Source organism: Aeromonas sp. S12(2024) (assembly GCF_041402305.1).
In the GTDB taxonomy this organism is placed as follows: domain Bacteria; phylum Pseudomonadota; class Gammaproteobacteria; order Enterobacterales; family Aeromonadaceae; genus Aeromonas; species Aeromonas veronii.
In genome coordinates this window covers 1-57,671 of sequence record NZ_JBGLRB010000017.1, presented here as the reverse complement: position 1 = coordinate 57,671, position 57,671 = coordinate 1, and the positions used below count along the sequence as shown (strand labels likewise).

The window sequence follows — 57,671 nt, the reverse complement described above, 5'->3', positions numbered from 1 at the left end:
GAAGCCATAGCCGATACCGGCGTCAGCTTCCCGTTTGGAGGGTACCCAGGTACGATCAATCACGTGTAGCATGGCCGGTTTCGGGGCCTGCGGGGTGAGGAAGAACCAGATGGCAGAAGCGAGGTTAAGCCAGGAGTCCGCCACCAGACCCGGGTTGTTGAGCAGCACGGAGGCATCGCCATCAAACATCGCCTCGGAGAAGGCGCCGTAGTTGAAGTGGTAAGAAAGCTGCTTGGCGCCGCGGCCGAAGTACCCCTGACCCGTGCTGCAAGGCCACTTCTTGTTCTGCCAGTCGTTCTGGCCACAGCCGGTGGTGTAGCCGGTCTGTCCCTCTGACCAGCCCATCTCCCGCACATGCACCAGCGCCTGTTGCCACTCCTCCAGCCCCAGCGGGTTATCGGAGACGTTCTCCTTGGCAATATGGCCACCGGTCTCCTGAGAGAAGTGGGCAAAGGCGGTCACGATGGATTTTTTACAGATCGCATCAGAATCACGCCCGTCAGTATACTCACCACAGAACGCAGGGAATTTACCGATGGCTCGCAAGAAGCGGACATAAGTATATTCCGGCGCTGCCATCTGGGTTAAATATTCCCATTCAGATTGGGGAAATACCCGTTCAACCCGTTTTACGTTGTCAGGATTGCTTGCCAGACCCGGTTCAATGGCATCAACGATTTTATTGGACCGGGTCGCCAATGCCTTGGCCCATATTGCATACATGGGATTAGCCGTCTTGGCTTTTTCCATGGCGGCCAGATCCGGGGCCGCAATCACATATCCTCCCGCATTTTGCGGGTCGGGTTGAATATTCATGGCTGCACTCATTGCGGCATAGCTTGGCAATGCGCAGGCGGCAGCGATCAGCCAGGCACAACGCTTGGGTTTGAACATGTTTATCGTCCTTGTTTGAATTAATGCGTTCCAAGAGTAGGTGTTTCAACAACTAAATTCACGATGAGAATTAAGAAATAAGCAGAATTTGTGAGCCATTTCACCTTGTGATATTCAGTACAGCTGAAACAAAGAAAAAGAACCCAAACGAAAACGTCATAGCGTGATCTTTCGCCCATTTTTAGAACAGTTGAGACGGCCGGGTGGCCTGCCATACGGTCATTGTTCGTGATGAAAAAAATGGCTGACATGCTCAACCTGTCAGCCATCATCAATGTTCAAGAAAAATGCTCAAAATAGCCGGATGTCAGGCATGCACGGCACGGATCAGGATATTGCGCGGGGTCATGGGTTTGGCACAGAATTCCCCCACTTCGACCCGATAGCCCTGCTCTTGCAAAAAGAGCGCGCGATCCAGCGCCAGCCAGATCTCGAGGGGACGGCGAAACAAATGACGCACCAGCTCCATGCGGGCGACATCACCAAAGCGGCGCTCCCCTAGTGCCAACCAGGCGAGGTAGTCGAGCCCGGCGGGCAGCACAATCCCTTTGCGCTCAGCAGCCCAAACGCAGAATGCCTCGAAGGTGCCGGTCAGCAGGCTCTTTTGCATATTGGGCACCGGCAGATACTCATCCACACCGCGCACCTGACGCTGCAGGCAGTCAAACCCGAGCCGCCACACCACTTCCTGCTCGCGCAGGCGGGCGATCCGCGCACCGCCAGTCACCGTCTCCTGTAGCGGCAACTTGAGATCCGCTTTGCTCAACACCAGCTCGCTGGCGTTGGCCGCGGCTGACAGCGGGCGATAGTGGCTTGTGCGGATCAGGTGGTAACAACAGGGAGAGATGGTCACTCCGCGGGCACCGCGCTCGGCCACCCGCTCCAGCAGATGGGTGTGCAGCTCGCCGCAGGCATGGAGTGCCATAGCGTGATGTTCGGGGGCGATCAGCGCCGCCGACTCGGGGGCAAAAGCATCGGCACAGGTAAAGGTCATATTGGCGCCATCCCGCTCGGCCAGCAGCCGACCTTCGTTACAAAGCTGCCCTTGCAACTCCAGACTGAGGATAGGAGCCTGTCGATGAAGTGACACCAGCCGCCCAAGATGTCCTTTGCCGGCACACCACTCCAGATAGGGACCCTGATGGGCAGGCAGACAGGCGGTGAACGACTCGATCTGGGCCTGCTTGCGCCCCGGCATATGCAGCGCCATCTCCTTGCTGCAGGTGATGGGCTCAGGGGTAAACGGGGCAAGCTGACTGAGTTGCTGCAGCTCGGCTCCCTCGGCAATCCAGGGGGCAAGCAGACTGCTGAGGGCATCCATATCCGCATCGAGCTCTGCCAACTGGACGAGCGTCAGCCCATTGAGCAACGCCGCCAGTTCGGGCGCCTCATCGGCAAAGGCCATGGTCAAATGATGATATGGCTGATATTGCCACCAGCGCCGGTAGCGGGTGAGCAGTCGATCCAGGTGTTGAAAACGTTGAGCCAGCACGAATGCCCCTGCCTTGCAGTCAAAAAGGAGGCTCATTCTAGCGATCCCGCTTCAAATTGCACTCTCAATACCAAACGATCAGCGCCGCGCAACAGCACAGCCAACCCTGTGAGCCAGGGCAGACCTGACAAAGTGCGGGGTTTTATGCTATATTCCGCCCCCTCTTTCACGCGCCCCGCCAACGCGGGTCGCTTTACACTAGCTATGGGACCAACAACATGACCATCAACGCCATTCTGCAAGCGCGCGCGGGCGCCAAGTGTGAACTGTGCAGCGCCGAGCAGGCGCTGACCGCCTTCGTGGTGCCTCACTCCCCCGCCAGCGACGATGATCACAGCGTTGCTATCTGTGACACCTGCCGTGGTCAGCTGGAACAACCGGATACCTTGGTGGTCAACCACTGGCGTTGCCTGAGCGACAGCATGTGGAGCCAGGTGCCTGCGGTGCAGGTGATGGCATGGCGCCAGCTGAAAACACTCTCCGGCAAGGGTGAAGTGTGGGCTCAGGATCTGCTGGACATGATGTACATGGAAGACGAAGCCAAGGCCTGGGCTGAAGCTGGTATTGCTGACGAAGATGACGACAGCGTACCGACCGTTGACTCCAACGGCGCCGTGCTGCAAGAGGGCGACTCCGTCACCCTGATCAAGGATCTGGACGTGAAAGGCGCCGGTTTCACCGCCAAGCGCGGCACCCTGGTCAAGGGCATCCGTCTGACCAACAACCCGCTCCATATCGAAGGCAAGGTCAACGGCGTGCAGATCGTACTGGTTGCTGCCTACCTGAAAAAGGCCTAAAGCCAAGGGCGATTGCTCTGCTCTCTGCTGCCAGAGCACAAGCACAAGCACAACGAAAAAGGATGGTGTCACGCCATCCTTTTTTTATGCCTGCTTGCCGCAAACAGCCAACCTGAACCCATAACAGGTCAGCCAAAGCAACAAGGCGCATCCGGATGGACGCGCCTTGTTTACATGGTCGATGCCGTTTTAACCGACAGCGGGAACGGTCACTCAGGAGGAGAGTTTGCCATCCAGCTCGGCAATCTTGGCCGACCAGTAGGCCGGGCCGGTTTCGTGGATGTTGTTGCCTTCGGAATCGACCGCAACAGTCACCGGCATATCTTCCACTTCAAACTCGTAGATCGCTTCCATGCCGAGATCGGCAAAAGCTACCACACGCGCCTTCTTGATAGCCTTGGCCACCAGATAGGCGGCGCCGCCGACGGCCATCAGATAGACGGCCTTGTGCTGCTTGATGCTCTCGACGGTTTTCGGACCACGCTCGGACTTGCCGATCATGCCGATAAGGCCAGTTTCACCCAGCATCATGTCGGTGAACTTGTCCATCCGGGTGGAGGTGGTAGGACCTGCCGGGCCGACCACTTCGTCGCGCACCGCATCGACCGGGCCAACGTAATAGATGAAGCGGTTGGTGAAATCGACCCCTTCAGGCAGCCCTTCGCCGCGGGCCAGCATGTCGGCGATACGCTTGTGGGCAGCATCGCGGCCGGTAAGGATCTTGCCTGACAGCAGTACGGTATCACCGCTCTTCCAGCTGGCCAGCTCGGCCTTGGTGATGCCATCGACGTTGACGCGGCGCACGTTGCCACCCGCTTCACGGGTGATCTCCGGCCAGTCACTCAGTTTCGGCGGAGTCAGTTCGGCAGGGCCTGAACCATCCAGCTCGAAGTGAACGTGGCGGGTCGCGGCGCAGTTGGGGATCATCACCACCGGCTTGGAGGCGGCATGAGTCGGCGCAGATTTCACCTTCACATCCAGCACGGTAGTAAGACCACCCAAACCCTGGGCACCGATCCCCAGCTTGTTGACCTTGTCGTAGAGCTCGACCCGCAGCTTCTCTTCGGTGGTTTGCGGGCCACGGGCGATCAGCTCCTGAATGTCGATGTGCTCCATCAAGGCCTCTTTGGCCAGCACCGCCGCTTTCTCGGCGGTACCGCCGATGCCGATGCCCAGCATGCCGGGTGGGCACCAGCCTGCGCCCATGGTCGGCACGGTTTTCAGCACCCACTCGACGATATCGTCAGAGGGGTTGAGCATCACCATCTTGGATTTGTTCTCGGAGCCGCCGCCTTTGGCCGCGATGCTCACTTCCACCTTGTTGCCGGGGATCATGTCGATATGCACCACAGCAGGGGCGTTGTCTTTGGTGTTTTTCCGACTGCCGGCCGGATCGGCCAGTACGGAGGCGCGCAGCGGGTTGTCAGGATTGGTGTAGGCACGACGGGTCCCTTCGTCCACCATCTCCTGCACTGTCATGTCGCTGTCCCACTGCACTTGCATGCCAATCTTGACGAAACAGGTCACGATGCCGGTGTCCTGGCAGAGCGGACGATGACCTTCGGCGGACATGCGGGAGTTGATCAAGATCTGGGCCAGCGCATCTTTGGCGGCCGGGTTGGCCTCGCGGTCATACGCCGCTTTGGCAGCCTGAACAAAATCCAACGGGTGGTAATAGGAGATGTACTGGAGGGCATCTGCGATAGAATCGATGAAATCCTGTTTTTTTATAATGCTCATATCATCCTCACTGGTCCTTGTCTCTGCCACGGAGCAGGGCAAGGGCTTCCATATGATGGGCCGTGCTGACGTGCTGGCTAAAAACTATCAACCAGCAAAAAACGAACGACACGGCAGTTTTTTCTTAAGTCACCGACACCTATGATACGCTTGCCCACCAGCACCGACTAGGGTTCGGGAACCAAACTGTTGCCTGTGTAACATAAAATGACGCCAACACTTCATATCCATCATCTAGACCATAGTGCTGAACTCCATCAGCTTTTTGCCCGCCTGCAACATCAGCCGTGGGCCATGTTGCTGGAATCGGCGGGACCACTCGGTGCCGATAACGGCTTTGATATCATCACTGCCGATCCGCTGGCGACCCTCAAAACCCGCGGCGAAGTGACCACTCTGCGTGTCGGGGCGAATATCAGCAAACACCACGAAGATCCCCTCGACCTGCTGGCTCATACCCAGCAACAGCTGCTGGGGGAGCTGGATTTGTGTGCCACTCACCTGCCCTTTATTGGCGGCGCCCTCGGCCTGTTTGGCTATGATCTGGGCCGCCGCTTTGAGCGACTGCCGGTGCAGGCCGCCGCCGATATCGCGGTGCCAGACATGGCGGTGGGCATCTACGACTGGGCGCTGCTGCGCAGTGTGGCGACCGGCGACTGGCAGCTGGTGCACTGGGGGGATAAAGCGGGCCTTGCCAACCGGCTGGCTTGGCTTGAACAGCAGCAGGCCAAACCGGCCCCCACTTTTGCCTTGCAGGGGTCGTGGCAGAGCAATATGAGCCGCGCCGAGTATGGCGAGAAGTTTGCCCGCATTCAGGAATATCTCGCCGCGGGGGATTGCTACCAGATCAACCTGACCCAGCGTTTCAGCGCCCCCTATCAGGGGGATGAGTGGCAGGCCTACTGCCTGCTGGCCACCGCCAACAAGGCACCCTTCTCAGCCTTTATCCGCCTGCCGGAGAGCGCGCTGCTGAGCCTCTCCCCCGAGCGGTTCCTGCTGCTCGATGGTCGCCATATCGAAACCAAACCCATCAAAGGCACTCGCCCTCGCCACCCTGATCCGGCGACCGATCGGCAAGTCGCTCGGGAGCTGGCGCAAGCCGACAAGGACAGATCAGAGAATCTGATGATCGTTGATCTACTGCGCAACGACATCGGTCGGGTCAGCCGGCCGGGCTCGGTCAGCGTGCCTCATCTCTTTGCGGTGGAGTCGTTTCCGGCGGTACATCATCTGGTCTCCACCATCCACGGTGAGCTCGATGCACGCTGGCAAGGGGTCGATCTGCTGCGCGCCTGTTTCCCGGGTGGCTCCATCACCGGCGCCCCCAAGATCCGCGCCATGGAGATCATCGAAGAGCTGGAGCCCCAGCGCCGCAATGCCTATTGCGGCAGCATCGGCTATCTCAGCCAGCATGGCCGGATGGATACCAGCATCTGCATTCGCACTTTGATCGCCGAAGCGGGTCGTCTGCACTGCTGGGCCGGTGGCGGCATCATCGCCGACTCCGACGCCGACAGCGAATATCAGGAGACCTATGACAAGGTCGCCCGCATCCTGCCGCCGCTGTCGGCGCTGTAACCCTCCCCACTGTCAGGCCAACGCACAGGAGAGCTCCCCGCCATGGATCGCCACGAACTGTTGACCCGCTTCCAGTTGCAGCAACCCGCCCCGGCCCATCGCCTCGCCATCGGCGGGCTCAGTCCGGCTGCGGTGTTGATCCCGGTGGTGATGCGCGATGAGGGGCTCAGCGTGTTATTGACCCGGCGCAGCCCCCGGCTGCGTCATCATGGGGGGCAGATCAGCTTCCCCGGCGGGCGACAGGATCCCGGCGACGAAAACCTCATTGCCACAGCGCTGCGGGAAACCGAAGAGGAGCTCGGCATTCCGGCCCAACTGATTGAAGTGATCGGCACCCTCAACCCGCTCAATACGGTGTCACGATTCGAGGTACTGCCGGTGCTGGGGCTGCTCGATGGCAACTATCCCCTCATCCTGAGTCCGGATGAGGTGGATCACGCCTTTGAAGTGCCGCTGACCCATCTGCTGGATCGACGCAACCACATCCCCCTGACCCTTTCCAGAGGGGGGAAAGCGCACACCATCTACTGGATCCCCTGGCAACAGCACTTTATCTGGGGGGCTACCGCCAGCATGATCAACCAGCTAGCCCAGCATCTCGCAAAATAACAATTTACCTACATTTGACTGAGCGAGATTTAATCATTAACACTAAAATAACGTGCCAATTGATAAACAATAATTGAATTTTTCTTGTTTTGATCACATTTCCATAAGAAAGTGCGGTTTTTCGTGCCGTAAAGATGAATTTGATCAACATTTTTGATTAGAAAAACCGTATCCTTGCGCCGACTTAATAAGAACCACACATTCGGGGTGAGATAGATGTCAAACACAGTCACTGGCACGCAGGGAGTTGCGGCGTCAACAGAGCAAGGGATCTGCTCTACTCAAACCACTCGTTGGGAAAAACGCGACTCTACCTGGGTCATCAGTCTGTTCGGGACCGCGGTTGGCGCGGGGATCCTGTTCCTGCCGATCAACGCGGGTATGGGCGGTTTCTGGCCGCTGGTCGTCATGGCGCTGCTGGTAGGTCCCATGACCTATCTGGCACACCGTGGTCTGGCCCGCTTCGTCCTTTCCTCCAAAAAGCCAAACGCAGACATCACCGAAGTGGTGGAAGAACACTTTGGCGTGGGTGCCGGTAAATTAATCACCCTGCTCTACTTCTTCGCCATCTACCCCATCGTGCTGATCTACGGCGTAGGCATCACCAACACCGTCGAAAGCTTCATGGTCAACCAGCTGCAGATGAGTGCCCCGCCGCGCTGGATCCTCTCCATCGTGCTGATCATGGGCATGATGTCGGTGATGCTGGCCGGTGAAAAGCTGATGCTGAAAGTGACCGAGCTGCTGGTTTATCCGCTGATCGCCATTCTGGCCGGTATCTCTTTGTACCTCATTCCGGACTGGACCGGTGCCGCGCTGGAGCAAGTACCCTCTGCCAAGGATTTCGCCACTACCCTGTGGCTGACCATCCCGGTACTGGTCTTCTCCTTCAACCACAGCCCGGCCATCTCCAGCTTCTCCCTGGCCCAGCGCCGCGACCACGGTGATCAGGCTGTCGAGAAAGCCGATGCCATCCTCAAGCGTACCGCCATGGTGCTGCTGGGCTTCGTGATGTTCTTCGTCTTCTCTTGCGTCATGAGCCTGACACCGGCCCAGCTGGCAGAAGCCAAGGCCCAGAACATCGCCGTGCTCTCCTATCTGGCGAACCAGCATGCCAGCCCCATCATCTCCTACTTCGGTCCGTTGGTTGCGTTCGTGGCCATCGTCTCCTCCTTCTTCGGCCACTATCTGGGTGCCCGTGAAGGTCTGAAAGGGATGATCGTGCAGAACATGCGCAAGTCCGGCAAAGAGCCGAACGCCAAGAAAGTCGAGATGTTCATCATCGCCTTCTTCATCCTGACCCTGTGGGGCACTGCCATTGCCAACCCCTCCATCCTGGGCATGATTGAATCCTTGGGCGGCCCGATCATCGCTACCATCCTGTTCATCATGCCGATGTACGCCATCAAGCGCGTACCGGCCATGGCGAAATATCAGGGTCATATCAGCAACGTATTTGTCGCTGTGATGGGGATGATCGCCATCTCCGCCATCCTCTATCAGCTGGTCGGTTAATCCCCTACCTGCCGCTGATAGCAAAAAGCCAGCCGAACACTCGGCTGGCTTTTTTATCTCTGCTGTGCCACCGCGATTCCCCTGCTCTCTCCTTATTACTCCCCCCACCTTGTTGGATATCTGTATGCTCACCAGCACCATGGCAGGCCCGCAGATCAATATCGCCAACACGTTTACTCCTCCTCACCAAACCATGATGGCGTGTCTGATAGGACGGGTTGGGTTCATCTGCCGCAGCCAGCCATCTTCGTTCTTCTATGATGCTGTGATGCTGTGATGCTGTGATGCTGTGATGCTGTGATGCTGTGATTGTCCTGAAGATCTGGGGTAAGCCATAGCAATCGGCTCTTGGCAGAGCAGACAAAGGTGTGTGACGCACAACAGCGGGAGTAAGCACAACTCGAAGGGATAAAGATAAGGCAGTGCCCTGGAGAAGGGCGACAGAATGTCTGGCACATCAGCCAATGAGATTGCTCAAAGAGGAAAAGAGAGCAAAGCCGACAATAAAAAGCGCCCTCCGAAGAGGGCGCAAGTGTGTTGCGAAACTGACCGTTGCGAGATCAGGCTTCGCGGCTCGGTACCGGAGCCACATCCTGCAGGGTTTCATCTTCGGCCATGCAAGCTGCGGCGGTGAACAGCACGTCGGTGGAGCTGTTCAGCGCTGTCTCGGCAGAATCCTGCAGCACACCGATGATAAAGCCGACGGCTACCACCTGCATGGCGATGTCATTGCTGATGCCAAACAGGCTGCACGCCAGCGGGATCAGCAGCAAGGAGCCGCCCGCCACACCGGACGCGCCACAGGCACTGATGGTGGCGACCACGGAGAGCAGAATGGCCGTTGCCATGTCCACTTCCATCCCCAGGGTATGTACCGCCGCCATGGCGAGCACAGTGATGGTGATGGCCGCACCCGCCATATTGATGGTGGCACCCAGCGGGATGGAGACAGCGTAGGTATCTTTGGGCAGGCGCAGTTTTTCACACAGCGCCATGTTGACCGGAATGTTGGCGGCAGAGCTGCGGGTAAAGAAGGCTGTCACGCCGCTCTCTTTGAGGCAAGTCAGCACCAGCGGATAGGGGTTGCGCTTGATCTTCCAGAAGACGATCAGCGGGTTGACCACAAAGGCGATAAACAGCATGCAGCCGATCAGCACCACCAGCAGTTGGGCATAGCCAAACAGGGCGTCAAAGCCTGTCTCTGCCAGAGTGGAGGCAACCAGACCCAGGATCCCGAGCGGGGCACAGCGGATCACCGCTTTCACGATGGCGGAGACACCGTGAGACAGGTCAGTGATCAGCGCCTTGGTGCTCTCGTTGGCATGGCGCATGGCGATACCCAGACCGATGGCCCACGCCAGGATCCCGATATAGTTGGCATCCATCAACGCCTTGACCGGGTTGGTCACCACGTTGAACAACAGGGTCTGCAGCACCTCGGTGATCCCGCCTGGCGGGGTGATCTCGGCAGTATTGGCCACCAGATGGAGGTTGGAGGGGAACAGGAAGCTGGCAATCACCGCGACCACGGCCGCAGAGAAGGTACCAAACAGGTAGAGCGCCAGCAGCGGGCGAATATTGGTCTTCTGACCCTGCTTGTGACCAATGATGGCCGCCATCACCAGTACGAATACCAGCAGCGGGGCTACTGCTTTCAGTGCGCCAACAAACAGACTGCCGAGCAGACCTGCCGTTTTCGCCCACTCGGGCGCAAACAGAGCCAGCAAGATACCGAATACCAGACCAACCAGGATCTGGCTGACCAGACTGGTGCTATTGACCAGCCGAAGGAGGGGGTGTTGTTGTGTCATCAAAAAAGTCCCTAAGCACCGTAGTGCATGAATCATGAGTCCTGTCTGCAACCACTCATCGGGAGACCCCTGTCGCCCGAAGTGGTGTCTGTGGCCAGCCTTCTGTCGGGCCGATCCGCCAGTCACCGGATTGCATGACGGAATATCCCATTCGCCATCTTTTTTTTCCAGAGACTCACCAAAAAATATCCCGTTTCCATCACAAAAAACCGCAACAAAACCTTAACCACAGCGCAACCATCCATTTTTGTACGTTTTATCGACACTCTCTGCCCTCACCCTCACGACCATTCCTGTGCCACCCGTGACCGGTGTCGCTGTGCTATCATCCCCCATTTGCCGCGGAGCCTTGTCATGATCCCATCCCTGCTCAACCAATATTTTGGTTTCTCCGCACTCAGGCCTGGTCAGGAAGCGGTGATCAGCTGGGTGCTGGCAGGTCAGAGTGCCGCCGCCATCTTTCCCACCGGCTCCGGCAAGTCCCTCTGTTATCAACTGCCTGCCCTCGCCCTGCCTCACCTGACTCTGGTTATCTCGCCGCTGCTGGCGCTGATGCACGATCAACTCGCCTTCCTCAAAAGCAAGGGAATAAGCGCCGCTACCCTCGACTCAAGCCAGAGCCCGGAGGAGAGTCGACGAGTGATGCAGCAGGCGCTGGATGGACAGCTCAAGATCCTGATGATTTCGGTAGAGCGACTCAAGAACGAGCGTTTTCGCCGTTTTATCCAGCAAGTGCCGCTCTCGCTGCTGGTCGTCGATGAGGCGCACTGTATTTCGGAGTGGGGCCACAACTTTCGCCCCGACTACCTCAAGCTGCCGAGCTATCGCCATGATCTGAAGATCCCGCAGGTGCTGCTGCTCACCGCCACCGCCACACCGGCGGTTATTCAGGATATGCAGACCAAATTCGGCATAGCGCCGGAGGGGGTCGTGGTCACAGGTTTCTACCGCCCCAATCTTGATCTGGCGGTCATTCCCCTGTCGCCCGACGCGCGGGATAGCTGGCTCGCACAGGAGCTGGCCAACGCTCCGGCGGCCCCCACCATCGTCTACGTCACCTTGCAACACACCGCCGAAGCCTGCGCCGAGCAACTCATTAGAGAAGGGATCATCGCCCGCGCCTATCATGCCGGGCTCGACTCGGCGCTGCGCAGCCAGATCCAGCACGACTTCATGGCGGGCAAGGTGGATTGCATCGTCGCCACCATCGCCTTTGGCATGGGGATCGACAAAGCGGATATCCGGCGGGTCATTCACTACGATCTGCCCAAATCTATCGAGAACTACAGCCAGGAGATTGGCCGCGCCGGACGGGATGGCCAACCATCGCGCTGTATCGTGCTGGCCAACCAGAGCCAGCTGCCGGTGTTGGAGAACTTCGTCTACGGCGATACGCCGGATTTGAGTGCCATCCTCCAGCTCCTTGCCATCATCAAGCAGAGCGGGAACGAGTGGGAATTCACCCTGCTGCGCCTATCCAACGACACCAATATCCGCCAGTTGCCCCTTAAAACCCTGCTGGTCTATCTGGAGATGGCGGGCATCATCACCCCGGCCTACAGCTACTACGCAGATTACCGCTTCAAGTTTGTGCTGGATAAAGGCGAGATAGTGAGCCGCTTCAATCCGGAACGCCGCCAGTTTCTGGAGCAGCTGTTCGCCTGTGCCCCGCAAGCCCGCAGCTGGTGCACCATGGACTTTGACGCCCTCTGGCAGGGCTATCAGGGAGAGCGACAGCGGGCCGTTGCGGCGCTCGACTACCTGCAGCAGCAAGGCTGGATCGAGCTTGAAAGCAAACAGATGACCGAGGTCTACCGGATCAACCGTCAGGGGTGGGACAACGAGCAGGAAGCAAAAGCCCTACACGCCCTGTTCCTGCAAAAAGAGCAGAGCGAGCTGGCCAGACTGCAAGCCATGCTCGACTTTTTCACCTCAAGTGAGTGCCTGAGCCACCGCCTCGCCCGCTATTTTGCCGATGAGGTGGCGCCGGTTCATTGTGGCCACTGTTCGGTTTGTCGCGGCGAGGTGGCGCATCTCCCGCCCCTGCCCTCACTGACCATGCCAAACGAGGCGGGGATCCGCGCCTGGTGCGATCCGCTGATTGCCAAGACAGGTTCCGTGGATGCACGTGTTCTGGCCCGTTTCCTGTGCGGTATCGCCACACCGTTGACCAGCCGGGTCAAAGCCAAATCGCTGGCGGGCGCAGGCCAGTTGGCCGCCCACCCGTTTGCCCGCGTCCTCGCGGCCGTGCAACAAGCCTACCCTTGCTAGATGAGTGCTGGCGGCGTCAATAGCCACCAGCAGAAACAAGCGTTTACAGCCACAGAAAAAGAAGACCCTCGCGGTTGCGAGGGTCAAGCCAACGGAAACGTGCTTAAACAGAGCTTGGTGAGGCAACAGTCAACTCTCTTGCTAAAGCATCTTGCTGCTCACACCTCGCCAATCTAGGGCACTCAAAATGTAGCGTCAATGTAAAAATTAGAGCCAAAACTCCAAACAAAGTGATTTACGTTGACGTTCACGTAATGACATTCTTATCCATAACCCCGCCAACCCGCAGCCCCATTGCCTTTCGTCAAACCCCTTAATCTTTTCGCAATAAGTTCCCTCTTTCCCATAAACATTTATTTTTTATGTCTTTGACATTTACCTCACTATCGTGGCAAAAATAATTTAACAGTCAGTAACATAGCGGTGTTGTTGACTGACCCTCCCCGCACAAGGATCGGGCAGGTTTCTTCAGAATTTAACCTATCAACCGTGATGGATTACTGGAGTCTGTTGACTAGGCTTTAAAAGCGCACAACACAAAAGCAGTCATCCACTTTTTTCAGGGTAAGCGACTATAACGAGGGCAAAGTTATGGGCATATTCGAGCATTACCAACAGCGATATGAAAAAGCGAGAGAAGAGGAATATACCATCCAGGAGTTCCTGGATATGTGTAAGCAGGACAAAGCCTGCTACGCCTCCGCAGCCGAACGTCTGCTGACCGCCATCGGTGAGCCGGAGATGGTAGACACCTCAGCCAACCCCAGACTGAGCCGACTCTTCTCCAACCGCGTCGTGGCACGCTATCCCGCCTTCAAGGATTTCTACGGGATGGAAGAGGCCATCGAACAGATCGTCTCCTACCTCAAACACTCCGCCCAAGGGCTGGAGGAGAAGAAACAGATCCTCTATCTGCTGGGCCCCGTTGGCGGCGGTAAATCCTCGCTGGCAGAGAAACTCAAATCCCTGATGCAGAAGGTGCCCATCTATCGCATCAAGGGCTCACCGGTCAACGATCACCCCTTCTGCCTGTTCGATATCGAAGAGGATGGGGAGATCCTGGAAAAAGAGTACGGCATCCCGCGCCGTTACCTGCGTCCCATCATGTCCCCCTGGGTGGCCAAACGCCTGCACGAGTTTGGCGGCGACATCACCAAGTTCAAGGTGGAGAAGGTCAACCCCTCCATCCTCGATCAGATTGCCATCGCCAAAACGGAACCGGGCGATGACAACAACCAGGATATCTCCTCACTGGTCGGCAAGGTCGACATCCGCATGCTGGAGCACTTCGCCCAGGATGACGCCGATGCTTACTCCTACTCAGGTGCGCTGTGTAAAGCGAATCAGGGGGTTATGGAGTTTGTGGAGATGTTCAAGGCCCCCATCAAGGTGCTGCACCCGCTGCTGACAGCAACCCAGGAGGGTAACTACAACGGTACCGAAGGGCTCTCCGCCCTCCCCTTTGACGGCATTCTACTGGCCCACTCCAACGAATCCGAATGGCAGCAGTTCCGTAACAACAAGAACAACGAGGCCTTCCTCGACCGCGTTTACATCGTCAAGGTCCCTTACTGCCTGCGCGTCTCCGAAGAGGTGAAGATCTACGAGAAACTGCTGATCAACAGCGAGCTGACCGAGGCCAAATGCGCTCCGGGCACCCTCGAGCTGCTGGGCCAGTTCTCTGTGTTGTCACGGCTGAAAGAGCCGGAAAACTCCAGCATCTACTCCAAGATGCGGGTCTATGATGGCGAGAGCCTGAAAGACACCGATCCCAAGGCGAAGAGCTATCAGGAGTATCGCGACTACGCCGGTGTGGACGAGGGGATGAATGGTCTCTCAACCCGCTTCGCGTTCAAGATCCTCTCCCGCGTCTTCAACTTCGACCACGCTGAAGTGGCCGCCAATCCGGTACACCTCTTCTATGTACTGGAGCAGCAGATCGAGCGCGAGCAGTTCCCGCAAGAGCTGCACGATCGCTACCTTGAGTTCATCAAGGGTTATCTAACTCCGCGTTATGTGGAGTTCATCGGCAAGGAGATCCAGACTGCCTATCTCGAGTCCTACTCCGAGTACGGTCAGAACATCTTCGATCGCTACGTCACCTACGCCGACTTCTGGATCCAGGATCAGGAGTACCGTGACCCCGAAACCGGCCAACTGTTTGACAGAGCGTCCCTCAACAGCGAGCTGGAGAAGATTGAAAAACCCGCCGGGATCAGCAACCCGAAAGATTTCCGCAACGAAATCGTCAACTTCGTGCTGCGTGCCCGGGCCAACAATGCAGGCCGTAACCCCAACTGGACCAGTTACGAGAAGCTGCGCACCGTGATCGAGAAGAAGATGTTCTCCAACACGGAAGAGCTGCTGCCGGTTATCTCCTTCAACAGCAAAACCTCGGCCGAGGAGCAGAAGAAGCACGATAACTTTGTCGAACGGATGATGGAGAAAGGCTACACCCGCAAACAGGTGCGACTGCTCTCCGAATGGTATCTCAGGGTACGCAAGTCATCCTGACCCTGACTGTTCAAGGGGGAGTTATGGCGCATTTTATCGACCGCAGGCTCAACGGCAAAAACAAAAGCGCTGTCAATCGGCAGCGCTTCATCCGCCGCTACAAGAAGCAGATAAAACAAGCGGTCTCGGATGCTGTCTCCAAGCGCAGCATTCAGGACGTAGACAAAGGCGAGAGCATCAGCATCCCGACCAAGGATATCGGCGAGCCCCATTTTCATCAGGGGCACGGTGGTAAACGGGAGATGGTGCATCCCGGCAATGACCAGTTTGTCACCGGCGACAAGATTGACCGCCCCAAAGGAGGGGGCGGTGGACAGGGTTCCGGCGAGGGACAGGCATCCAATCAGGGGGAAGGAGCCGATGATTTCGTGTTCCAGATTTCCAAGGATGAGTATCTCGATCTGTTGTTTGAAGATCTGGAGCTGCCCAGGCTGCAGAAAACCCAGCTTAATCAGCTGATGGAAGTCAAAACCTACCGCGCTGGCTACACCTCCAACGGGGTGCCCGCCAACATCAACGTGGTCCGTTCCCTGCAAAATTCGCTGGCACGTCGCATGGCGCTGCAAGCAGGCAAGAAACGCCAACTGCACGAACTGGAAGATCGGCTGGCCCTGCTGGCCTCCGAGCCCAACGAGCACTTTGCCGAAATAGCCCTGCTCGAGAAGGAGATCAGGGAGCTGAAACGGCGGATCGATGCGGTGCCGTTTATTGACACCTTCGATCTCAAGTTCAACAACTTCGTCAAACGGCCCGTCCCCTCCAGCCAGGCGGTGATGTTCTGTCTGATGGACGTCTCGGGCTCCATGGATCAGGCCACCAAGGAGATGGCCAAGCGTTTCTATATCCTGCTCTATCTGTTCCTGAGCCGGACCTACAAGAACGTCGAAGTGGTCTATATCCGCCACCACACTCAGGCCAAGGAGGTGGACGAGCACGAGTTCTTCTACTCCCAGGAGACTGGCGGCACCATCGTCTCCAGCGCCCTCAAGATGATGAACGACATCATCAACGAGCGTTACCCCGCCAACCAGTGGAACATCTATGCGGCGCAGGCGTCGGATGGTGACAACTGGGCTGATGACTCACCGCAATGCAGGGAGATCTTGGCGCGGGACATCATGCCAAGGGTGAGGTACTACTCCTACATCGAGATCACCACCCGTGCCCACCAGACCCTGTGGCACGAATATGAGTCGGTAGCCAGCCAGTTCCCCCACTTTGCAATGGAGCACATTCGCAAGGTCGAGGATATCTATCCGGTGTTCCGCGAGCTGTTCAAGAAACAAGCGGCGTGAGGAGGTCACATGATCGAAACAGAAAAACGTGTAGCGCCACTGGATGACGGACCAGACTGGAACTTCGATCTGCTGGAGACCTATCACCAGGAGATCGCCCGGGTCGCCCGTTTCTACAAGCTGGACACCTACCCCAACCAGATCGAGGTGATCACCGCCGAACAGATGATGGATGCCTACTCCAGCGTCGGCATGCCCATCGGCTATCAACACTGGTCGTTCGGCAAGCGCTTTATCCATACCGAGCGCAACTACAAGCGCGGCCAGATGGGGCTGGCCTACGAGATCGTCATCAACTCGGATCCCTGCATCGCCTACCTGATGGAGGAGAACACCATGCCGATGCAGGCGCTGGTGATGGCACACGCCTGCTACGGCCACAACTCCTTCTTCAAAAACAACTACCTGTTCAAGGCCTGGACCGATGCCTCCTCCATCATCGACTACCTGCTGTTCGCCAAGAACTACATCACCCAGTGTGAAGAGAAGCATGGCATCGAGGCAGTGGAACAGCTGCTCGACTCCTGCCATGCCCTGATGAACTTCGGGGTGGATCGCTACAAGCGTCCCCAGAAGATCTCGATGGCCGAGGAGAAGCGGCGTCAGAAGGCGCGGGAAGATTATCTGCAGACTCAGGTCAACGAGCTGTGGCGAACCCTGCCCAAGCAGCATAAAGCCGCGGGGGTGGAGGACAGGCGCTACCCCGCCGAACCCCAGGAGAACATTCTCTACTTCATCGAGAAGAATGCCCCCTTGCTGGAGCCCTGGCAGCGGGAAGTGGTGCGCATAGTGCGCAAGATAAGCCAGTATTTCTATCCGCAAAAGCAGACCCAGGTGATGAACGAGGGGTGGGCCACCTTCTGGCACTACACCATCCTCAATCACCTCTATGACGAGGGCAAGCTGAGCGATCGCTTCATGATGGAGGTGCTGCACAGCCACACCAATGTGGTCTATCAACCGGCTTACAACAGTCGCTACTACTCGGGGATCAACCCTTATGCGCTGGGGTTTGCCATGTTTACCGACCTGCGCCGCATCTGCGAGAACCCGACCGAGGAAGATAGATATTGGTTCCCCGACTATGCCGGTAGCAACTGGGTCGAAACCCTCCACTTTGCCATGCAAAACTTCAAGGACGAGAGCTTTATCAGCCAGTTCTTAAGCCCGAAAGTGATGCGGGATATGAAGCTGTTCGCCATTGATGATGACGATCTGAAGAACTATCTGAAGGTCTCAGCCATCCACAATGACGAGGGGTACCGTCAGGTGCGCAATACCCTGTCGGCCCAATACAACCTCAGCAATCTGGAACCCAATATTCAGGTCTACAACGTTGCCGTGAAGGGGGATCGCTCCCTTACCCTGCGCTATGTGCCCCACAACCGCATCCCCCTTGGCGACTCACGCCATGAGGTGCTCAAACACCTGCATCAGCTGTGGGGGTTTGATGTAGTGCTGGAGCAGGACAACGGTGAACTGCCACCCGATATTATCGGCCGCTGCCCGGAGCGCAAACCGGGGATCTGACCCATGCCCCTAGATCTCTACGGCCCACTTCGGTGGGCCGTTTTTTATCAGCGTTTACCTCTGCCTGCATCATCGCAGCACAACCGGAACAAACCACAACATAGAAAGAGGCCCGCATGGGGTGCGGGCCTCTTTGTCTTGCGGTCAATCTGCAGCGGTTATCAGTAGAAGGTCTGCTGCTCTGCGGCCATTGCCTTGAGGCGGGCACAGGGGGCAAACCGGTCGCCGTGGCGCTTCTGGTAATACTCCAGACGGCCAACCAGATGATCGATCCCGAGCGTGTCCATATAACGGAACGGGCCGCCAAGGAAAGGCGGGAAACCGATGCCGAAGATGGCGCCGATATCGCCATCACGAGCCGAGGCCACCACACCGCTATCCAGCGCCATCGCCGCTTCGTTGAGCATCAGCAGCACGCAGCGCTCGGCGATCTCCTGATGGGCCAGCTTGGCAGAAGGCTTGATGCCGAGCACGCCATAGACGCTCTCGTCCACCGTCTTCTTGCCCTCTTTGCCAGTCAGCTTGTTGCGCGGTGCCGCCTTGCCATAGAGGTAGAAGCCCTTGCCGTTCTTGCGTCCCTTGCGATCATTTTGCAGCAGTTTGTCGAACGCCTTGGGCGCCTGGAACTGCTCGCCGCCCAGCTCTTTCTCAAGGATGGGGGAGATCTTGGCGCCCACATCGATCCCCACCTCGTCCAGCAAGGTGATGGGGCCAACCGGGAAGCCAAAGTCCAGCAACGCGCTATCCAGCACCTCCACCGGCTCCCCTTCCAGCACCAGTCGCGCCGCCTCATTCATGTAGGGCGCCAGGATGCGGTTGACGTAGAAACCGGCTTCGTCCTTCACCACGATGGGCGTTTTGCCCTGGGCACGGGCAAAAGCCAGAGTGGTGGCGACCGTCTCGGCACTGGTACCAGCGTGGGGGATGATCTCCGCCAGCGGCATCTTGTCTACCGGGCTGAAGTAGTGCAGCCCCACGACTCGCTCTGGGTGCGCCGCCTCTGCCGCAATCTGGTTAATGGGCAGGGAGGAGGTGTTGGAGGCAAATACTGTGTGCTCACCGCACTCACGCTCCACGTCCTTCACCATCTGGTGTTTGAGATTGAGATCTTCAAACACCGCCTCCACCACCATGTCCACTCGGTGAAAACCGGAGTAGTCGAGGGTGCCGGTCAGCAGGCTCATCTGCTTTTCCAATTCGCTGCGCAAGATGTGACGGCGCTTGAGCTTCTTGGCCAGAATGTCATAGCTGTAGCGCATGGCATTGCCGATCCCGGCGCTTGCCACATCCTTGATCCGCACCGGCACGCCCGCCTTGGTAGCGGTGACGAACGCAATGCCGCCCCCCATCAGACCACCGCCCAGCACGGCGGCATGGGCCACCTTGCGCGGCTCGGCTCCCTGATAGGTGACCTCTTTCTTCATCTCGGTGGTGGCAAAGAAGATGGAACGCAGGGCGGCAGACTCAGCAGTCATCACCAGCTCGCCAAAGTGGCGGGATTCAGCGGCCAGACCTGCCTTCATTCCCTCCTCCACGCCGATGCGCACAACATCCAGGATCCGCTCCGGCGCCGGGTAGTTGCCACGGGTCTTGGCTTTCACCCCCTTGCTGGCCTGATCGAACAACACCTTGCGGCCCAGCTTGTTGGTCTCCAGCACCTTGCCCTGCAGATCCCGTTTCAACTGATGGCGCGGTTTGCCCTTCTTGGCCAGCTTGATGGCAGCATCCAGCAAGATTGACGGCGGCACCACATCGTCCACCAGCCCCAATTTCTTGGCTTGTTTAGCACGAACCTGCTTGCCGGTCAGCATCAGATCCAGCGCCTTGGCCACCCCGATAAGGCGCGGCAGACGCTGGGTACCGCCAGAGCCCGGCAGCAGACCGAGCTGAACTTCCGGCAATCCCAGCACAGATTTTCCATGATCGGTCACCACCCGACCATGGCAGGCCAGCGCCAGCTCCAGCCCACCACCGAGGCAGGGGCCGTGAATGGCGGCGATCACCGGAATGGTCAGCCCCTCGATCTCGGCAAAGATCTCCTGCCCTTCTCGTGACAGGGTCTCGGCATCCTTGGCACTGGTGCAGGCGGCCAGCATGGTAATGTCAGCGCCGGCGATGAAGGAGTCCTTCTTGCCGGAGGTGATCACCAGCCCGATCAAATCCTTGTTGCGTTTTACCTCGTCCAGTACAGAGCGGATCTCCTCGACAAAGGCGGCCTTGAGGGTATTCATGCTCTCGCCCGGCACATCCATGGTGAGGATGCCGATGCCATCTTTGCGAACATCCAGGGAAAAAGTCTTAGCGCTCATCATTCAACCTCCAACACCATAGCCACGCCCAATCCACCCGCCGCACAGGCGGTGTTGAGCCCCAGTCCCCCGCCGCGACGACGCAGCTCGTGCAGGGTCTGGGTGATCATCCGCGCACCAGTCGCGGCAAAGGGGTGGCCATAGGCCAGCGAACCGCCGAGGACGTTGAACTTCTCCATGTCCACCTCGCCGATGGCCTGATCGCGGCCCAGCTTGTCGCGGGCAAAATCGGCACTGGCAAACATCTTGAGGTTGGCCAGCGTCTGGGCGGCAAAGGCTTCGTGCATGTCGATCAGGGTGAGATCACCGAGCGTGATGCCGGCTCTGTCCAGCGCCAGCGGCGTGGCATAGGAGGGGCCCATCAGCATGTCCTGCCACACATCAATGGCCGAGAAGGCGAAGCTGCGGATATAACCCAACGGTTCGAGTCCCAGCTCTTTCGCACGACCTTCCCGCATCAGCAACACGGCCGCGGCTCCATCGGTCAGCGGCGTGGCGTTGGCTGCAGTGACTGTGCCATGAACCCGGTCAAACACCGGTTTGAGCTTGGCGTAGCTCGCGAGATCCGAGCTTTCACGGATATTGTTGTCCCGCTCGAGCGGCGACTTGTAGGGCGGCACATGGGCGGTAAACACCTCGCCGCTGAGCTTGCCATCAGCCCAAGCCTGCGCGGCCAGAGTGTGGGAGCGATGAGCCAGCGCATCTTGCGCCTCGCGGCTGATCTGGTGGCTCTTGGCCATCTGCTCAGCGGTCTGCCCCATGGAGAGGCCAGTAGAGTATTCCGCCACGGCAGGTGGCACCGGCAGCAGATCCTTGACCCTCAATGTCCGCAGAATATTGAAGCGCTGCTGCAGATTGCGCGCCTTGTTGAGATCCACCAGGGCGCGGGCCAGCTTCTTGCTCACCCCGATGGGCAGCACGGAAGAGGAGTCAGCGCCGCCGGCGATGGCGATGTCTACGGTACCGGCCATGATGGATTCGGTGACGTTGGCCACCGCCTGAAAACTGGTGGCGCAAGCGCGGGAGACGCTATAGGCATCGGTATTGACGCTCATGCCGGTACCGAGCACGATCTCGCGAGCAATGTTGGGGGCTTCCGGCATCTGAACCACCTGACCAAACACCAGCTGGTCGATAAGCTTGGGATCGAGATCGGTACGGGCAAGCATCTCGCTCACCACCAGTTTGCCGAGATCGACTGCAGGCACGCCATGAAAGGCGGTGGCCTGCTTGGCAAAGGGGGTACGCAGCCCCGCCACGACGGCAATCCGTTCGCCCTGGCGAGTCGTCAGTTTCAATGGCTGTTTCATCCTGGCTCCTTGGTTTAAAAGGCAGAGGTCTGACCTCATTGCGCCACATCTTAACAATCCAATCACAAGTTTCATACAGCTGATTGAAACTAAATTAAGCGCGGCAAGGCCCCTTTGCTCGCCCTTGGGAAGCAACTGGAGTATAAAAAGATCAACTTCCATAAAAACAACGGGTTTATCACATGGCAGCGGCCGAGTTCAGAGCACTTAGGGACTATCTTGGCAGTCAGATCCTGGGGCAGGAGGAGCTAATAGAAGGGCTCCTGATTGCCCTGTTATGTGAAGGACATGTGTTAATCGAAGGGGCCCCCGGGCTGGCCAAAACCCGCGCCGTCAAGGCGCTCGCCGGCGCCGTCGAGGGACGCTTTGCCCGTATCCAGTTCACTCCCGATCTGCTTCCTGCCGATCTCACCGGCAGCGAGGTGTTTCACCCGCAGGATGCCAGTTTTGTATTCCAACCCGGCCCCCTCTTCAACCATCTGGTGCTGGCAGACGAGATCAACCGGGCGCCAGCCAAGGTACAATCAGCGCTGCTGGAAGCCATGGCTGAACACCAGATCACCGTAGGCAAAAAGAGCTGGCGACTGCCGCCTCTCTTTATGGTGGCCGCCACCCAGAACCCCATCGAGCAGGAGGGAACCTATCCCCTGCCGGAGGCGCAGCTCGACCGTTTCTTGCTCAAGCTGATAGTCGATTATCCGAGCCCGGCCATGGAGCTCGCCATCTTGCAGCTCAACGCCAGCGGCGAACTGCTTGGTGCGGCGCCGGTGACCCTGAGTCAGACCAGCTTGCAGCGTGCCCGCAGCGAAGTGCTGGCGGTGACCATGCAAAGCCGACTGGAGCACTATCTGGTGGAGCTGGTCTGCGCCACTCGCCCGGGCAGCGGCCTATGCCCTGCCCTCGAGCCATTGATTGCCGTGGGGGCCAGCCCTCGGGCTACGCTGGGGCTGGCTCGCTCTGCCCGCGCCCGTGCCTGGCTTGCCGGACGTGACTATGTGCTGCCGGAAGATATCCAGCTGCAAGCCTATCCGGTGCTGCGCCACCGCCTTATACCCAGCTATCAGGCACTGGCCGACAATCTGGATAACGATATCCTGATCGCTCAACTGCTGGATCAGGTGCCATGTCCCTAACGCCGGATCTCCATCCCGATATCGTCCTGTCGCTGCCACGGCTGCTCAGTATCCGGCTCTGGGCCAAGGCCAAGAAGCCACCTCACGCAGGCAGAAGCAGCAGCGAACGCGGCAAACCGGGCCGCTCTCCCGGACTCACGTTTCGGGAGCTGCGCGCCTATCAGGCTGGTGACGAGGTACGCCATATCGACTGGCGAGTGACGGCACGCCTCGGTCGTCCCTATACCCGCCTCTATAGCGAGGAGCTGGATCAGGCGCACTGGCTGCTACTCGATCTCTCTCCCGCCATGTATTTCGGCTCCACGCTGCAACTCAAGGCACGCCTGGGATGTGAGCTTGCGGCAGCCCTGATCTGGCAAGGGGAGAAGCAGCACAACACCCTGATCTGCCACGGACTGCACCCCTATCACCAGAGCCAGCGCGGCAGCGTGCTGCCCCTGCTCGAATCCCTCTGCCATCACTATCAGCAAGGGCTGGCGCGCCGGGCACTTTCTCACTCGCTGGCCGACACCTTGTCCGGCGTGAAGTTGCCTCACGGAGCCAAGCTGACGATCATTACCGATCACAGACCCTGCGAATCGGCACTCTGTCAGCAGTTGCAACTGCTCTCGCGGTGCCACGATATTCACTATTGGCAGATCCGCGACCCCCTCGAGGCCGCCCTTCCCTTTGACGGCCAGCTGCCAGTGGCTATTGATCGGCCAGGGCAGCACTATCAGGGCTGGCTGGATGGATGCCATGCCGGTTTCTCCCGCCGCTACCGGCAAGCCGCCGAGCAGCAGCTGGCCCACGGCAAACAGTTGCTGTTGCCATTGGTGCAGCGCCTCTATCTGCTCGATAACAGCCAGACGCTGCAACAGCAGTGGCAGGAGGGGTTATGTCATCAGGGATGATTTCGCCCGCAGAACTCGACAGCGCCAGTCCAGCCTCCGACGCCATCACTCCACCGCTGGCTGCCCTGATGCGAGACATCCACCCGGGGCCGGATCTGATTGAACAGAGTCTTGACCCCAGAGTGCTGGCGCTATTGTGGCTGTTGATCACAGGGTTATTGCTGCTGCTGATCGTCCTGATTGCCCGCAGGGTGATACGTTACCGCCGCTGGTGTCGCCAGCTGGATGGAGATCCGGCGCTGCTGGTGGCACGCATACAGGAGGCCCTGCGTCATGAAGCACTGCAACGCTGGCCCGAGGCGCGCCAGTTGCAGGGAGAGCCGTGGCTCGCCTTCGTCGATCGTCACGGGGGCAGCGATTTTAAGCAGTTCGCCCCTCACTGGAGCAGTTGGCTCTATGGCAGCCAGAACCCGAGCAGCGAGCAGAGCGAACAGCTTCAGCAACATTATCGCCGTTGGGGTCAAACCCTCTTCTTCCAGCTCGCCCCCCGCTCGAGGCGTAAAACCGCGCGGAGGCATCCATGATCCTGGCCTGGCCCTGGTTTGCGCTGGCGCTGGTGCTCCCCTTGCTGGTGCGCTTCGGCTTGCCGCCCCTGCGCCGCGGCTATCTGGCTCACCCCGGGTTTGCGCTGCTGCGTCCTCAGGCCGGATTACCGCTCTGGCGCGCCATGCTGCTCTGGTGCGCCCTTATCCTCGCCCTCTGCCGCCCCCAGTGGTGGGGAGAGCCGGTTATTCAATATGAAGGGAGTCGGGATCTGCTGCTGGCGGTGGATCTGTCAGACAGCATGCGCACCCCTGATATGCTCGATAACGGCGAGCAGCAAGCACGGCTAACGGCGGTGCGCCAGCAGATCAAGACGCTGATCGCCAAACGGGCCGGAGACAGGGTGGGCCTCATTGTCTTTGCCGATCACGCCTACCTGCTCTCTCCCCTCACTCAGGAGATCCCGGCGCTGTTGACCTTGAGCGACGAGCTCGATTTTGATCTTGTCGGCCGAACCACCGCCCTTGGCGAAGCCATCCAGCTGGCACGTCAGCATGGAGATCCGGGTCGCCCCACCGCCCTGCTGCTGGTCACAGATGGCCGCAATACCGCAGGCAATGCCGACCCGCTGCAGGAGGCAAAACTCGCCGCAACGCAGGGAATACGGATCTACACGCTGGGGGTCGGGGCCGATCCCGATACCTTTATCCAACCCTACGATGAGGTGGGCAGCGGTCAGGCCGATCCCAGCAGCGAGCTGGACGAGCCGCTCCTGAAAGAGCTGGCCCAGACAGGCCAGGGTCGTTACTTTCGGGCACGTACCCAAAGCGATCTCGATGCCATCAACGCGACCCTCAATACCCTTGAACCTGCCCCCATGCCGATTGCCAAGTACCAGCCGGTGATCGAGCTCTACCCCTGGCCATTGGCACTGCTTTGTGGCTTGCTGCTTCTGCCATCAGGGCACGGCAGACTGGAGTTTCGCATGGTGCGTAACTGGCTGGCACGAGGCGCGCGCAGATGGAGCTGATCTTGCTCCGCCCTCTGTGGCTGATCGCACTCATCCCCTGGCTCTGGCAAGGGTGGCACCGTCGTCGCCAGCCCCCGCTGCTCGCACCTGCGATGCAGGCTTATCTGCTGCCAGCATCCCGCCCTCAACGTCCCTGGCTCTGGCTGGCAACCCTGCCCGTCATTTTGGCCCTGAGTGGACCGGCACTGCGCGGTGAGCTGCAACAACAGCCTGCAGCACCGCTCGATATCTGGCTACTGGACTTGTCACGCTCGATGACCGCCACCGATCTCAAACCGGATCGGGCAACCCGGGTCAGATGGCAATTACAGCAGCTGCTGAGCCGCGCCAAGGGCGAGCGCATTGCTCTGATCCTCTACGCAGGCGACGCCTACTTCGTCATGCCGCCAACCCGGGATCATCAGGCCCTTTCGCTGTTACTGCCCGACTTGCGCCCCGATATAATGCCGTTGCAGGGCAGCAACTCGGCGCGGGCGGTGGAACTTGCCATGAAGCAGCTGGCCCCTGGAGAACAAGCGCGTCTGCTGCTGATCACCGACGACCTCACCCAGAATCAGATGACCCAAATCGCTGCTCTGTGGCCCTGCCAGCAACGCCTTCTCTGCCGCGACACCCAGTCGGCACGCCTCGATATTCTGCTCGCCAGCAGCGGTCAACCGGCCCCCATGCCCGCTATTCCGGCCAATGAGTTGGGGTTTGCCGCCCGCATGCCCGCGCAGTTGCCCGCCCCCGATAGTCAGGCCATTGCCGCTCTGGCCAACCGTCTCGGCGGTGAGCTGCAGTGGCTTGGCAGCGACGTCCCCCGCTTTGCTCCCCTGCCCACCACGACCTCGGCCCTCACCCCGGCGCCACTGGATCTTGGCCCCTGGCTGCTGATCCCCTTGTTACCACTGGCCTTGCTGGCCAGAGTCGGCGCCCGGTTGATGATGGCGCTGATGGTGGGAGCTCAGCTGCTTGCGCCACAAGATCTGCAAGCAACAGAGAGGGGGGATCTGCAAGCGATGCAGGCTTATCAAGAGGGGGATTTTCAGCGGGCAGCCCGCACCTTCAACGATCCAGTCTGGCGCGGCAACGCCTGGTATCGAGCTGGTGCCTACCGGCCAGCCATCGCAGCCTATCAGGAAGCAGAGAGTGCCACCGCCCACTACAACCGCGGCAATGCCCTGCTGCAACTGGGGGAGTTTGCCGCAGCCAAAGAGGCCTATCTGGCCGCTCTGGCACTGGAGCCCGGCCATGAAGATGCGCTCTATAACCTCTCTCTGTTGCAAGGCGGTGCGGCCGCCGCTCCCGATACCAGCACCAGCAAGCAACCCAAGCCATCGGCTGAACAGCAGGCAGCAGCAATGCCCCTGCCCCCCTCTCCCCCGGTGTTGCTGCTGGAGCAGCGACTGCGCAAAGAGGCACTACGCCGGGATCTGATCAAGGTGGAGGAGCCCTGGTGACACGGGCAGGATGGGGGTTGTTGCTCGCACTCGCGAGTCCACTTTGCTGGGCCTTGCCCCCCCGGGCAGAGCTGCTGCCGGGGGCTGACCCCAGCGATTGGCTGCTGATCATCGAAGCGGATGGCGAGCGCCAGAGCAGCGAGCTGGAGATCTCCCCCCTACTGCGCCAGTTTGTAGTGGGCAGAGTGACCATGAGCCGGGTCACCACCCCGGTACAACAACTGACTCGCTGGCAGATCCCGCTGCACCAGAGCGACTCACCCGCTAATACAAAGGTGGTGATTGCCCCGCTCAAGCTGGGAAATGAGTTCACTCCCTCGCTCACCCTGCCATTGAGAGAGGTGAAAACAGCGGCGCTGCCGCAACCCGCAGCACCCTCGCCCCTCGAGATGCAGGCTAGCCTTGATCATCAGGGCCCGCTCTATCCCGGCCAGCCGGTGATCTACCGGCTGACACTATGGCTGCCCACCAGTATGCAAAACCCGGCCCTGAGCGAACTCAGCTCTGCTAACTTCACCATCCGTCGCCTCGGTAGCGACGAGTGGATCGCCCCCGTTCAGGCTGGTCTACCCGGCCGGCTCACCCGCAGCTGGCTTATTCAGGCAAAAGCGCCGGGACTCTGGTACCTCGACTCGCCCCGCTTGCAGGGGCAGCTCACGCAGCAAGGGGGAAAAGCGCAAAAACTCTCGGCCCGTGCGGCACCTCTCGAGGTGAGGGTCGACAAGGCACCCGCCACGCCAGTGGCCACCCGCCTGACCCTGAGTCAACGGCTCGAACCGACCACCATGGGGGAAGTGGGTGAACCGCTGATCCGTATCCTCACCCTGGCCATGGAGAATGGTGACAGCAGCCAGATCCAGCTTTCCCCCCTGATGGCCCATCAACTGCCAAGCGGCATACAGGCACATCACGATGGCGAGCAACAGCAGGAGCGTTACCGCGATGGCAAGTTGCTGTTTGAGCGACAGTGGCGCCAGACTCTGGTCGCGGAGCAGAGCGGCGACTATCAGCTGCCCCCCATTGATCTGCCCTGGTTTAATACCCAAAGCGGCCGGATTGAGCAAGCCAGCCTGCCTGCCATCACGCTGACGTTTCAGGCAACGACAAATCGGCAACCTGATCAGCAGACATCGCAGGTGGCACTGCGAGAGAGCCTTTGGTGGGTCGTGCTGGCCATAACGCTGCGTGCACTATGGCGCAACGTGCCACGCTGGCGCGCCTTCTATCAACTGCAACGTGCCCTTGCCCAACACCAGCCGGATGCCAGTCGCAAGGCACTGATCCGATGGGCGACCTTGCGCTGGCAGGTCTCCTATTATCAATTAGGCCAGTTGTCCGACGCTGGGCATAATCGGCTCGGCAACGCGCTCGCCGCACTCGAGCGAGCCTGTTTTGCACGACCCTCTTCTGGCCCGCCCATCGAGTGGTGCGCTCTGGCGCGTACCCTCAGGGCTGATGAAACGGACGGTATTGCGTACCTGATTTACCTGCTGGCGCACGGGAGTTCCCGCTCCCGCCGCCACGCCCCCTGACAAGGATTGCCCAATGGCACTGCTGTTTTTTAGAAAAAAACGTGCTCAGCAGCATATTGGTGGAAATGATCCGGCCACTTCGCCGGTCTCTGATCCCATGGCTGACAAACAAACCAAATTTGAAGCACTGGTTCATGCGCTGCATGGCGATCTCTACCGGTATGCCTACTGGCTGACCCGGGATCCCAACGTGGCGGAAGATCTGGTGCAAGAGACCTTCCTGCGTGCCTGGAAGGCTATCGACACCCTGCAGGATGACAAGGCGGCCAAAGGGTGGCTGATCACCATCCTCAGACGGGAGAACGCCCGCCGCTTTGAACGCAAACAGCTGGAGCTGGTGGATCTCGACGATCACCCTCAACCCCAGCACGATGCGCTGCACAGCGAGCAGGAGATGGAGAACGAGTGGTTGCACCGTCACATCGCCCGGTTGCCCGAGGAGTACCAGGAGCCACTGCTGCTGCAAGTCGTGGGAGGATTCAGTGGCGAGGAGATTGCCGAGATGCTCGGCCTCAACAAGAACACCGTCATGACCCGCCTGTTTCGCGCCCGCAACCAGATCAAGGAGGCGATGGAGCAGAAGAACCAAGCAAGAGGACACGGACATGGATGAACTCGAATTTCGCCGCAACGCCATGATCCAGCCCAACGATCAACAACCGGACTTTCTCAAAACCGCTGAAGCAAGCCAGGCTAATCGGAACTATCTCGACGAGATGAAACAGTTCGACAGAACTCTCAAGCATGCCATGCAGGTTGAGGTTCCCGCCGGACTGGCCGAGCGGATCCTGCTCAGGCAAGCCATGCTGCAAGACAGTGATGCGCCAGATGATATGCCGCCATCCCGACCCCTTAGCACGGCGCCAGTCAAGCTCCGGACATCGACATCCTGGCGCCAGATCGCCCTGGCTGCATCGGTCGCCTTCCTGCTGGGAATGAGCACCCGCTGGATCACGCTGCCAGAAACGGCTCCTGCGGCCCTCTCCCTCGCACAGGTAGCGATGGCTCATGTCTATGGCGAAGAACCCTTTATTGAAGGTGTCGATGAGCAGGTCAATCTCCATAACATCAATGCCAAGATGGAGAAGTATGGCGCCACCTTAAGCGGGATGGATGGGCTCAAGGTGACCTATGTCAATCACTGCTCGTTTTATCAGGGACCAGCCTTGCACATGGTGATCCAGGGAAAGATGGGGCCAGTCACCCTCTTTTTAGTGCCCAAACATGTGCCATTAACCCTGCAACAGGCCACCTTTGAAGATGGCACCCTCAAAGGGGAGATTGTCCAGCTCAAAGGCGCCAATATGGTACTGATTGGCGAGATGAAAGAGCCACTTGCCCCCGTTGCCAACGCCCTGCAGTCACGTCTGCAGTGGGACATTTAACATCGCTGGTTAACAACCTCAGATCCATCCTCAATAGCAGGCGGCGGTCACGAGCCGCTGCCTGTTCCCCCCCTGATTACTCCCCTTTGTCACTCATTTGCCTCAAGATTTCGAAAAATTGACAAAATTATTTTTGTGACGGAGATCGGCAATCCAGGTCAATAATCCATCTTTAGACCCTGAAAATGATGAATTAAACAGCAAGTTAAAACAAATGATTAACACATCGATCACTTTTATGTATTCTGCTGTCACTGGTCTGATTTCTTACCTCCTACCAGATCCATAGAATCACGCCAGAATTGATTGGGAAGAAGCTGAAATAAAAACGGATTTTGTCGAGGTTTGCATTGAACGTGCAGCCAATATCGGCAAAAAAATCTGCCTACAAGAGAGAACACCATGACGACAACTATTTTCAAGAAGAGCCTGATTGCCGCCACCATCGCGCTGGCCACCGGTCAAGTCCATGCTGCGGCATTCCAGTTGAACGAGCACTCGGCCTCCGGTCTGGGTCGCGCCTATGCCGGTGAAGCAGCTATTGCCGACAACGCCTCCGTTCTGGCCCGTAACCCTGCGGCCATGACCACCTTCGACAAGATGGCAGTTTCTGTCTCCGGCACCTACATCAAACCGGATGTCGATGTGGATGGTGCTGTTTACGCTGGCGCGAACAAAATGGCGCCAGCCAGCGAAAGTGGCATTGCTCCGGCAGCCTTCGTTCCCGCCTCCTACTTTATTCAGCCGCTGAATGACCAGTGGGCTTGGGGTATTGGCATCTTCTCCAACTACGGTCTCTCCACCGAATACTCCAAAACCTTCCCGGCTGGTGCCGGTGCTGGCGATACCGAGTTGATGACCTTCAATATCAACCCGAACATTGCCTATCGTGTCAACGAACACTTCAGTGTCGGTGCCGGTATCAACGCCGTTTACGGTGCCGCCGAACTCAACCGCTATGCCGGTCTGCTGGGCCCACTGAACCCACCTAGCCAAGGTGGCCCGCTGCCGACAGATACTCGTCTGGCTCACCTTAAAGGCGACACCTGGGGCTTTGGCTGGAACGTTGGTACCCTGTATGAAGTCAATGAAAACCATCGCTTCGCACTGACCTACCGTTCACAAGTCGATATGAGCTTTGACGGTGATTTCCAAGGCGCAAGCTCACTGAATCGCACCGTGGATGGCAACCTGAAGCTGGATCTGCCTGCACAAGCCGAGTTCGCTGGTTACCATCGCCTGAGCCCGCAGTTTGCTGTTCATTACTCTGTAAACTGGACTGACTGGAGCGCCTTCCAGGAGCTGAAAGCAACCAGCAGCCAATGTGCTGGCGGCGTATGTCTGCAAAAAGATGAGAAGTTCAAAGATTCTACTCGCTACTCCATCGGCGGTACCTGGTATATCAACCCAGCATGGGAAGCTCGCATGGGCTTTGCCTACGACAACACCCCGATCGAAGCTGACTACCGCAGCCTGAGCATTCCCGACTCAGACCGTATCTGGTACAGCGCCGGTGCCACCTACCATATCAACACCGATATGAGCGTTGACTTTGGTATGGCTTATCTGGACGGTAAAGAAGTTGACGTCAACGAAGGTCTACGTAGCCACTCCGACAGCCTGCGTTGGAAAGGAACTTCCCACGGCAACGCCTTCCTGGCCTCTGCCCAGTTCAACATGAAGTTCTGATTATTGATAGAATTGAAAGAGCGCCGTCAGGCGCTCTTTTTTATCCGCAAAAGCCAGCTCAGCGTACACATGTAGCACACACCTGTTTGTTTTTCTTTTTTAATCAAGCTATTAGAGTGCATCATCCCAGCATTTAATCTTGTTTTATCCAGATACTGGCCATTACCGTTGCCTTACTGGTCATACCATATAAAATCCTGCCTCCATTCATATGACCGATTGAACCTTCGGGTAACAGCAAGGATTTTGCCATGCATCCCATCATCAAACCGTCCGCCATCGCCCTGCTGGTGATCGCGGGTCAGACTCATGCCGCCGGGTTCCAGCTGGCTGAACAGTCCGCTACAGGCATGGGACGCGCCTTTGCCGGTGAGGCCGCCATCGCGGATAACGCCAGTGTGCTCTCCCGCAATGCAGCAGCCATGACCCGCTTCGATCAGATGGCGCTCTCTGGCGGAGTCATCTATGTCAGTCCTGACGTCAATATTGAAGGTAACACCCGCTTGCCGACCAAAGCCGGTATCGTCACCTCCGACGCCAGTGCACACGATATTGCCGCCGCGGCCTGGGTTCCCAGCGCCTATCTGATCATTCCACTCAACGAGCAGTGGCGACTCGGCTTCTCGGCAACCTCTTACTACGGCCTTGGCGTCAAGATGCCGGATAACTACAGCGCGGGACACTTTGGCAATGTCTCCGATATCAAGACCATGGATCTGGGTACCTCACTCGCCTATCGCATCAATGAGATGTGGTCAATTGGTGCCGGGATCTCTGCTATTCAGGGCGAAGGCGAAGTCGGTGGCACCTTCCCTTCTCGCAACCTGATCGCAAAACATTTGCAAGGGGATGGCTGGGCATGGGGCTGGAATGTCGGCACCTTGCTGGAGTTGTCCGAACAAACCCGAATTGGCCTCTCCTACCGTCACGATGTCACTTTGACCCTCTCGGGAGATGCTATCGTGGGCCGACCCAATGCAGATGGCTCCGTTACCGAAATCAGAGATACCGGCAGTCTGGATCTGCCGTTGCCAGCGACGGCAGAGTTGGCGGCATTCCATCAGCTGACTGACAAGCTGGCTATCCACGGCAGCCTGAACTGGACCAACTGGAGAAAATTCGTTCAGTTGGAAGCTGATCTCAACAATTTGCAGAACATGCACATCAAGGATGAGCACTGGGAAGATAGCTGGCGCTACGCCATCGGTATGACCTATCAGGTCACTCCCAAGTGGCAACTGCGCTCCGGTGTGGCCTATGACGCCAGCCCTGTGCCAGCCGATCGTCGTACCATTTCCATCCCGGATGCCGATCGGCTCTGGTACAGCCTGGGAATGGGGTATCAGTTCACGCCCAACCTGACCGTGGATCTGGGGCTGACCCTGATCGATGGCAAAAAGGTGGATGTCACTGAAAAAATGGAGCTGCAACCGGGTAATCCGATGACGACCTCCACCTTCCAAGGCACTTCCGAAGGGGATGCCTGGCTGGCTGGTGCACAATTGAGCTATCTCTTCTAAATTCCTTCCCTGCAAAAAACGCTATGCCAATTATTGCCTTACTCAATAAGGTGAACACTGGCATAGTGTTCTGCAACACCATAAAATCAACCCAGTACCTTTACTGGAGCAAGGCATGTATTCCTACGTAGCAAGACAGCCGATCCTCGACAGAGACCTCAAAACTCATGCCTATGAGCTGCTCTTTCGCGATAGTCTGAATAATGTCTTCCCGAGCATCTCCTCCCAGCAGGCGACGTCACGCCTGGTGGTCGAACAGTTCCTCCAACAAAATATCGATCAGCTGTTGGGAGGCCGCCCCTGCTTTATCAATTTCCCCCACTCACTGCTGCTGGAGGGATTGGCAGAGTGCCTGCCGCCCGAAAAAGTGGTGATTGAGATCCTGGAAGATTCCCCACCGGATGATGCCCTGCTGGAAAAGGTGAAACAGTTGCACAAGCTGGGATATCAACTGGCACTCGATGACTTCACCATGTCGCCGGATTGGGAGCGCTTCCTCCCCTTTATCCACATCATCAAGTTTGATCTTCGTGCCACCCCCCTGATGCAGATCAAAGTGTTTATCCAGCGGCATCAGACGCTGGGGCTCACCTATCTGGCGGAAAAAGTAGAGGACAAGGCGGAGTTCGAGCGGGTCAAACAGCTGGGGATCCAGCTGTTCCAGGGCTTTTTCTTCAGCAGACCCGAGATGGTCAAGCAAGCCACCATGGAGCCGGCGCAAGTCGTGGTGATGCAGTTGCTCAACGTGGTCAACGAGGCAGAGCCTGATATCAACAAGATTGAGCAGCTACTCGGTCAGGATATCTCCCTCTCTCTCAAGCTGTTGCGCTATGTCAACCATCTCAAAGGTCACACCAACCCTATTTCGTCATTTCGCCAGGCTGCCATCTATCTGGGCAACACCCAGCTAAAGCGCTTTGTCTCGCTGGTAGCCGCGACCAGCGCCGGCAAGGGCAAGAGCGCCGAGCTCTACCAGATGTCGATGATCCGTGCCCGCTTCTGTGAACTGCTGGCCCATGCCCACGCTCCGAGCCAGCAGGCACAACAAGCCTTTATCACCGGTCTCTTCTCCCTGCTGGATGTACTGATGGAGCAGCCGATGGACAAGCTGCTCGGCACTATCCCTCTTATCGACGATATTCGGCTGGCGCTGCTGGAGCGCAAAGGCAATCTGGGTTTCTACCTCGCGTTTTGTGAAGATTACGAGAGCGCCAACTGGTCACGGGTAACGGCCAGAACAGCCCGCCTGGGGCTGAGCGAGGATAAGGTGAGTCACCTCTATCTGGCCGCCACCACCTGGGTCACGGAACAACTGCTGGCGATGGAAGCCACCAATTAATTCGCCTCATCATTCACTTCGACCGCGATAGCGGTCGCCTCCCCGCCCCCGATACAGAGCGCGGCTACGCCTCGCCGCAGACCCCGTTGCCGCAGCGCGGCGATCAGCGTCACCAGAATGCGCGCGCCACTCGCCCCCAACGGATGACCGAGTGCACAGGCCCCACCATACACATTGACCTTGTGATGAGGGATGCCGACCCCGCTCATGGCCAGCATGGTGACCATGGCGAAGGCCTCGTTGATCTCGAATAGATCCACCTCTTCCACCGACCATGCAAGACGTGCCAGCAAGCGTGAAATGGCGCCAATGGGCGCAGAGGTAAACTCGGCGGGCAATGCCGCGTGGCTCTGATAACCGACGATCCGAGCCAGCACAGGTACCTGCCAGGCTTGCGCCGTGGCGCCATCCATCAATATCAGCGCCGCCGCACCATCCGAGATGGAGCTTGAATTGGCCGCCGTAATAGTGCCTTCCTTGCCAAATGCAGGCTTCAGGGTCGGGATCTTCTCCGGTCTGCCCTTGCCGGGCTGCTCGTCTTCGGCCAGCAACAAGCGATCACCGCGATAGACACTTGCCAGCTCGGATGCAAACGCGCCGGCTTGCTGCGCATCGCGGGCACGCTGCAACGACGCAAGAGCAAACTCATCCATGGCACTGCGGGTCAAACCGGCCTGATCGGCGCTGCGCTGGGCATGTATCCCCATCAGCTGGCCATCATAGGCATCTTGCAAACCGTCGAGGAATAGGTGGTCCAACACCTTTTGATGCCCCATCCGAAAGCCGTTGCGGGCATTATCCAGCAGATAGGGGGCACGGCTCATACTCTCCATCCCCCCCGCGACCACCACCCTGTTGTCACCAAGGCGGATGGTATCCGCCGCCAGCATCACTGCTTTCATGCCGGATCCGCACACCTTGTTGACCGTGGTAGCAGGCACACTATCTGGCAACCCTGCTTTCAACAACGCCTGCCGGGCTGGCGCTTGCCCCACGCCCGCCGCCAGCACATTGCCCATAAACACTTCATCGACCTGCTCCGGACTCAGCCCACTTTGCTGTAGTGCCGCCTCAATGGCACAGGCACCCAACTCAGGCGCAGTTACCTCTGCCAATGCCCCCTGAAACGCCCCCATCGGAGTCCGTTTTGCCGCCACAATTGCAATATCCATTTGCCTGCCTCTGTTTGTTACATGGCCATAACATAGGGGTTCTGACGCGATGGAACAAGAGTTGCAGTGCAGTTTACGTTTAGGTAAGGTGCAGACAGGATTTAGTTCGCCAAGAAGTCTGTATGAACAACAAGGATGAAGGACGGCGCTTCAGCATCAGTGAGCTGGCCCGGGAATTTGATATTACGACGCGCAGTATCCGTTTCTACGAGGATCAGGGGTTGCTCAATCCCGCACGAGAGGGCCAGACCCGCATTTACAGCAAGCAGGATCGGGTTCGCCTCAAGCTCACCTTGCGCGGCAAGCGGCTCGGGTTCAGCCTCGCCGAGATCCGCGAGTTGTTTGATCTCTATGATGCCGACAAGAGCAGCCGCACCCAGTTACAGACCATGCTGGGACTGGTTGAGGAGAAACGGGAGACACTGCAACAGCAGATGGAAGATATCAGGATGGTGCTGCTGGAGCTGGATGCTGCCGAGCAACGCTGCCAACAGGCCCTTAGCCAGCTGGGATAACCGGCTTGCTGGGCTGACTAGGCAGCTCTTTCAGCCCGATCACAAGATGCCAGATAGCAAAAAGCCACTCCTTAGAGTGGCTTTTCTTCGACCTGACGGTTCGCTATTAAACGCGAACGAAGTCCAGGTGGATCAGCTTGTAACGTACCGGGTGACGCTGGATAGCTTTCACTTTTACGTTAACTTCTTCACCGTTGATAACCAGAGTCAGTACAGACTCATAGAATTCCGGCTTCTCTTGAGCCAGGATCATTTTCTTGTGGTCAACAGTGATGGACAGGGCTTCTTTGCCTGCACCGTAAACGATGGCAGGAACTTGGTCAGCTTGACGCAGGCGGCGGCTCGCACCTTTCCCCAGGTCAGAACGGACTTCAGCTTGGAATACGAAAGACATAGTATGTATCTCTTTTGGATGAATTTATGGTGCTAACTGCGACCGGTCAGCACCTCGCAAAACGAGCGCGAATACTACCACGGGCCAAATTCGGATACAAGGTACCGACTCTGCATTTAGCGCCCCTGCTCCAACCGGGCGAATTGCTGCTGACGCTGGGCCGGGCTCAGAGCATCAAACCGCGCCAGGGTCTCGGCTCGCGGGCAGTAGAGACCCTCCCCCGTTCTGACTCGAATGCTCTTGCCAAGCCGCGGCTGGTTCTCTGCCACCAGCGCCAGCAAATAGCTGTAGGTATCGGCTCCCCGTGCACTGGATAACTGATTCGCTATACGCCACAGGGTCTCCCCTGCGGCGACCTGATGACACACGGTTTGTGGACCTCCGGCCGCAGGAGCCGAGAGGGTAAGCATGATGTCACTGCCTGCGGATAAGCTATCCGTGTGGCTGGCGAGCGCCATATGGGTGCTCGCTACTCCCTCATCCCCTTGGGCACCACTCATCCCCGCAGTGCGAAAGGTCACCCCCAGCTGAACCAGAAGAGGTTCGTTCTCGGCGGGATCGCTGGGCATATCAACACAACCGAACGCCTCTTGAGGTGTGCGGAACTCGGCGATAAAGGGCGCGACAGGTTGCGCGTGATAAGCAGGGGACCCACTCCCCTGCTGCACGATAGCACCAGCCGCAACAGCCTGCCCGGGGACGACCCCGTAAGCCATCTCGTCGATACGCCGCAGCCTTGCCAGATAGGTTTTGGAGAGCTGCGCCTCCCCCTCGAACAGGTCGAAGGGGGGCACCAACCGGGCAGGAAAGAGGATCTGCCAGCGACCGTGCTTCTGCTTTTGGGCCAGCGGCGGAAACTGATTGCCACGCCAGGCCACAAACATCGCAGGCGGCGTGCGCGCCAGCGGGTAATATTCCGGGTTCAACTGCACCCAGGTTTGTTCCGCGATGGGTTGATAACCGCTGATCACCACCTGCGCCACACTCAACCAGATCCCCAGCATCCTTGCCTCCCTGACTTGCGGTTTGAAGGGGCTACCTGACCGGCAACCCCTTCTCAGCACCCGCTATCATGCTGTTAAAACAGTTAGATAGCAGCTTAGCACTGAGCGATGGCGTTAAGCACCCGTTTATCGGAGACCGGATAAGGGGTCCCCAGATTCTGGGCAAAGAACGACACCCGCAGCTCCTCAATCATCCAGCGGATATTGGCCACCTCGGTGGGAACAAGCTGGGATTTGGGGATCTTGGCCAGCAGCGCCTTGTACTCCGACTCCACACTGTGCACCTTGAGCATGTAGACCCGATCCCGGTTGGGATCGATGGCAAGCTTCTCCAGGCGACGCTCGATGGCCCGCAGATAGCGCAGCAAATCAGGCAACCGCTGCCAGCCGGTCTCGGTGACAAAGCCCTTGTGGATAAGGTTGCCCAACTGCTGCTGGATATCCGACATGGCAAAGGCGGTATCGAGCTGCATCTTGCCCTTGAGCCGCTTCTTGATCTCATGGGACAACGTCAGCACAGCCTCCACCTGCTTGGCCACCTCCACTACCGCATCATTGAGCTCGGCGCGGACAAACTCCTTGAGCGCCTCGAAACCGGCCTCGTCCCAGGCCAGCCCGCCATGCTGCTCGATCAGCTTGTCGCAGCCGCAGGCGATACAGTCATCAATCAGCTCCGCCACCTTGCCAAACGGGTTGAAATAGAGCCCCAGCTTGGCCTTGTTGGGCAGCTTCTCCTGCAGATACTTGATAGGAGATGGCACGTTGAGCAGCACCAGCCGGCGCTGACCGGCCCACATCAGCTGCTGTTGCACCACCGGGCTCTCCACCAGCTGGATGGCAACAGAATCTTTCTGATCCACTAACGCCGGATAGGCCTTCACCTCGAAACCGCTGCGCTTTTGGCTGTACTCCTTCGGCAGCTCGCCAAAGCTCCACAGGGTGAGGCCGGACTGCTCGATGTCATCGTCCGCCACTTGCGACAGGGTCTCCTGTACCTTGCCACGCAGCGACTCTTTCAAGGCTTCCAGATCTTTCCCTTCCGCCACCTTCTTGTGCTTGTCATCCACCACCCGGAAGGTGAGTTTCAGGTGATCGGGCACCGCAGCCCAGTCCCAGGATTCGCGGGGTACGGTGACGCCGGTCATGCGGCGCAGTTGGCGCTCCATCTCGTCCAAGAGCGGCCCCTGCTCGGGGTTGATGCTGGCAAGCAGCGCATCGGCGTAGTTCGGCGCCGGCACAAAGTTTTTGCGCATCGGCTTGGGCATCGACTTGATCAGGGCGACCAGCAGCTCATGACGCAACCCCGGGATCAGCCATTCAAACCCCTTCACCTCCACCTGATTCAAGAGCGGCAGCGGAATATGCAGGGTCACGCCATCGGCGGACTCCCCCGGCTCGAACTGATAGGTCAGTTTGAGTTTGAGGCGTCCCTGCTGCCAGAAGTTGGGATAGTCGAGATCACTGATGTGAGCGGCATCCCCCTTCATCAGCATCTCTTTTTCGAAGTTGAGCAGCTCGGGATCCTGCTTTTGCACCTCTTTCCACCACTTGTCGAAGTGGCGGGCGGAGATCACCTCCTCCGGCAAACGGGCATCGTAGAAGCGGAACAAGTCCTCATCATCCACCAGGATGTCGCGCCGACGGGACTTGTGCTCCAGCGCCTCCACTTCGGTCAACAGCTTGCGGTTATCGCTGAAGAAACGGTGACGGGTCTCGAAATCCCCCTCCACCAGTGCGCGGCGGATAAACAGCTCGCGGCACAGCGCCGGATCGATACGGCTGAAGTTGATGGTGCGCTCATTGACCAGAGTCAGACCATAGAGGGTCACCTTCTCCTTGGCCATCACGGCACCGTTTTTCTTCGACCAGTGGGGGTCGCTGTGGTGCAGCTTGATGAGGTGACCTGCCAGCGGCTCCACCCACTCGGGTTCAATCTTGGCGTTGATGCGGGCGTAGAGGCGCGAGGTTTCCACCAATTCTGCGGCCATCACCCACTTGGGCGGCTTCTTGAACAGACCCGAGGCCGGGAACAGGTGGAAGCGGCCATTGCGAGCACCAAGGAACTCGGGCTTTTCCAGATCCTTGTTACCGATGTGGCTCAAGAGGCCGGTCAGCAGGGCACAGTGCACCGTCTTGAAATCCGCCGGTTCATGGTTGGCTTTAAAACCCAGCTCCTTGACCGTCTGACGCAGCTGGAAATGGATGTCCTGCCATTCGCGCACCCGCAGATAGGAGAGAAACTCCTTCTGGCACATGCGGCGGAACGGGTTGCTGCCAAGGGCATCCTGCTGCTCTTTCAGGTAGTTCCACAGATTGACGAAGGCGAGGAAGTCGGAATCCTTGTCCTCAAAGCGCCTGTGCTGTTCGTCGGCGGCCTGCTTCTTCTCCATGGGCCGCTCGCGGGGATCCTGAATGCTGAGGGCCGCGGTGATCACCATCACCTCGCTCAGGCAGCCAGTTTGCGCCGCGCTGATCACCATCTTCGCCAAACGCGGATCAAGGGGGATGCGCGAGAGCTGGCGACCGGTCTCGGTCAGCTGCAACTTGGCTTCGCGCTCGCCGGTGGCGGGCAGCTCGCGCACCGCCTCCAGCTCTTTCAAGAGAGTCAGGCCATCCTTGATATGGCGGGACTCTGGCGGCTCGACGAAGGGGAACGCCTCCATATTGCCAAGGCCGAGCGCCAGCATCTGCAGGATGACCGATGCCAAGTTGGTGCGCAGGATCTCGGGGTCGGTAAAGGCGGGACGGCTATTGAAATCCTCCTCCGAGTAGAGGCGGATACAGATGCCGTCCGCCACCCGACCGCAGCGCCCTTTACGCTGGTTGGCACTGGCCTGGGAGACCGGCTCGATGGGCAGGCGCTGCACCTTGGTGCGCCAGGAGTAGCGGCTGATGCGGGCGGTGCCCGGATCGATGACGTAACGAATGCCAGGCACCGTCAGCGAGGTCTCCGCAACGTTGGTGGCGAGCACGATGCGCCGTCCGGCATGTTGCTGGAACACCTTGTTCTGCTCGGCGTTGGAGAGGCGGGCGTAGAGCGGCAGCACCTCGGTATCGCGCAGATTGAGCTTGCGCAGGGCATCGGCGGTATCGCGGATCTCACGCTCGCCGTTCATGAAGATAAGGATGTCTCCTAAACCTTCTCTAGCCAGCTCTTCCACCGCATCGAAAATCCCCTGCAGCTCGTCACGCTCTTCCAGCCCTTCACTTTTATCACTGGTGAGCGGGCGGTAGCGCACCTCTACCGGATAGGTGCGGCCAGAGACCTCTATCACCGGCGCCTTGTTGAAATGGCGGGAGAAGCGTTGCGGGTCGATAGTGGCCGAGGTGATGATCACCTTGAGATCCGGGCGCTTGGGCAGCAGTTGCTTGAGATAGCCCAGGATGAAGTCGATATTGAGGCTGCGCTCGTGGGCCTCATCGATGATGATGGTGTCGTACTGGGTGAGCATCCGGTCGTTCTGGATCTCCGCCAGCAGGATACCGTCGGTCATCAGCTTGATATGGGTCTGCTCGCTCACCTGATCGGTAAAGCGCACCTTGTAACCCACGTAGTGACCGAGTTCGGACTCCATCTCCTCGGCAATACGGGCCGCCACAGTGCGGGCCGCCAGACGACGCGGCTGGGTGTGGCCGATGAAGCCCTTCACCCCGCGCCCCAGCGCCAGACAGATCTTGGGGATCTGGGTGGTTTTGCCCGAGCCGGTTTCCCCTGCAATGATCACCACTTGATGTTCTTGAATGGCCTTGGCGATCTCCGCCTGCTTCTGGCTCACCGGCAGGTTGTCCGGATAGGTGACCTTGGGCACTCCGGCCAGACGGGTTTGATAGCGCACTTCAGCGGCGGCCAAATCAGCAGCGATGGTCTCCAGCACGGCAGCCTGTTTGCCTTCAGGCAGCTTCTTGACCCCGTGCAGACGGCTGGAAAGGCGGCGAGCGTCGAGATTCATGCAGGCAGAGAGACGGCGGCGCAGCGCCTCGATAGAGAGAGACAAGGTACGAATTCCTTAAATAGGTGCCCAGAGGGGCCATATCGATAAGCTGGGAGCGATCCTAAAGAGCGAGCGGGGGCGGTGCAAGCCTTAACGTAGCGTTATATATGGGAAGACAGAGAGATTGGCCGCTCCTCAAACATGACAAAACAACCATTGTAAGATGGCATAATATGAATAAATGGCAGCATATGAAATAGCCAAAGCAAGCCGAAGCCTGCCTTGGGAGAGAGAAAAACAGGGTTAACCGTGGGTGTGATGGACAAAACAGGTGGTGAGCTGGGCGTGAATGGCCTGCATGACATTGTGACGATTGATGACCCCGAGCAGACGCCCTTCCTCCACTACCGGATAGATCTTCGGCTTTTGCCCCATCATCATCTCCGCCAGGCTCAAAATGCTGGTATCGGGTCCCACCGACAACACCTCCTTGCGCATCACATCTTTGACCTGCGCCACCTGTTCGCAGTGATAGGCCTCCTTAAGCAGCACTGCGATGCAATCCTGCTCGGAGATCCAGCCAATCAGATGGCCCTGCCCATCCACCACCGGGCCACCGAGCTGATGACTGTTCAGAAATTTCTCGACCGCAGCTTGCACCATCATGTCGGCAGTGAAGGTGATGGGTCTGCTCTGCATATAATCCCTGGCTTTTAGCGATTCCATATCTGCTCCCCTACGGTAGTCCATCAAGCTGGCGTCTTGTGCGCCGGTACCGGCACCATGCTCGGCTTGTTCCAAGCATAGCTGGCTTGCGGCGGTATGAGTCAGCGGCCAGCCTCTCCCTCAATTGATGGCATTATCCGGCTCGTGATCCGGAATGGCTGCCATCATCATCTGCGGCAGGTGATCGGCCAGCACCGCCACCACAGCAGGATCAACCCGCCACTGATCCGCCAGTTGCTGCATAAAGGTCAATGCGTCACGGGCAGGCAGACCGCGCCGATAAGGTCTGTCCTGCACCATTGCCTGAAAAATATCGGCGACCCGCAGGATCCGTGCTTCGAGCGCCATGGCGGATGCCGGCAGGTGGAACGGATAGCCCTCCCCATCAGGCTCCTCATGGTGATAGGCCGCCCAACAGGCAATCTCCTCAAACCCTTCTATATGGCGCAGGATCTGGTAAGTCTCGAAGCTGTGGGTATTAATGATGGCCCGCTCCTCTTTCGTCAGGCTGGCAGGCTTGTCTAGGATCTCGTCCGGCACCCTGAGCTTGCCCAGATCATGCAGCAAACCGGCGATCTCCAGCATGTCACAATGGATGGCACTGACTCCCATCTGCTCGGCCAATGCCCGCGACAACCTGCTCACACCGAGTGAATGCGTCATCGTGAATGGGCTTTTGGCGTCGACAATGCCAGAGAAGATCTGCGCCAGCGCTTTTAGCTCCCCGTTGAAGGTCAGGCAAGGCTCCCGCACCTGCAGCATCTCCAGCATGTAATCATTGATGGAGCGAGCTTCCAGCTGCAGCCAGAATGCCTCAGAGCGAGACGCCTTGAGGAAGGCATCCACCAGCTCGGGGGCAAAGAACTCGTCACGGAAATCCTGCAGGCGTGCGCGGATCTCGTTGGTATGCATCAACAATGAACCATCGCCATAGTAGGGCGCCGCCAACGCATCGCAGCGATCCACCAGAAAGATAAGGTTGGCCTGACGGGCCACATTGGGGTCCACATCGGCCATCTCGCGCAACAGGTGCCAGTGGGTGTGGTGATAGCGGATAGGCAGGGCCAATGGGGCCAGCAAACGGAAATCCTTGAGCAGCTGATATCCCACCTCGCAGTGGCGCTGGGAGGACTCCCAATCGAACTCGCTGACCAGATGGTGATGGGTGATGGTCGAGGAGACACCGATATCATGCAGCACCCCGAGCTCGAACAGCAGACAGCGTTCGGCCTCACTCATTCCCAGCTCCCGGCTGCACTCGGCAGCCATAATCCCGACCCGTTTACCGTGGGCCACATCGCCAATGCCCACCAGATCCAGCGAGGCTGACAGGGCATACACCACCTGCCTTAGATCCACTTGCAACGAAAAGGGGGCTGCGCCCTGCGCTCTGTCCATGATCCGGGTCCCATGCGATGTTGTTGTATCAAACTGGCGCTGTTTTATGCCTCGCCTTCTATCAACTTAGTCAATAGCCGAGCCTTTTACCTTGTTTTTATAGGCATTTATGACCCTGACACCTTGAAAAGGCAAAGATTACAGCTGGATTTATTTGGCCACACCCATTCAAGTCATATGTATACGTTCAAAAATATGCGAGCAGACTTTTTAAATCTCGCGATGAGATTGTGAGCAGTTTTAAAAACTCATATCTGAGCGAAACAATCAACACCCCAACTTTACTTAATTATGACTTAATCAGAATTAAAGAGTGCTCGGTTTGCCAGTAAGAATTTTGAATAAAGGCACACCACAACGCTCATAACAGCTCTCATCCCCTAAATTGATTAGCCGAACTGTGAACTCCATCACCTATTTATTCGCCTTATCGCCATCGATAGCTGTAGACACCTCCGCCTTCTGGATACCGCTTCCCATGCTCGCTCGCAGCTCACCCGATAGCTTGCGACCGAAGGGTCGGCGAAAAAATAACGGATAACCAGCGGTTATATTCGCTATAAGGCGACAAGGATAAACGGGATTTATAGATTGAAACTGTTGAAAGCTGATTTCCAAGCTGCGGTTAACTCGGGCTATTCAGGTCATATCACTCTTTGCAGGTCATAACGACAGCGATAAAGGGGAATATGCCCATCTGGGTATTCCATCCCCTCCAACAGCCTGCACGGGATGATATTTCCACCGCGTTAAACGCACGCTGCTTTCATCGCCCACTTTGTGTACCAATTCACATCAGATTAGGAGTGGAGCCAATAATGGCCATTCAAATAAACAAAATAGCCATGAGCCTTGCCTTAATGGCCACCGCTGGTAGTGCCACAGCAGCCGCCAAGCCCAATATTCTTGCCATCATGGGCGATGACATCGGCTACTGGAACATCAGTGCCTACAACCAGGGGATGATGGGCTACCAGACCCCGAACCTGGACAGGATTGCCAATGAAGGGGCCCTCTTTACCGATCACTACGGTCAGCAATCCTGCACCGCCGGCCGCGCCGCCTTCATTACCGGTGAAGAGCCATTCCGTACCGGTCTGCTGACCATCGGCATGCCCGGATCCCCCCACGGCATTCCGGATTGGGCCCCCACCATCGGTGATCTGCTCAAAGAGCAGGGTTACATGACGGCTCAGTTCGGCAAGAACCATTTGGGCGATCAGAACCAGCATCTACCGACCAAGCACGGTTTCGACGAGTTCTTCGGTAACCTCTATCACCTGAACGCGGAAGAGGAACCGGAAACCTACTACTACCCGAAAGATCCGGAGTTCAAGAAGAAATTCGGCCCACGCGGCGTCATCAAATCTTCTGCCGACGGCAAGATTGAAGATACCGGCCCCATGACCCGCAAGCGCATGGAGCATGCTGACGAAGAGTTCCTCGAGTCATCGCTGGCGTTCATGGAAAAAGCAGTCAAGGCCAAGAAGCCCTTCTTCATCTGGCACAACGCCACCCGTATGCACGTCTGGACCCGTCTGCAAGAGAAGTATCAGGGTAAATCCGGCGTCAGCATCTATGCCGATGGCATGCTGGAGCACGATGATCAGGTGGGGATCCTGCTCGACAAACTGGACGAGCTGGGGGTCGCCGACAACACCATCGTGATCTACACCACTGACAACGGCGCCGAGACCGTCAGCTGGCCGGATGGCGGCACCACCCCATTCTACGGCGAAAAAGGCACCACATGGGAAGGCGGGATGCGGGTTCCGCAACTGGTTCGCTGGCCAGGCGTGATCAAGCCAGGCACCAAGGTCAACGCCATGATGGCCCATCAGGACTGGATGCCGACCCTGTTGGCCGCAGCCGGTGTACCGGATGTGAAAGAGAAGCTGGCCAAGGGCTACAAGGCCAACGGCAAACAGTGGCGGGTGAAACTGGACGGTTACAACTTCATGCCGTATCTCGCCGGAAAAGCCGACACCTCCCCACGCAACTCCATGCTCTACTTCTCCTCAAACGGCGAACTCAACGCCGTGCGCTGGAATGACTTCAAGCTTAACTTTGCCACCATGGAGGGCAACATCACCGACGCGGCGCGTGTGACTCCAAACTGGCCGCAGATCATCAACCTGCGCGCAGATCCGTTCGAGAAGGCACCGCATGAGTCAGGCATGTATCTGCGCTGGATGGCAGACAACATGTGGCTGTTCGTACCTGCACAGGGGATCCTGAAAGAGTTCTTCGACACTCTGCCCAACTATCCGATGCAACAGAGCTTCCAGATGAACCCTGCCAGCATTAGCTCCCAGAGCCTGATGCTCAAGGGCAAACTGGCAGAGCTGGACGCACTCAAACAAAAAGTCGCCACCATCAAGTAAGGCGGTGACTCCAACGCCCATCACTCTCTGGTGGGCGTTTTCAATTTCCAGCCGGCTCGCCCCGTGCCGGCTGGAAATTGAAAACCCGTTGGCCTCCTCCTAGCCCTATCTCTGTCTCGTTAAATGTACCCTGTGGAAAACCCTATGAACCCCTTGCAACAACAGATCTCGCAACTCATCGAACAGGTTGGTCACAGTGTGGTCGGCCAGTCCCATGTGATCCGCGCCCTGGTCATCGGCATGCTGACCAATAGCCACGTGCTCCTTGAAGGTTTGCCCGGCACCGCCAAGACCCGCTCGATCAAGGCGCTGGCAGAAGCCCTCAATACCAGCTTCGGCCGCATTCAGTTCACCCCCGACCTGCTCCCATCAGATGTAACCGGCACCGAGATGTATCAGGAGCGTGACGGATCCCACCAGTTGCGTTTCCAGCCAGGCCCCATCTTCAAGAGCATCGTACTGGCCGATGAAGTGAACCGCGCCCCCGCCAAGGTACAAGCGGCGCTGTTGGAGGCGATGGCCGAAGGCACCGTCACCGTCGGTGACAAGAGCCATCGCTTGCCCGAGCTCTTTATGGTGCTGGCCACCCAGAATCCCATCGAGCAGGAGGGGACCTACCCGCTGCCAGAAGCCCAGATGGACCGTTTTGCCCTCAAGGTCTCGGTCGCCTACCCCGATGATGAGGCAGAGCTTGCCATTATTCGGCTGGTGCGGGCCGAAGAGCGCGGTACCCGCCAGCAGAACGAGGGGTTCGCCCCCCTCTCCCCTGAACTCATCTTGCAGGCCAGATCAGAGCTCTCGGCCATGACGGTCTCACCGCTGGTGGAGCACTACATCATTGCGCTGGTCATGGCGACCCGACACCCCGATCGCTACCCGGCCACCGGGCTGCCACAGTGGATTGCGGTCGGCGCCAGTCCCCGAGCATCCATTGCTCTGGACAAGTGCGCCCGCGCCTATGCCTGGCTGCAAGGGCGCAACCATGTGCTGCCCGACGATGTGCGCGCCATGGTGCCCAGCGTGCTTGGTCACCGCTTTACCCTCAGCTATGACGCGTTGGCAGATGGGGTGGATCACCAGCAGGTGGTGATGACTCTGCTCGATCACGTCGTCATCGGGTAAGCGATACCATGACACCTCGCTTCTTATCCCATGACAGGCTGACACAGTGCGGGCAACCGCCCAGTGGTGACCCCCGCATCCACTGCGACTACCTGACACTGGTCCGGCTTCAGGGGCTGGTCGGCCAGTTTTCACTGCTGCCCCGGCTAAACAGCGGCAACCTGCTGTGCGGCCGTCACCCGTCACGCTTTCGCGGCCGTGGGCTCAACTTTGAAGAGCTGCGCCACTATCAGCAAGGGGATGATATTCGCACCCTGGACTGGAAAGTGACCCTGCGCACCGGCCGCCCCCATGTGCGCAGTTATAGCGAAGAGAAAGATCGTCACGTGATCCTCTGCGTTGATCAGCGCAGCGGCATGTTCTTCTCCTCGGTGGAGGTGATGAAGTCGGTGGTGGCCGCCGAAGTGGCTGCCCTGCTCGGCTGGCAAGTACTCAAAGAGAGCGATCGGGTCGGGCTCGCCATTTTGCACTGCGATGGCGTGGAGTGGCTGCGCGGCCAGCGCTCCCGTGGCCACTGGTTGGCAGGGCTGCGCCAGCTCTGTGCCGCCAATCATGCTCTCTCGGCCACCAGCCGCGACAGCGAGGCGACCGGTCTGGCCCCCCTGCTGGCGATGCTGGGCCGCCTCAAGTTGAAAAATACCACCCTGATCTTTCTCAGCGACTGGGCTGGCGTCACCGAGGCCGACCTGACCCGCCTCAGTTACTTGCAGCAGCACAACGATGTGCTGGCACTGCACATCGCCGATCCCCTCGAATCGACCCTGTCGACCACAGCCGCAGACGCCAGCTGGGTAGTCGGCGATGGCCAGTACCAGCTCAATATTGCTCCCCACCAGATCCCTGTGCTGGATCAGGGGCTAGCCCACCAGCAGCAGCTGAAAAAAGATCAACTGCTGCGACTGATGGCCCTCAAGGGATTGCCGCTTATCACCCTCGACACCGGTGGCCACCACCTCGCCCGCCTCATTACCGCATTGGGAGGAGATCACTGATGAACCACAAGCTGCCCGGCACCTATATGCTGCGCGAATTGCAGGACGTGACCGTACCACCCACCATCAGCTGGCAACCGCAAACCGCAGGCTGGCTGCTGCTGGCGCTGAGCCTGGGGGCGCTGGCGCTGCTCTGGCTCTATCACCGGGCACAGCGCTGGTGGCAACAGCGTTACCGCCGTGAAGCGCAGGCGGCCCTGCGCACGATCAACTGGTCTGATGCCGGGGCCAGTCTGGCGCTGTTTCACCTGATCAAGCAGGTATTGACCCACCTAGATCACCGGCACGGCAAGCTGTTTGGCATGGCGTTGCTGCAGACCCTTGACAATGCCATGGCTGATAGGCAGCCCCGTTTCGCGACCGAACTGGGGGAGAGCTGGCTGGTATCGCTGGTCTGTGATCAGGTGGTGTTAAGCGTCAGTGATCAGCTCTGCCTCGTTTCCCTCTGCAACGACTGGCTTGCCCACCACCAGACTCCAATACAAACAGCCTCGTTGGCGACGGAGGCCCGTCATGCTTGATGCCGGTCTCGAGTTTGCCCACCCCCACTGTTTCTGGCTGCTGCCCCTGCCGTTGCTGGTGTTTCGCCTTATTCCGGCCTATCGCACCCGGCAGAGTGCCATCAAGGTGCCCTTCTTCGACCTGCTGATCGACCTGCTGGATGAGCCGCCGCGTGAGGGGGCAGCCCAGCTGACTGCCAGCTGGTGGCAACGGATCGCCCTGATCACCGTTTGGCTGTTGGCGGTGCTGGCGCTGGCCAAGCCCACCATCTATGGCCCGCCTCAGGTGCGCGAGCGGTTCGGGCGGGATGTGATGATAGTGCTGGATCTCTCCGGCTCCATGGCCGAGACCGACTTCTCCCCCGACCCCGGCAAGTCCCTCAGTCGGCTCGACGCCGCCAAAGAGGTGCTTAAACAATTTGCTGCAACGCGTAAAGGAGATCGACTCGGGCTCATCCTGTTTGGGGATGCCGCCTTTCTCCAGGCGCCGTTTACCGCCGATCTCGAGACCTGGCAAACCCTGCTGCAGGAAACCGATGTCGCCATGGCAGGTCAGAGTACCCATCTGGGGGATGCCATCGGTCTGGCAATCAAAGTGTTCAACAACAGTGATCGCCACGGGCAACAAGACCAGAACGGCGCCAAGCGGGAGAAAGTCGCCATCATCCTTACCGATGGCAACGACACCGGCAGTTTTGTCAGCCCGCGGGATGCGGCCCGGGTAGCCGCGGTCAACGGTGTGCGGCTGCATACTATCGCCATGGGGGATCCGGCCACCGTCGGCGAACAGGCTCTCGATCTCGATACCCTGCAACAGTTGGCGACCCTGACCGGCGGCCAGTTGTTTCAGGCTCTTGATGAGGCGCAGCTGACGCGCGCCTATCAGGTGATCGGTGAGCTGGAGCCACAACGCTACGAAAGCACCCGCTTTCAGACTCGCGAAAGCCTGCACCATTACCTCATCGCCGTCAGCGTCGTCCTCTATCTCACCCTCTTTTCCCTGTTGACCCTCAGGCGCTACCGCCTGCGCACTGCTCTCTCAGGAGACACGCCATGATGGATCCTCTCTACTGGCAACAGCTCTGGCTGAATGCCCACTTTCTGCGCCCCTGGTGGCTGCTGGCCTTGCTCCCCCTTGTCGCCATCCTGCTGCTGCGCTGGCGCATGGATGAAACAAACAGCTGGCAACAGCGGCTACCGCCCCATCTGCGCGAGGCGTTGACGCTGGGGGACACCGGCTGGAAAAAGAACCTGCCCCTCAAGGTGCTGGGGCTGCTGATGGGGCTGGCCATCCTGATCTGCGCAGGGCCGACCTGGAGCCGTGAACCCTCTCCCTTTGGCGAAGATCAGGGCGCCCTGCTGATCCTGCTCGATAACAGCGACTCCATGCTGGAAACGGATATCGCCCCCAACCGATTGACGCGGGCCAAACAGAAGATCAGCGATCTGCTGGCGACCCGCGATGGCGGGCGCAACGGGCTGGTGGTCTTTGCCGGCTCGGCCCACACCGCCATGCCGCTGACCCGTGACAGTGCCGTCTATGACCCTATCCTCGCCGCCATCCGTCCAGAGATCATGCCTAAAGCGGGCAAGCGCACCGAACAGGTGATCCCGCTGCTCACCGAACTTCTGGCCGATGAGACCGGCAGCACCGTTTTGCTGGTGAGCGATGGCATCAGCCCCTCCGCCATCGCCCCCTTGGCTGACTATTTCCGTGGTCAATCCCGTCAGCTGCTGATCCTGGCCGCTGGCGACCCGGCCCTGAGTGGCAAACGCCCGCTGGAGCTTGCCTCACTACGGCGACTGGCCAGTGACAGCGATGGCACCCTGCTCACCATGACGGTGGATAATGGCGATGTAGAGCGCATCAACCGGGGGATTGAACGCAACTTTTTGATCCACAACGACTCCCTGATGCCCTGGCAGGACATGGGTTACTACCTGCTCTTTCCGGTCGTCGCCCTGCTGCTGCTCTGGTTTCGCAAAGGCTGGCTGGTGCAGTGGGGTCTGGTGGCAGCCATCGGTCTCTCCCTGTTACAGACGACACCTGCGCAGGCCACCACCTTCTCGCTGGCGCCCGCAGAACCGACAGAGCCTGCGATCAATCACTGGGCAAAGGAGCTGAAACAGCAGTGGTTCAACCTCTGGCTCACCCCGGATCAGCAGGGGCAGTGGTACTTCCAGCAGGGGGACTATCTGGAGGCGGCTAAACACTATGAAGATCCCTTCTACAAAGGGGTGGCCTACTACTATGGTGCCGAGTTTGCGCTGGCCCAGTCAGCATTTCTGCAAGCCGACTCCGAACAGGCTCTGCTCTATGCCGGCAATGCCCTCGCCAGACAACGTGAGTATCTGGCCGCCCGCCGGCTGTTCCGGAAACTGGCTGACGAGGCCAGCGACCCGAGCGTGCGTCAATCAGCCGCCCACAACTATCAGGTGATGAGCGGGATTGTTGACGAGATCAACCGCGCCAGTCAGAGCCAGACCGGCACGCCGGATGGACCTGATCACTCCAGTGAACTGCCCGATGATGAGCCACGCAGTGCCGACGGGGCGGAAGAGACCGTGGTTTCATCCCTGATGGCGCGCGAAACCCTGACCGCAGATCAGATCCTGGCCAATCCGGCGCAGGCCGAAAAGTGGCTGCGCCGGGTGGAGTCTGATCCCGGTGACTTCCTGCAAGCCAAATTCCGCCTCCAGCTACACGCGCAGCAAACGGGCGCAACCGCCCGTCCTCGTTCTGCCACCCACAAGGAGCCTACCCATGTGCAACCGGCACAATAAACTCCGCCACTGGCTGTGCGGATATGTGGCGACCGCTACCCTGCTCGGGGCCGTGCTGCTCACGGTCGAAGCACAGGCTGCCGAGGCTGCTGATGCGACTGACGCCACTCAGGTGACCCTCAAGAGCTGGCTGAAAGATCAGGGGGAGGAGAAACGCCCCTATGCCGTCAACCAACAGATCACCCTCTATCTGGAGCTGGCCACCAACCGCTGGTTTACCGCGGGTACCCGCATCGGCCAGTTCGAGCTGCCGGGGGTCATGGTCAAGCAGCGCAGCGAGCTGGCGACCAACTTCACCCAGCGCCGCGATGGCGAGACCTGGTCGCACCAGCGCTGGGAGCTGACGCTCTATCCCCAGCAATCCGGCCAGTTCGAGATCCCCGCCATCGCGGTGCGGGCCACCGTGGCGCGCCCTGAAGGGGGCTCCCGGCAGATCACCCTCACCACCCACCCTCAGCGTTTTGCCGCCGCGCTGCCCGACCCTGCCCTGACGGTTGACGGGCGTTGGCTGAGCGCCAGCAATCTCACCCTGAGCCAGCGTTGGCAGCGCTCTGCGGATGACCATGCTGACGGCGAGCTGCGGGTAGGGGATGCTATCACCCGCACCGTGACCGCCAGCGGGCAGGATACCCTCTCGGTGCTGATCCCGCCGCTGATCACTCCGCTTGCAAGCGATGGGCGGGTACAGGCCTATCCGGCGCAAGCCCGACTGAACGATACACAGGAGCGGGGGGAGTACCTCTCGACACGGGAAGATCAGACTACCTATATCGTGCAGCGCGGTGGTGAGTTGACCCTGCCCGCGCTGGAGCTTGCCTGGTGGAACAGCCAGACCGGCCAGCTACAGACCCTGACCCTCCCCGGGCAAACCCTGCAAGTGCGCCACACTCCCGCCTCCTGGCTGGCGGCCTACTGGCATCGGCTACTTGGAGTAGCCAGTGGTGTAGCCCTGCTGGTGCTGGCTCTTCTGGCTATGGCCCGTTACTACCGTCACCACCCTCGCCCGCTCGGCTGGCAATATGGGGCCGCCATCTGGAGCAGGCAGTGGGGGGCGGTGCGGGTACTGGCCTATCGCTATCTGCGGGCCAAGATGGGTTGGCTGGAACTTAGCCGTGTCAGTTCCGATCCGGCTTGGCAGCAACAACAGGTTGTATTCCAGCAAGATCCCCTTGATCGGGCTGATGCGCTCAGGATGGGCTGGCGCCTGCTGGTGCGCCTGCAAAGGCAACGGGGCGCCAGTCTTGGCAACATCCGTTCACGGTTGGGCCACATCATCGGCTGGCAAGCGGCCCTGCCGGAACTGCCCCCCATGACTGGCAAACCGACCTCAGCGGATCAGTCATCCAGCAACGCAAACAGATAAATAAAGTGCGCTACGCAGCAACCAACCCCTGCACTGGTTGTCCCACTTTGCTCACTTCATTACACTGCCAAAGTGGGATACCAGCTGGCTGCCACGCCACCTGACTGGCGTGGCAGGTTCTTCCCTCCGGCTACCCGGCAGTGCCAAGGCAGTGTGATTTTTCCACGAACATGTGACGAGGCCTCTCTTGTTAGACATCAGAAGTACCGAGCTGAACCTGATCCCGATCTTTGTCGCCATCTATGAAGAGCGCAGCCTCTCCCGGGCGGCGACACGCATGGAGATCAGCCAACCCGCCGTCAGCAAGGCCCTCAAGCGACTGCGGGAGATCTACGGTGATCCTCTGTTTAATCGCAAGGTCGTGGGGATGGAGCCCACCTCGTTTGCCATCGACATCTATCCGGCGATGGCGGCCGCGCTGAAAAACTTCAGCTCGACCCTCTCGACCTCGCGCACCTTCAATCCACGCACTTCCCAGCGAGTCTTTTCCATCGCCTGTGTCAGACTGATCAGCGCCCAACTGGTCCCGGCGCTACTGTGCAAGATCCGGGCACACGCCCCGGGTATTTCGCTTGAGGTGCATCCCCTCTTTACCGAGGATATGGAGAGTGACCTGCGGATGCAGCGTTATGATCTCATCATCGACATGACCCAGAGCGGGCGCAGCATGCTCAAGAGCGAGGTGCTTTATGGGGAGCAGGTGAAGGTGGTGTGTGCCAGCAACCACCCGCGACTGGGCAGCGACTTGACGGTGGATGCCTATTTTACCGAGGAGCATGTGGCGTTGGCCCAGTGGCAGGTCAGAGGCAGCATGATCACCGCCGAGCACCTGCCGCAAATGGCCAACCGCAATATCGTGGTACGGGTGCCGACCGCCATGGAGATGCTGCCCATCATTGCATGCAGCGAGATCATCGGGGTTTTGCCCACCTCTATCATAAATACCTTTGCCGGCATGTATGATGTGCGGGTACTCCCCTTCCCCTTCGAGGAATCAGTATTCAGCCTGTCGGCCATCTGGCATCCCAGCCGGACCACCGAGGCGGGTCACCGCTGGCTGCGCCAGCAGCTGTTCGAAGTGGTCAGCGAGCTGGGGCTGACCACCATCGATCAGCCCTAACGGGCATCTCGTACCAGTCGCAATCCCATGTCAGCCATCATCACCGACTGGCTGGCGAAATCACGCCGGAAATTTTCAGACAATTCAGCCTCATAGGCGTAGCTGCCGCCTCGCACCGACTTATGGGCGAGGTGGCTCTTGCTCTCTTGGGCATTGTTCGGGTTCTCTTGAGGAGTGTGGCGATAGAAGGTCTCTTCATAGGCATCAGCCACAAACTCCCCCACATTGCCGGTCATGTCGTATAGCCCCAGCTCGTTGGGCTTTTTCAGCCCCACCGGATAGGCGCGATTCTTGGCGTTGCCGCTGTACCAGGCCACTTCGTCAATCTGATCGGAGCCGCTGTAACGATAGCCTTTACTCAGCTTGCCCCCCTTGGCTGCATACTCCCATTCAGCTTCGGTGGGCAGGCGGTAGTGAGCGCCGGTCAACTGATTGAGCCTTGTCACAAACAGCTTGGCCTGTTGCCAGCTGAGGTTGTTGACCGGTACATCCGGCGCCTGGAAATAGCTGATGGAGGGGCCCATCACCGCCTCGAATAGGGCCTGGGTCACCTCGAATTTTGCCATGTAGAAGCTGTTGAGCGAGACCGCATGCTGCGGCCCTTCGCTCGCTTTGGCGGCAGGGTCGTTGGAGCCCATCTCAAAACGGCCCCCTTCCACCAGCACCATGTCCGCTTCAATCTTCTGTCGCAGCGGATGGAGCGGCTGGTTGCCCTGTTTGACCGAGAGGGTGCAGCCAGCCACCAGCAGGGTGCCCGCCAGCAACGGAATTGCGAATTTGAACGGTATGATCGTCATAACCTGACCTGTGCAGTAAGAGAAGTGGCAGCCATTACTGGCCAGTGGAAACCGGCGGCGTGCTCGTCTTGCTCGCGCGCTTGCTATTGAGCTCGGCCAGCACCTCGGGGGGCGCTATCTTGCCAAGTTCACTCATGCAGGCGTCGCTCTTGGGGTGATCGTGGCGAAGGTAGATATCGCACACCGCATAGAGCTGCTCCGGCGCGCCGGAGATCCGGTAGGCAAGCTCGAACGAGCCGATGGCTTTCTCGAGATCCAGCGGCTCTTGCAGCACCCCGTTGAGATACCAGAAGTAACTGTTATTGCCAGCGAGCTCCGCCGCCTGTGCCATGGTGACTGCCGCTTCGCTCTTCTGATCGAGGCGCACCTGGGTCAGCGCCTTGGCGTAATGGAGGTTGGCATTCTGTGGCAGCGCAAGCATCCCCTTGTTGAGCAAGGCCAGTGCCTCGGCATCCCGTTGCTGGGCCCGCAAGTTGTCAGAGAGACCAAGCCAGATCAGGGGATTATCGGGCTGATTGGCCAGCAGTAGTTCGTAGCTTGCCTGCGCCTTGTCCCACTGCCGGGTCCAGCGATAGAGATCTGCCTGCAACAGCTGCTGCGCAGGGTCCTGCTGCCGGGCGAGATACTCGCTCAACTCCGCCAGCGGCTGGCCAATGGCGCTCAGTTGCCCCTCATTCATGACGCCATAATCCCGAGCCAGATTGAGGGTAGCGGCGCGGCGAACCTCGGCACTGCTGTCAGCCAGCAGCGGTGAGAGCAGTCGCCAGCGGTACGCAAACTGATAGGGATCGGCGGCAATCACCGCCGCTTCGCGCACCAAGGCGTGCTCATCACGCAGGCTTCTGGCCACCGCCACCAGACTGTTCTGGTTCGGATAAGCCGCCAGCTGGCGCAGGGCATCGGCCCGCTCCACCGCTGGCAGGGAGATATCCTGCGCACTGTAGGCCCACTGCTGGATCTGGGCGGCTGAGGGCGCAGTGACTGCCACGGATGCGGTGGGTGCCCCATTCGCTGATGAGGTGACCGGTGGCGCAGAGCTGGCTACCGCCAGCGCTGGGCCAGACAGGGTCATGCCAAGGGCCAGCCACAAGGCGCCCATGGTGCCGGAGCGGGTGTGACGGAACTCGTGGCGACTCAACATGCTCTGCATCGCTTATTTCCTCTGACCATGTGTCATGACGCCGTTATTTATCACTGCATCACGATACTTGCCATGGGCCACCGGATAACCGGCACGGCGCAGGATATAGGCCATCGACTGATCGATATGGCTGAAAAACTTGTACCAACCGGCACAGAGGTAATTCAGACCTGCCTCCCCTTCGTGGGTGCGAATAAAGCGGTTCTTCGGGCACTCCCCATAGCAGGCAAACTGGTAGTCACACTGCTGGCACTGGCGGGCCAGGCTGCGCGATTTGGCAAAGCCGAACGCTTGCTGGGCGGGCGAATACGCCAGCTCACTGAGCGGCTGATGGTGGATATTGCCGATCTTGTACTTGGGATAGACATAGTGGTCACAGGCAAACACATCGCCGTTGGGCTCCATCGCCAGCCCCTTGCCGCAGATCTCCCCCAAGGTACAGAGGGGGTTCTTGCGTCCCATCCAGGTCTCGACACTCGCCTCGAAATATTGCACGAAGACCCGTCCCAGATCCCGCTGCACCCACTCATCGAAAATGGTGATGAGAAAATCCCCCCACCCCTCAGCCGAGACGCACCAGGGCTCGACCACCGAATTTTTGTGCCAGGGATTGAGGCGCTTGTCCCCCTGCTTGAGTTGCTCCTGCGGTTGCCAGGTCTGGGGCGCGGTGGTGCGAAAACTCTTCTGCTCGACGATGGGGATAAACTGCATCTGGGGCGACTTCACCTCATCACGCAGGAAGCGATAAACCTCCAGCGCATTCTTGCTGGTGAGGTTGTTGACGCAAGTCAGGGTGGCAAACTTCACCTTGTATTTATGCAGCAACGCCACCGCCGCCATCACCTGATTGAAGGTACCGCGCCCGGCTCGGTTGACCCGATAGGCGTTGTGCAGCAACTCGGGGCCATCGATGCTCAGACCGATGAGAAAGTTGTTGGCGGCCAGAAATTCACACCACTCATCGTTGAGCAGGATGCCGTTGGTCTGCAGGTCGTTGGCAATCACCACCCCTTGCGGCTGGTATTTGCGCTGCAACTCGACCACCTTGCGAAAATAGTCGAGCCCGAGCAACGTCGGCTCTCCCCCCTGCCAGGAGAAGATGATCTCGGGGGTGTTCTGCCCCTCGATATATTGGCGGATATAGGTCTCAAGGGTCTGCTCGTCCATCTGGGGCGAACACCCCTTCTTGTATTCCAGCAGATCCTGCTTGCTGAGGTAGTAGCAGTAGGTACAGTCGATGTTACACACGGCCCCGATAGGTTTGGCCATCACATGCATCCGCTTGGATGCCTTGCCGTTGAACTGTGGACCCTGAGTAATCACCATAACTGCACCACCTGCAAAATTGCTGTTTTGAGGCCTGCAGTCTAAAGGCTACCGCCGTCACACGCTGGTTATACCCCTTATAACCAGCGGATATGGGACCAGGCTAACATTCTGATGTCATAAAAAATCATCGCATCCTACGAGATAAATTGGTCGTATAGTCCCGGTGAGCAAGACAGAAGTGCCTAAGATATCGGGAGCAACCGCCCAATAAACCGCCACCTGCACGGCTCGCCCTTCGTTCTGCCTGCGCTATGGTTTACCATGCACACAATTGTGGTGCCTGGCACCGCCCACCCAGGCGCTAGCCGCCGTCATCGGATACCTCATCTCGAGCAACATGAGCAAAACAGCACACGCGGGCAACGAGCCCACTTTTTTCTTCCACGCTTTTCAATATCTCTTTTTAATGACTTGATTTATAAGGATTTATTGTTATAGTTCTGAGGAGAGTGGTACACTATTGGGACGTGGTGAAATTTGAGGGGCATTGCTACAGATAGTCACACTCTTCGACTGAGCAACTTAACCGACAGGATTTCATTCGTTTTTGTCGTAATAGAGCCAAGCCATACCCATCCAGCGGTTTCATATTTGAAACACCACATGCAGAAGTTCGCAGACATAAACTGCAGAAGTTAATTTTCCTGTTATATTTTAATAGGTTGATGAATAATTCAAACAACCTTATTCGAGCTTTAAGGGCTCATTCATGTAGAAAGCCCCCACCAGCAGTACACCGAGCAATACTTCACTGCTTGCCGGATCGACTTGTAGTGGGCGTTGTTTCCCAAATCAGCTAAAAAGTCATGACTTCCCCAGCCCCAGGTGACCGTTACACTCGGGGCTTTCTGACTGGCAGACCAAGCCTGTTCAGTTTGTTTATCGCA

At 58.5% G+C, this 57,671-nt stretch carries 45 protein-coding genes (1 of these 45 running past the window's edge); 29 read left to right on the top strand and 16 right to left on the bottom strand.

What is annotated here, in order from left to right:
• Both ACB035_RS15930 and ACB035_RS15925 read right to left on the bottom strand, forming a co-directional pair.
• On the bottom strand, positions 1-894 hold the 5' portion of the coding sequence (locus ACB035_RS15930; RefSeq protein ID WP_081042913.1) for a chitinase. 570 nt of this gene lie to the left of the window's left edge; the window shows 894 of its 1,464 coding nt (coding positions 1-894); its start codon is at positions 892-894; its stop codon lies off the left edge, out of view.
• Positions 895-1,201: 307 nt separating this feature from the next.
• On the bottom strand, positions 1,202-2,422 hold the full coding sequence (locus ACB035_RS15925) for a methyltransferase (RefSeq protein WP_371167669.1): 1,221 nt from the start codon (positions 2,420-2,422) through the stop codon (positions 1,202-1,204).
• A 182-nt stretch (positions 2,423-2,604) separates the two neighbouring features.
• Here ACB035_RS15925 and ACB035_RS15920 point away from each other — a divergent pair, with 182 nt between their 5' ends.
• Positions 2,605-3,183: a PhnA domain-containing protein gene (locus tag ACB035_RS15920; protein WP_111900926.1), complete on the top strand. Its 579-nt coding sequence runs from the start codon at positions 2,605-2,607 to the stop codon at positions 3,181-3,183.
• A gap of 213 nt (positions 3,184-3,396) precedes the next feature.
• On the opposite strand, the gene ACB035_RS15915 is transcribed toward ACB035_RS15920, so the two are convergent.
• Positions 3,397-4,923: a fumarate hydratase gene (locus ACB035_RS15915; protein ID WP_005345328.1), complete on the bottom strand. Its 1,527-nt coding sequence runs from the start codon at positions 4,921-4,923 to the stop codon at positions 3,397-3,399.
• 294 nt (positions 4,924-5,217) lie between these two features.
• On the opposite strand from ACB035_RS15915, the gene pabB reads away from it, so the two are divergent.
• The 4 genes from pabB (at position 5,218) to ACB035_RS15895 (ending at position 8,902) form a co-directional block, all read left to right on the top strand.
• A complete protein-coding gene (pabB, locus tag ACB035_RS15910; RefSeq protein ID WP_371167701.1) occupies positions 5,218-6,501 on the top strand; it encodes an aminodeoxychorismate synthase component I in 1,284 nt (427 codons plus the stop codon).
• Between the two features lie 42 nt (positions 6,502-6,543).
• Complete coding sequence (locus ACB035_RS15905) at positions 6,544-7,110, top strand: CoA pyrophosphatase (RefSeq protein WP_371167668.1); 567 nt, start codon at positions 6,544-6,546, stop codon at positions 7,108-7,110.
• 216 nt (positions 7,111-7,326) lie between these two features.
• Positions 7,327-8,625, top strand: a complete 1,299-nt coding sequence (locus ACB035_RS15900) for a serine/threonine transporter (RefSeq protein WP_107682926.1) — start codon at positions 7,327-7,329, stop codon at positions 8,623-8,625.
• A gap of 124 nt (positions 8,626-8,749) precedes the next feature.
• Complete coding sequence (locus ACB035_RS15895) at positions 8,750-8,902, top strand: hypothetical protein (RefSeq protein ID WP_371167667.1); 153 nt, start codon at positions 8,750-8,752, stop codon at positions 8,900-8,902.
• 283 nt (positions 8,903-9,185) lie between these two features.
• Here the strand turns inward: ACB035_RS15895 and sstT are convergent, their stop codons facing one another.
• Positions 9,186-10,436: a serine/threonine transporter SstT gene (gene sstT / locus ACB035_RS15890; protein WP_216950752.1), complete on the bottom strand. Its 1,251-nt coding sequence runs from the start codon at positions 10,434-10,436 to the stop codon at positions 9,186-9,188.
• A 354-nt stretch (positions 10,437-10,790) separates the two neighbouring features.
• Here sstT and ACB035_RS15885 point away from each other — a divergent pair, with 354 nt between their 5' ends.
• The 4 genes from ACB035_RS15885 to ACB035_RS15870 all read left to right on the top strand — a co-directional run bounded on the left by ACB035_RS15885 (position 10,791) and on the right by ACB035_RS15870 (position 18,046).
• Entirely contained in the window at positions 10,791-12,707 is a 1,917-nt protein-coding gene (locus tag ACB035_RS15885) for an ATP-dependent DNA helicase RecQ (protein ID WP_371167666.1), read from the top strand.
• Positions 12,708-13,298: 591 nt separating this feature from the next.
• On the top strand, positions 13,299-15,221 hold the full coding sequence (locus ACB035_RS15880; RefSeq protein WP_005333223.1) for a PrkA family serine protein kinase: 1,923 nt from the start codon (positions 13,299-13,301) through the stop codon (positions 15,219-15,221).
• 23 nt (positions 15,222-15,244) lie between these two features.
• Positions 15,245-16,516 (top strand): YeaH/YhbH family protein, encoded by a 1,272-nt coding sequence (locus ACB035_RS15875; RefSeq protein WP_371167665.1) that lies wholly within the window; start codon positions 15,245-15,247, stop codon positions 16,514-16,516.
• 9 nt (positions 16,517-16,525) lie between these two features.
• Positions 16,526-18,046, top strand: coding sequence for a SpoVR family protein (locus ACB035_RS15870; RefSeq protein ID WP_019445117.1), 1,521 nt, complete (start codon positions 16,526-16,528; stop codon positions 18,044-18,046).
• Between the two features lie 161 nt (positions 18,047-18,207).
• On the opposite strand, the gene fadJ is transcribed toward ACB035_RS15870, so the two are convergent.
• Both fadJ and fadI read right to left on the bottom strand, forming a co-directional pair.
• Entirely contained in the window at positions 18,208-20,355 is a 2,148-nt protein-coding gene (fadJ, locus tag ACB035_RS15865; RefSeq protein WP_371167700.1) for a fatty acid oxidation complex subunit alpha FadJ, read from the bottom strand.
• Positions 20,355-21,665 carry an acetyl-CoA C-acyltransferase FadI gene (fadI, locus tag ACB035_RS15860; protein ID WP_236297984.1) on the bottom strand — a complete coding sequence of 437 codons (1,311 nt, stop codon included), beginning with the start codon at positions 21,663-21,665 and terminating at the stop codon, positions 20,355-20,357. Before fadI ends, fadJ begins: the two co-directional genes overlap by 1 nt.
• 182 nt (positions 21,666-21,847) lie before the next feature.
• Between fadI and ACB035_RS15855 the strand changes: the two genes are divergently transcribed.
• The 11 genes from ACB035_RS15855 (at position 21,848) to ACB035_RS15805 (ending at position 34,111) form a co-directional block, all read left to right on the top strand.
• Positions 21,848-22,798 (top strand): AAA family ATPase, encoded by a 951-nt coding sequence (locus ACB035_RS15855; RefSeq protein ID WP_371167664.1) that lies wholly within the window; start codon positions 21,848-21,850, stop codon positions 22,796-22,798.
• Positions 22,789-23,691 carry a DUF58 domain-containing protein gene (locus ACB035_RS15850; protein WP_371167663.1) on the top strand — a complete coding sequence of 301 codons (903 nt, stop codon included), beginning with the start codon at positions 22,789-22,791 and terminating at the stop codon, positions 23,689-23,691. The genes ACB035_RS15855 and ACB035_RS15850 overlap by 10 nt, the downstream gene beginning before the upstream one ends.
• The gene (locus ACB035_RS15845; RefSeq protein ID WP_371167662.1) at positions 23,676-24,215 is read left to right on the top strand and encodes a DUF4381 family protein; all 540 of its coding nucleotides are present in this window, start codon (positions 23,676-23,678) and stop codon (positions 24,213-24,215) included. The genes ACB035_RS15850 and ACB035_RS15845 overlap by 16 nt, the downstream gene beginning before the upstream one ends.
• On the top strand, positions 24,212-25,204 hold the full coding sequence (locus ACB035_RS15840) for a VWA domain-containing protein (RefSeq protein ID WP_371167661.1): 993 nt from the start codon (positions 24,212-24,214) through the stop codon (positions 25,202-25,204). Before ACB035_RS15845 ends, ACB035_RS15840 begins: the two co-directional genes overlap by 4 nt.
• Positions 25,195-26,646, top strand: coding sequence for a VWA domain-containing protein (locus ACB035_RS15835; protein WP_371167660.1), 1,452 nt, complete (start codon positions 25,195-25,197; stop codon positions 26,644-26,646). The genes ACB035_RS15840 and ACB035_RS15835 overlap by 10 nt, the downstream gene beginning before the upstream one ends.
• A gap of 20 nt (positions 26,647-26,666) precedes the next feature.
• Complete coding sequence (locus tag ACB035_RS15830) at positions 26,667-28,178, top strand: hypothetical protein (protein WP_371167699.1); 1,512 nt, start codon at positions 26,667-26,669, stop codon at positions 28,176-28,178.
• A gap of 13 nt (positions 28,179-28,191) precedes the next feature.
• Complete coding sequence (locus ACB035_RS15825) at positions 28,192-28,791, top strand: sigma-70 family RNA polymerase sigma factor (protein ID WP_005333245.1); 600 nt, start codon at positions 28,192-28,194, stop codon at positions 28,789-28,791.
• On the top strand, positions 28,784-29,563 hold the full coding sequence (locus ACB035_RS15820) for a DUF3379 domain-containing protein (protein ID WP_371167659.1): 780 nt from the start codon (positions 28,784-28,786) through the stop codon (positions 29,561-29,563). Before ACB035_RS15825 ends, ACB035_RS15820 begins: the two co-directional genes overlap by 8 nt.
• A gap of 402 nt (positions 29,564-29,965) precedes the next feature.
• Positions 29,966-31,252, top strand: a complete 1,287-nt coding sequence (locus ACB035_RS15815; protein WP_005360328.1) for an outer membrane protein transport protein — start codon at positions 29,966-29,968, stop codon at positions 31,250-31,252.
• Between the two features lie 251 nt (positions 31,253-31,503).
• Positions 31,504-32,772, top strand: a complete 1,269-nt coding sequence (locus tag ACB035_RS15810; RefSeq protein ID WP_371167658.1) for an OmpP1/FadL family transporter — start codon at positions 31,504-31,506, stop codon at positions 32,770-32,772.
• A gap of 115 nt (positions 32,773-32,887) precedes the next feature.
• Positions 32,888-34,111 carry an EAL and HDOD domain-containing protein gene (locus ACB035_RS15805; protein WP_005333249.1) on the top strand — a complete coding sequence of 408 codons (1,224 nt, stop codon included), beginning with the start codon at positions 32,888-32,890 and terminating at the stop codon, positions 34,109-34,111.
• On the opposite strand, the gene ACB035_RS15800 is transcribed toward ACB035_RS15805, so the two are convergent.
• Positions 34,108-35,283 (bottom strand): acetyl-CoA C-acyltransferase, encoded by a 1,176-nt coding sequence (locus ACB035_RS15800; RefSeq protein ID WP_371167657.1) that lies wholly within the window; start codon positions 35,281-35,283, stop codon positions 34,108-34,110. The genes ACB035_RS15805 and ACB035_RS15800 overlap by 4 nt on opposite strands.
• 122 nt (positions 35,284-35,405) lie before the next feature.
• Between ACB035_RS15800 and ACB035_RS15795 the strand changes: the two genes are divergently transcribed.
• Positions 35,406-35,798, top strand: coding sequence for a MerR family DNA-binding transcriptional regulator (locus ACB035_RS15795; RefSeq protein WP_005360322.1), 393 nt, complete (start codon positions 35,406-35,408; stop codon positions 35,796-35,798).
• A gap of 106 nt (positions 35,799-35,904) precedes the next feature.
• Here the strand turns inward: ACB035_RS15795 and rplY are convergent, their stop codons facing one another.
• From rplY to ACB035_RS15770, 5 genes are all read right to left on the bottom strand, one after another.
• The gene (rplY, locus tag ACB035_RS15790) at positions 35,905-36,192 is read right to left on the bottom strand and encodes a 50S ribosomal protein L25 (protein WP_005333252.1); all 288 of its coding nucleotides are present in this window, start codon (positions 36,190-36,192) and stop codon (positions 35,905-35,907) included.
• Positions 36,193-36,308: 116 nt separating this feature from the next.
• Positions 36,309-37,196 (bottom strand): hypothetical protein, encoded by an 888-nt coding sequence (locus tag ACB035_RS15785; RefSeq protein ID WP_371167656.1) that lies wholly within the window; start codon positions 37,194-37,196, stop codon positions 36,309-36,311.
• A gap of 95 nt (positions 37,197-37,291) precedes the next feature.
• Complete coding sequence (gene hrpA, locus ACB035_RS15780) at positions 37,292-41,191, bottom strand: ATP-dependent RNA helicase HrpA (protein WP_371167655.1); 3,900 nt, start codon at positions 41,189-41,191, stop codon at positions 37,292-37,294.
• A 240-nt stretch (positions 41,192-41,431) separates the two neighbouring features.
• A complete protein-coding gene (locus tag ACB035_RS15775; protein WP_368193822.1) occupies positions 41,432-41,854 on the bottom strand; it encodes a CBS domain-containing protein in 423 nt (140 codons plus the stop codon).
• 120 nt (positions 41,855-41,974) lie between these two features.
• On the bottom strand, positions 41,975-43,252 hold the full coding sequence (locus ACB035_RS15770) for an HD-GYP domain-containing protein (protein ID WP_371167654.1): 1,278 nt from the start codon (positions 43,250-43,252) through the stop codon (positions 41,975-41,977).
• 845 nt (positions 43,253-44,097) lie between these two features.
• Here ACB035_RS15770 and ACB035_RS15765 point away from each other — a divergent pair.
• The 8 genes from ACB035_RS15765 (at position 44,098) to ACB035_RS15730 (ending at position 53,517) form a co-directional block, all read left to right on the top strand.
• Positions 44,098-45,636, top strand: a complete 1,539-nt coding sequence (locus ACB035_RS15765; RefSeq protein WP_234887748.1) for an arylsulfatase — start codon at positions 44,098-44,100, stop codon at positions 45,634-45,636.
• A 144-nt stretch (positions 45,637-45,780) separates the two neighbouring features.
• On the top strand, positions 45,781-46,758 hold the full coding sequence (locus ACB035_RS15760; protein WP_371167653.1) for an AAA family ATPase: 978 nt from the start codon (positions 45,781-45,783) through the stop codon (positions 46,756-46,758).
• An 8-nt stretch (positions 46,759-46,766) separates the two neighbouring features.
• Positions 46,767-47,750, top strand: coding sequence for a DUF58 domain-containing protein (locus ACB035_RS15755; RefSeq protein WP_371167652.1), 984 nt, complete (start codon positions 46,767-46,769; stop codon positions 47,748-47,750).
• Positions 47,750-48,271, top strand: coding sequence for a DUF4381 family protein (locus ACB035_RS15750; RefSeq protein ID WP_371167651.1), 522 nt, complete (start codon positions 47,750-47,752; stop codon positions 48,269-48,271). The genes ACB035_RS15755 and ACB035_RS15750 overlap by 1 nt, the downstream gene beginning before the upstream one ends.
• Positions 48,264-49,307: a VWA domain-containing protein gene (locus tag ACB035_RS15745; RefSeq protein WP_371167650.1), complete on the top strand. Its 1,044-nt coding sequence runs from the start codon at positions 48,264-48,266 to the stop codon at positions 49,305-49,307. Before ACB035_RS15750 ends, ACB035_RS15745 begins: the two co-directional genes overlap by 8 nt.
• Positions 49,304-51,034, top strand: coding sequence for a VWA domain-containing protein (locus tag ACB035_RS15740; protein WP_371167649.1), 1,731 nt, complete (start codon positions 49,304-49,306; stop codon positions 51,032-51,034). The genes ACB035_RS15745 and ACB035_RS15740 overlap by 4 nt, the downstream gene beginning before the upstream one ends.
• The gene (locus tag ACB035_RS15735; protein ID WP_371167648.1) at positions 51,015-52,397 is read left to right on the top strand and encodes a BatD family protein; all 1,383 of its coding nucleotides are present in this window, start codon (positions 51,015-51,017) and stop codon (positions 52,395-52,397) included. The genes ACB035_RS15740 and ACB035_RS15735 overlap by 20 nt, the downstream gene beginning before the upstream one ends.
• Before the next feature lie 187 nt (positions 52,398-52,584).
• Positions 52,585-53,517, top strand: a complete 933-nt coding sequence (locus ACB035_RS15730; protein WP_371167647.1) for a LysR family transcriptional regulator — start codon at positions 52,585-52,587, stop codon at positions 53,515-53,517.
• Here ACB035_RS15730 and ACB035_RS15725 read toward each other — a convergent pair.
• The 4 genes from ACB035_RS15725 to ACB035_RS15710 all read right to left on the bottom strand — a co-directional run.
• Positions 53,514-54,314 (bottom strand): formylglycine-generating enzyme family protein, encoded by an 801-nt coding sequence (locus tag ACB035_RS15725; protein ID WP_371167646.1) that lies wholly within the window; start codon positions 54,312-54,314, stop codon positions 53,514-53,516. The two genes, ACB035_RS15730 and ACB035_RS15725, sit on opposite strands and share 4 nt — an antisense overlap.
• Before the next feature lie 34 nt (positions 54,315-54,348).
• Positions 54,349-55,464, bottom strand: coding sequence for a tetratricopeptide repeat protein (locus ACB035_RS15720; RefSeq protein WP_371167645.1), 1,116 nt, complete (start codon positions 55,462-55,464; stop codon positions 54,349-54,351).
• Between the two features lie 3 nt (positions 55,465-55,467).
• Positions 55,468-56,781, bottom strand: a complete 1,314-nt coding sequence (locus ACB035_RS15715) for an anaerobic sulfatase maturase (protein ID WP_371167644.1) — start codon at positions 56,779-56,781, stop codon at positions 55,468-55,470.
• Positions 56,782-57,491: 710 nt separating this feature from the next.
• On the bottom strand, positions 57,492-57,671 hold a 180-nt coding region (locus tag ACB035_RS15710; RefSeq protein WP_371167643.1), incomplete at its 5' end, for a hypothetical protein.

Excerpts from the sequence above, each read along its gene's own strand:
- ACB035_RS15770 (WP_371167654.1), bottom strand. The coding sequence starts at position 43,252 with ATGGACAGAGCGCAGGGCGCAGCCCCCTTTTCGTTGCAAGTGGATCTA.
- ACB035_RS15785 (WP_371167656.1), bottom strand. The coding sequence starts at position 37,196 with ATGCTGGGGATCTGGTTGAGTGTGGCGCAGGTGGTGATCAGCGGTTAT.
- ACB035_RS15870 (WP_019445117.1), top strand. The coding sequence starts at position 16,526 with ATGATCGAAACAGAAAAACGTGTAGCGCCACTGGATGACGGACCAGAC.
- ACB035_RS15840 (WP_371167661.1), top strand. The coding sequence starts at position 24,212 with ATGATCCTGGCCTGGCCCTGGTTTGCGCTGGCGCTGGTGCTCCCCTTG.
- ACB035_RS15815 (WP_005360328.1), top strand. The coding sequence starts at position 29,966 with ATGACGACAACTATTTTCAAGAAGAGCCTGATTGCCGCCACCATCGCG.
- ACB035_RS15720 (WP_371167645.1), bottom strand. The coding sequence starts at position 55,464 with ATGCAGAGCATGTTGAGTCGCCACGAGTTCCGTCACACCCGCTCCGGC.
- ACB035_RS15905 (WP_371167668.1), top strand. The coding sequence starts at position 6,544 with ATGGATCGCCACGAACTGTTGACCCGCTTCCAGTTGCAGCAACCCGCC.
- ACB035_RS15800 (WP_371167657.1), bottom strand. The coding sequence starts at position 35,283 with ATGGATATTGCAATTGTGGCGGCAAAACGGACTCCGATGGGGGCGTTT.
- ACB035_RS15835 (WP_371167660.1), top strand. The coding sequence starts at position 25,195 with ATGGAGCTGATCTTGCTCCGCCCTCTGTGGCTGATCGCACTCATCCCC.
- ACB035_RS15825 (WP_005333245.1), top strand. The coding sequence starts at position 28,192 with ATGGCACTGCTGTTTTTTAGAAAAAAACGTGCTCAGCAGCATATTGGT.
- ACB035_RS15740 (WP_371167649.1), top strand. The coding sequence starts at position 49,304 with ATGATGGATCCTCTCTACTGGCAACAGCTCTGGCTGAATGCCCACTTT.
- sstT (WP_216950752.1), bottom strand. The coding sequence starts at position 10,436 with ATGACACAACAACACCCCCTCCTTCGGCTGGTCAATAGCACCAGTCTG.
- ACB035_RS15820 (WP_371167659.1), top strand. The coding sequence starts at position 28,784 with ATGGATGAACTCGAATTTCGCCGCAACGCCATGATCCAGCCCAACGAT.
- ACB035_RS15915 (WP_005345328.1), bottom strand. The coding sequence starts at position 4,923 with ATGAGCATTATAAAAAAACAGGATTTCATCGATTCTATCGCAGATGCC.
- ACB035_RS15805 (WP_005333249.1), top strand. The coding sequence starts at position 32,888 with ATGTATTCCTACGTAGCAAGACAGCCGATCCTCGACAGAGACCTCAAA.
- ACB035_RS15875 (WP_371167665.1), top strand. The coding sequence starts at position 15,245 with ATGGCGCATTTTATCGACCGCAGGCTCAACGGCAAAAACAAAAGCGCT.
- ACB035_RS15845 (WP_371167662.1), top strand. The coding sequence starts at position 23,676 with ATGTCATCAGGGATGATTTCGCCCGCAGAACTCGACAGCGCCAGTCCA.
- ACB035_RS15795 (WP_005360322.1), top strand. The coding sequence starts at position 35,406 with ATGAACAACAAGGATGAAGGACGGCGCTTCAGCATCAGTGAGCTGGCC.
- ACB035_RS15715 (WP_371167644.1), bottom strand. The coding sequence starts at position 56,781 with ATGGTGATTACTCAGGGTCCACAGTTCAACGGCAAGGCATCCAAGCGG.
- rplY (WP_005333252.1), bottom strand. The coding sequence starts at position 36,192 with ATGTCTTTCGTATTCCAAGCTGAAGTCCGTTCTGACCTGGGGAAAGGT.
- ACB035_RS15760 (WP_371167653.1), top strand. The coding sequence starts at position 45,781 with ATGAACCCCTTGCAACAACAGATCTCGCAACTCATCGAACAGGTTGGT.
- ACB035_RS15750 (WP_371167651.1), top strand. The coding sequence starts at position 47,750 with ATGAACCACAAGCTGCCCGGCACCTATATGCTGCGCGAATTGCAGGAC.
- ACB035_RS15745 (WP_371167650.1), top strand. The coding sequence starts at position 48,264 with ATGCTTGATGCCGGTCTCGAGTTTGCCCACCCCCACTGTTTCTGGCTG.
- ACB035_RS15725 (WP_371167646.1), bottom strand. The coding sequence starts at position 54,314 with ATGACGATCATACCGTTCAAATTCGCAATTCCGTTGCTGGCGGGCACC.
- ACB035_RS15765 (WP_234887748.1), top strand. The coding sequence starts at position 44,098 with ATGAGCCTTGCCTTAATGGCCACCGCTGGTAGTGCCACAGCAGCCGCC.
- ACB035_RS15900 (WP_107682926.1), top strand. The coding sequence starts at position 7,327 with ATGTCAAACACAGTCACTGGCACGCAGGGAGTTGCGGCGTCAACAGAG.
- ACB035_RS15880 (WP_005333223.1), top strand. The coding sequence starts at position 13,299 with ATGGGCATATTCGAGCATTACCAACAGCGATATGAAAAAGCGAGAGAA.
- ACB035_RS15775 (WP_368193822.1), bottom strand. The coding sequence starts at position 41,854 with ATGGAATCGCTAAAAGCCAGGGATTATATGCAGAGCAGACCCATCACC.
- fadI (WP_236297984.1), bottom strand. The coding sequence starts at position 21,665 with ATGAAACAGCCATTGAAACTGACGACTCGCCAGGGCGAACGGATTGCC.
- ACB035_RS15735 (WP_371167648.1), top strand. The coding sequence starts at position 51,015 with ATGTGCAACCGGCACAATAAACTCCGCCACTGGCTGTGCGGATATGTG.
- ACB035_RS15850 (WP_371167663.1), top strand. The coding sequence starts at position 22,789 with ATGTCCCTAACGCCGGATCTCCATCCCGATATCGTCCTGTCGCTGCCA.
- fadJ (WP_371167700.1), bottom strand. The coding sequence starts at position 20,355 with ATGAGCGCTAAGACTTTTTCCCTGGATGTTCGCAAAGATGGCATCGGC.
- ACB035_RS15810 (WP_371167658.1), top strand. The coding sequence starts at position 31,504 with ATGCATCCCATCATCAAACCGTCCGCCATCGCCCTGCTGGTGATCGCG.
- ACB035_RS15755 (WP_371167652.1), top strand. The coding sequence starts at position 46,767 with ATGACACCTCGCTTCTTATCCCATGACAGGCTGACACAGTGCGGGCAA.
- pabB (WP_371167701.1), top strand. The coding sequence starts at position 5,218 with ATGTTGCTGGAATCGGCGGGACCACTCGGTGCCGATAACGGCTTTGAT.
- ACB035_RS15895 (WP_371167667.1), top strand. The coding sequence starts at position 8,750 with ATGCTCACCAGCACCATGGCAGGCCCGCAGATCAATATCGCCAACACG.
- ACB035_RS15925 (WP_371167669.1), bottom strand. The coding sequence starts at position 2,422 with ATGAGCCTCCTTTTTGACTGCAAGGCAGGGGCATTCGTGCTGGCTCAA.
- ACB035_RS15920 (WP_111900926.1), top strand. The coding sequence starts at position 2,605 with ATGACCATCAACGCCATTCTGCAAGCGCGCGCGGGCGCCAAGTGTGAA.
- ACB035_RS15885 (WP_371167666.1), top strand. The coding sequence starts at position 10,791 with ATGATCCCATCCCTGCTCAACCAATATTTTGGTTTCTCCGCACTCAGG.
- ACB035_RS15855 (WP_371167664.1), top strand. The coding sequence starts at position 21,848 with ATGGCAGCGGCCGAGTTCAGAGCACTTAGGGACTATCTTGGCAGTCAG.